The sequence below is a fragment of the Bacillus cereus group sp. BfR-BA-01383 genome (assembly GCF_022663495.1).
Taxonomy (GTDB): Bacteria; Bacillota; Bacilli; order Bacillales; family Bacillaceae_G; genus Bacillus_A; species Bacillus_A cereus_AU.
In genome coordinates, this window is record NZ_JAKUFP010000005.1 from 115,343 (window position 1) to 173,013 (window position 57,671).

Genomic DNA, 57,671 nt, shown 5'->3' on the forward strand with positions numbered 1-57,671 from the left:
CTTGCTTCGGATGTGTTGAATTTTAAAAAATTCATTGGGTTGGGCCATTGAGAACCAAATTTTGGAGTAAAGTATGCGATGGTTGCTGACAATACAATAAATATTGTAAGAGGTCTAAGTAATTTTGAGATTTCTCTAGCATAATTTTGTAAGTGTTCAATCTCTTTTATTCGTTCTATTTGAAGAAGACTAAGCATAAAAAAACCGATGACAACAGTACGAATAATAGCGTAGTTTGCATTGTATAAATGTAAGTTATGAAAAGTTGTGATATAAATAATAGTCAATACAAGAAATAACAAACCGCGTTTTTTATGAATCATCCAAAAAGAGGTGAAAGAACTCAAAAACCAAAATGATAGAAAAAATAAAACTGTTGGAAAAACAGGAGAAATATCTAGCAACTTCCCCTGGAAAAACAGGGAGGAATTTCGAGACATATCAGAAAAAAAAGTTGTTAGCCAAGATGGATTTATAAAAGCTTTTTTATAATACAGGAAATGAATCATGAATAAGATCGTGACGATTTTTATTGGAATTTGCCACCTTGTTTGAAAAAAAGAGAGAGTGAAGCAAATTCCTATAAATAGTACAAAAATATCTAATCTACCTACGTTTGTAATACCTATAAGGGGTCTTAGCCATTCTAGTAAAAGAAGAAGTACACATACATGCATGAAGAATCTGCTCATATTCCATTGTTTTTTTGTTTGTAATGTTATCATTTGCTCACCTCAAAAAACACGTTTGTATACCGGTTTTCATAAACCGCTTTTACAAATATTTTTCGTTTTTGTAGAGTTTCTAGTATACTTAGTTCTCGATGCGAGAGTTGGTTCGCTTTTTCTTTCACGACAAACACCATTAATTTTCTATTTTTTATAGCAGCACAATCAGCCGCCTTTTGAATATCGGGAGAAAGATCGCTTGTCACGAGTATAATCGTGACGGGCTCATAAATTTTTCTTAATTCTATTTCTACACTTTGAGAGAGCGGGAATACACTGTCTGCTTGTACTTTCGCTAAATGACAAAAGATTTGTTGCAACTGAGCATCTCCATTGTCTAAAGGGAAAATAGTTCGTTCTTTTCCGACAGACACGAATGACGCTGGTGAATTTTGCTTCAAAGCAGCTCTCACAATAGAGGCAGTAAACGTTACGACTGATTCGAATAGGGGGGACTCAGTTCTGTCCATGAATATCATGATATTATGGCTGCGCTGTTGTTCAAACTCTTTCGTCATAATATTGTTTGTTCGTGCAGTTGCTTTCCAATCAATCCATGAAAAGCGGTCACCAGGTTTATATTCTCTGACACCGACAGAGATTGTAGAGTCTTTTGCTAAATTTATATTTGCTGAAAGCGCTCCTTGTTCGAAATGATTTTCCAATTGTCGATACGTTATATCTATATACTGGGGATAGACTAAAAATGTATCTGGAACTGAAAAAGTTACTTCTTTCTCTATCATACCGAATAGATCGCCAGTTTTGACACGTACGCTTGAAAAAGTGTGTTCTCCTCTAGGGATTGTGTCAATAACATATTGAAACGAAATGTTTCGTTTCAATCCTGGAAAGAGTATTACCTTATTCGTCTTTGTTTGTCTACAACTTGTAAATTGTGGAGGCATTTCATCTTCTATAACTAAATAAAGTAAGGGAAAAGGAAATTTTCTTTTTATTGTAATCGTGCTTAAAAATGGTTCTCCTGCTACATACTCATTTTGATTTGTTATTCGTTTTACTTCAGTGTCCCGTAAAGCGTAGAAGGGGAGTAGTAGTGAGTAAAGGCCAATAGGAATCGTACTGTAAAACAAAAACCAACTTACAAATCCTCCTTGAAGCATAGCATACACAAATGTTAAGACTAGGCATAAAGGGATTAGTAATAACTTGGTAACGTGATATAGTACTCGTAGTATTCGTTTCATCAAAGGTTCATCGTCCTTTGAGTCGGAACGGCAGTTCGTGCAACGATTTTTGCGATAACTTGTTCTCCTGTTATTCCTTCAAATTTTGCTTCCATTTTTAGAATGAGTCTGTGAGCTAAAACGTAAGGAGCTAAAAATTTAACATCGTCTGGAATAACATAATTTCTGCCATGGATGAATGCATAAGCCTGTGAAGCTTTCATTAAAGCAATTGAACCGCGTGGACTTGCACCTAGCTGTATAGAACTATAAGAACGAGTCTGATTAACAAGCTTTACAATGTAATGTTTGATCCCTTTGTCCATGCTTACTTCTCGTACGCTTTGTTGTAAATAAAGTAATTCTTCTATTGTAGTAATAGCTTGTAAATGGGAGAGTGGATTTGTTTTTTCCATCCGGTTTAAAATTTCAAATTCTTCTTCTGGTGTAGGATATCCCATTCTTAACTTCAACAAGAAACGATCGAGCTGAGCTTCTGGTAAAGGGTATGTTCCCTCATATTCGACCGGATTTTGTGTAGCCATTACAAAGAATGGTTTTGGTAACGGTCTTGTAATGCCATCTATTGTGATATTGCCTTCTTCCATACTTTCAAGTAAGGCGGATTGTGTCTTTGGAGATGTACGATTAATTTCATCAGCAAGTACAAAATTCCCCATAATTGGTCCAGGCTTGAACTCAAATTGGAGCTCTTTTGGATTGTAAATAGAAACACCTGTTACATCTGACGGCAGTAAATCAGGTGTGAATTGAATTCGCTTGTAATCAGCATCAATTGATTTAGAAAGTGCACGTACTAGCATTGTTTTCCCGACGCCGGGAACATCTTCTAATAGTACATGACCTTCAGCTAAGAGAGCTGTCATGGTTAAAATCGTTTCTTTTCGTTTTCCGACCATTAATTTTTCAATATTGTTGATTATTTTTTCTATAATGGGATGTAATGAATCAAGCTGGGGCATAGAGATCCTCCTAATTTTATTATCGTTTTCTAATCTATTTAGTGGACAATAGAATTTATAATTCTATGTGTGGGTAGTAAAACTTCCATTTTAAATTCTGAGAATATTCAGATTATTTATTTCGATTACATCTAGTATAATTGTTTCCGTAACTAAGGGCAATACAGTAAATAATGATTTCTAGTTTTATGTGAATATGTCTGGATATAAAATACTATCGCGAAGAAAAAACATCCTCACATACAATTTTCGGTATTTTCCTTTTGGAACTTTATAAAAAAATTCAAAACTCTGTTTCATATATTTATAAAGAAAAAACGTAGGAACTTTTCCTGCGTTTTTTTTGCAAAATAGTCGATACCTCAAAATACTATTCCCCTAATAATCACGATTAACCATAACCCTCCACAACGGAACAAAAAATTTTCTCACAAACTTATTTTCTACTGAATTTTTGACAATCTCTTGAACTGTGCGAAATGTCACATCTGTATTTTACAGCCTCTCTTATAGTAAGGGTATGAAAGAGAGACGTATTAAAGGAGTGAATATGATGAAGAAGAAACCTTCAGCACTAATGAGACGTTTAAAATATTTTTCACCAATAGATCGTTATAACGATAATCATACACAAGAAACATATGAAGATCGCGAATGGGAAAATGTGTACAGAAAGCGTTGGCAACATGATAAAGTAATCCGTTCTACACACGGTGTGAACTGCACTGGTTCATGCAGTTGGAACATTTATGTGAAAGATGGGATTGTAACATGGGAAGGACAGGAGCTTAACTACCCAACAACAGGTCCTGATATGCCTGATTTTGAACCACGAGGTTGTCCGCGTGGGGCGAGTTTTTCTTGGTACATTTATAGTCCACTTCGTGTGAAATATCCGTATGTACGTGGTGTTCTTTGGAGTATGTGGCAAGAGGAACTACAAAATCACAAGTCACCACTAGATGCTTGGAAAAGCATTGTGGAAAACCCTGAAAAAGCACGTAAGTATAAGCAGGCGCGTGGTAAAGGGGGATTCATTCGTGCGAATTGGGATGAAGTATTACAACTCGTTTCTGCTTCATTACTTTACACAGTAATTAAATACGGTCCAGACCGAAATGTTGGTTTTTCACCAATTCCAGCTATGTCGATGTTAAGTCATGCAGCAGGTAGCCGTTTTATGCAACTTATGGGTGGGCCGATGCTTAGCTTCTACGATTGGTACGCAGATTTACCACCAGCTTCTCCGCAAATTTGGGGTGATCAAACAGATGTACCAGAAAGTAGCGACTGGTATAACTCTGGATACATTATGACATGGGGTTCAAATGTACCGATGACGAGAACACCAGATGCTCACTTTTTAGCTGAGGTTCGATATAAAGGAACGAAAGTCGTTTCTGTAAGTCCTGACTTCGCTGAGTCTACAAAGTTTGCGGATGATTGGATTAGTGTGAAACAAGGTACAGACGGTGCACTTGCAATGGCAATGGGGCACGTAATCTTACAAGAGTTTTACGTAGATAATCAAGTGGAATATTTCACAAAGTATGCGAAGCAATATACTGATTTTCCTTTCTTTGTCACATTGAAACAAAAAGGAGATCAATTCGTTGCGGATCGATTCTTAAATGCTTCTGATATCGGACGCGAAACAAAGTTAGGAGAATGGAAGCCTGTTCTTTGGAACGAGAACACGAATGATTTTGCAACACCTCACGGCACAATGGGATCACGTTGGGATAACGAAAAGAAATGGAACTTACGTTTAGAAGATGAACAAACAGGTAAAAAGATTGATCCACGTCTTTCTTTACTTGGAATGGAAGATGCTGTTGGAACGGTACAAATTCCGTATTTCTCTGATGATGGAAATACAATATTAGAACGTACGATTCCGGTGAAAAAAGTTATGACAGAAGAAGGCGAAGTGTTCGTTACAACTGTATACGACTTAACGTTAGCAAATTACGGCGTGAACCGAGGGCTCGGGGGACAAGAACCGAAAGATTTCAATGATGACGTACCGTTTACACCTGCATGGCAAGAGAAAATGACGGGAGTGAAGCGAGAGCTTATTATTCAAATTGCTCGTGAGTTCGCACAAAATGCTGTTGATACAAATGGTCGTTCGATGATTATTGTTGGAGCCGGTATTAACCATTGGTTTAACTCTGATACGATTTATCGCGCAGTTTTGAATCTTGTTCTTCTCGTTGGAGCGCAAGGTGTAAACGGCGGCGGTTGGGCACATTATGTTGGTCAAGAAAAATTACGACCAGCAGAAGGCTGGCAAACGATCGCGATGGCAAAAGATTGGCAAGGGCCACCAAAATTACAAAACGGTACATCTTTCTTCTATTTCGTAACAGATCAATGGCGCTATGAAGATACACCTGTCGGGCATTTAGCATCACCAATTGAGGGCAACTCTCGTTATCAACATCACGGTGATTACAATGTATTAGCGGCACGACTTGGTTGGTTGCCTTCATATCCAACATTCGAGAAAAATGGAATTGAATTATATAAAGAGGCTGTTGCTTCTGGTGCAACAACGCAAGAAGAAATCGGAAAATACGTTGCACAAAAATTAAAAGAAAAAGAACTGAAATTTGCGATTGAAGATCCTGATAATAAAAACAACTTCCCACGCAACTTATTCGTATGGCGTGCAAATTTAATTTCAAGTTCCGGTAAAGGTCACGAATATTTCTTAAAACATTTATTAGGTACAACAAACGGATTAATGAATGATGATAGTGATTCATTACGACCAGAAGAAATTAAGTGGCATGAAGAAGCACCAGAAGGGAAGTTAGATTTACTCATTAATTTAGATTTCCGTATGGCTGGAACAGCGCTTTATTCTGATATCGTCTTACCTGCTTCAACTTGGTATGAAAAGCACGATTTAAGTAGTACAGATATGCATCCATTTGTGCATCCGTTTAATCCAGCAATCGGTTCACCGTGGGAAGCACGCTCTGACTGGGATATTTTCACCTCTCTTTCTAAAGCTGTGTCAGATTTAGCGAAGAAAATCGATCTTGAGCCAATGAAAGAAGTCGTTGCAACACCACTTCTTCACGATACACCGCAAGAATTAGCGCAACCACTTGGCAAGATTAAAGATTGGAGCAAAGGCGAGTGTGAACCAATCCCAGGTAAAACGATGCCACAAATTCATGTTGTTGAAAGGGATTATAAAACGATTTATGACAAAATGACAGCGCTTGGACCAAATGCTGGAAAGCAACCGATTGGTACGAAAGGGATTTCTTGGTCTGCAGAAAAAGAATATGAGCAATTAAAGAGTCGATTAGGAGTTGGGCGAACTGATTCTATTGCGAAAGGGTGCCCAGATATAAAAGAAGCAATTAATGCTGTTGAGGCGGTATTAACACTTTCTTCTACAACAAACGGTCACATGGCTGTAAAAGCATGGGAAGCACTTGAAAAACAAACCGATCTAAAACTTCGTGATTTAGCAGAAGAGCGTGAAGAAGAATGCTTCACATTCGAACAAATTACAGCGCAGCCGAAAACGGTAATTACTTCTCCAGCCTTTACAGGTTCTGAAAAAGGTGGACGTCGTTACTCACCATTTACAACAAATGTTGAACGTCTTATCCCTTGGAGAACGATAACTGGTCGACAATCTTTCTACTTAGATCATGACATGATGAAAGAATTTGGTGAAACGATGGCAACGTTTAAACCAATTTTGCAACATAAACCGTTCCGTAAATCACGACCTGAAGTAGAAGGGAAAGAGATTACACTAAACTATTTAACACCGCATAATAAGTGGTCGATTCATAGTATGTATTTCGATTCATTACCGATGTTAACGCTGTTTAGAGGTGGTCCAACTGTTTGGATGAATAAAGAGGATGCTGCAGAAGCTGGCGTTGCAGATAATGATTGGATTGAGTGCTTTAACCGTAACGGTGTTGTTGTAGCTCGTGCTGTTGTAACGCACCGTATACCGAGAGGAATGGCATTTATGCACCATGCGCAAGATCGCCACATTAACGTACCTGGTACGAAATTAACAAGTAACCGCGGGGGGACGCATAATAGTCCAACTCGAATTCACGTTAAACCAACACATATGATTGGTGGATATGGTCAATTAAGTTATGGATTTAACTATTATGGTCCGACTGGAAACCAGCGCGACTTAAACGTTGTAATTCGCAAACTGAAGGAGGTAGATTGGCTTGAAGATTAAAGCGCAAGTCGGAATGGTAATGAACCTAGATAAATGCATCGGCTGCCATACTTGTAGCGTAACATGCAAAAACACCTGGACAAATCGTCCAGGTGCTGAATATATGTACTTCAATAACGTAGAAACGAAACCTGGAATTGGTTATCCGAAACAATGGGAAGATCAGGAGAAATACAAAGGTGGCTGGGAATTGAAAAATGGTGAAATTCAGCTGAAATCTGGTTCGAAAATGAAGCGTCTTATGAATATTTTCCACAATCCAGATCAACCAACAATTGATGATTACTTTGAACCTTGGAACTATGACTATGAAACATTAACAAATAGCCCGCAGCGAAAGCATCAACCAGTTGCTCGTCCGAAATCAGCAATTACGGGTGAATTTATCGACAAAATTGAATGGGGTCCAAACTGGGAAGATGATTTAGCTGGTGGACATATAACAGGATTACAAGATCCGAACGTAAAGAAAATGGAAGAAGAAATTAAAACGGATTTTGAAAATGTCTTTATGATGTATTTACCACGTATATGCGAACATTGTATGAATCCATCTTGCGTATCGTCTTGTCCATCTGGTGCGATGTATAAACGTGAAGAAGATGGGATTGTACTTGTGGATCAAAATGCATGTCGTGCCTGGAGATTTTGTGTATCGTCTTGTCCGTATAAAAAAGTGTATTTTAATTGGCAAACAAATAAAGCTGAAAAATGCACAATGTGTTTCCCACGTATTGAAGCTGGTATGCCAACAATTTGTTCTGAGACATGTGTAGGACGTATTCGATATATTGGGGTAATGCTATATGACGCTGACAAAGTAAAAGAAGCGGCTTCTGTTGAAAATGAAAAAGATTTATATGAATCTCAGCTTACTGTTTTCCTAGATCCAAATGATCCAGAAGTAGCAGCGGAAGCGAAAAAACAAGGCATTCCTGAAGAATGGATTAAAGCGGCACAAGAGTCGCCAATCTATAAAATGATTATCGATTGGAAAATCGCTCTACCTCTTCATCCAGAGTACCGTACAATGCCAATGGTTTGGTATATTCCACCGCTTAGCCCAATTATGAATATGGTGGAAGGGAAAGGAAGTAACTGGCAAGCAGAAGAGATTTTTCCTGCTATTGATAATATGCGTATTCCCATTCAATATTTAGCGAATTTACTCACTGCAGGAGATGAATCACATATTCGTCTTACATTGAAAAAAATGGCTGTCATGCGAACACATATGAGAGCACTGCAAATTAATAAAGAACCAAATGAAGCAGTATTAAAAGAACTTGGTTTAACGAAACAAGATGTAGAAGATATGTATCGTCTTCTTGCTATCGCAAAATATAAAGATCGCTTCGTCATCCCGACTTCTCACCGCGAACAAGTTGCAGATTTATATAGCGAACAAGGAAGCTGTGGCCTTTCCTTCACAGGTGGCCCAGGCTCTTGTATGACAATTTCTTAAATAAAGGGGGCAGAAAATCATGAAACAAAGTTTACAAACTGCTTTTTCTTGTTCTTCTTTTCTTCTCTCCTATCTGGAACTTGGGTGGGGAGAAGCTTTAACTGAATTACAAGAAGAGATTGAAGCGATTGAACAGGAAGACGTTAAAGCAGCACTTACAGCATTTATTAAACAAGCACTAGATAAAACGAATGATCAATTAATTGATTGTTACGTATATACATTCGATTTTGGTAAAAAGACAAATATGTATTTAACTTATATGAACACCGGTGAACAAAGAGAAAGAGGTATTGAATTATTAGAGTTAAAACAGCATTATAAAAAATCTGGTTTTGAAGTAACAGATAAAGAACTACCGGATTATTTACCGCTATTACTTGAGTTTTTTGCAAATGCAAATGAGCAAGATAGTGAACCAATTATGAGTAAATACAAGGAAAATATACAAGCATTGCACGTTCAATTAAAAGACGCAAATAGTATGTATGAACCAATTCTTGCAGCTGTTCTCTTCGCTATCGATGCATGGGGTGTACAGACAAATTAGAAAGGAGAGTTGTCAAAATGATGGATCAATTTCTATGGGTGTTGTTTCCTTATATCATTTTTGCAATCTTTATCGGTGGACATATTTTCAGATACAACTATGATCAATTTGGATGGACATCAAAATCTAGTGAACTATTAGAGAAGAAAATGCTCCGAATCGGAAGTCTGTTATTCCACTTTGGGATAATGTTCGTCATTGGTGGTCATGTTATGGGGATTTTAATTCCAGAGTCCGTATACCGTTCAATAGGTATTACAGAGCATATGTATCATATAGTAGCAATTAGTTTCGGACTTCCGGCAGGTGTTGCTTCTATCATCGGTTTAATTATATTAACGTATCGCCGTGTAACAGTAAAACGCATCATTGCAACGAGTACAACGGGAGATTATATTGCGCTTATTTTATTACTTATCGTTATGCTAGCAGGACTTTCCTCAACGTTTTTAAATATCGACTCAAAAGGGTTTGATTATCGTACAACGATTGGTCCTTGGTTCCGAAGTCTCTTTATTTTCCAACCGAAAGTTGAATATATGATGGAAGTACCTGTTTGGTTTAAATTTCATATTATTGCAGCGATGGGGCTTTTCGCAGTATGGCCATTTACAAGACTTGTACATGTATTTAGTGCCCCAATTAAATATGTAAGTCGCAGTTATGTAATTTACAGAAGACGTATTCCTAATGAATTGAAAAAATAAATCCGCTGTAAACGAATAAGAGCTAGCAACTAACATGAAACGAGGTCTAATGGAAGGCCTCGTCTTTTTATATAGGAGATAATTGTGTCTATGAAAAAAGAGTAGCATCTATATTAGATGCTACTCAATGCTACAAATAGAGGCAGAGCAATCTTCACAAGCAATTTCACATTTTAAAAATTGTAAATCGTGAATTGTAATTTTTCCTTTATGAATAGAAATTGTACCTTGCTTTTTTAATTCATTTAACATCCGATTTACACTTTCACGTGAAGTTGCACAGAAATTCGCAAGTTCTTGATTCGTTAATGGTAAATCGATGAGAATCCCATTTTCTTTTAACACACCGTAACTATTTGTCATTCGAATGAGAGTAGAATACAGGGCACCTTTTTTGCCGTGTAATACTAAATCTCGGAACTTTGTTTGCATTCTTCTTAAATGTTCACTAATCCATTTCATAAATTCAAATACAAGAGCTGGTTTTTGGAGTAATGCTTTTTCTAAGGCTTCACGCTTTATAACTCCTACTTCAACATCTTCAAGGCATTTTGAATTTAATAAATACTTCGCATTGTCAGTGAACAATGTTAATTCTCCAATAATGTCATATTCTGAACAAATACGAAGTGTTAATTCTTGCCCGTCAGCACTTAGTTTACTAATTTGTACTTTTCCTGAGTGAATGATATAGAGGTCTGTTGCTTCCATACCTTCTTGAAAAATAAAACTTCCTTTTTTTATTTGCATTTTATATTCAACAGATGCAAGTAATTCTTTTAAATCTTGAGATAATGTCATACTGTTTGCCACAGCGATCACCTTTCTTCTTATAAGCAATACATCTCCTATTTTGAATGTAAGTATGATGAAAATGCAAGAGATATTTTTGGAAAAAAGTGAAATTTCAATGACCGTATGGAATAGGGCTGGAGATGTGAACAAAATTCGAACGGATTCGTGAAGAATTTTTGAATGGGGAAAGTAATGTGAGAAAAGTCACATTGAATATGTAGCTTCTTTTTTATAATGAAAGCAAATACAAAATATGAAACTTACTAAGGATTTGAGTAGAAAAGAAGGGATATAGATGTACGAGAAGATGAGAGATTCGTTAGAGCGGCCACTTCAAGATTTACGTATTTCAGTTATTGATCGTTGTAATTTTAGGTGCACATACTGTATGCCGGCTGAAGTGTTCGGACCTGATTACGCTTTTTTACAGGAAGAGTTTTTATTAACGTTTGATGAGATAGAAAGATTAGCGAGATTATTTATAAGTATGGGAGTCAATAAAATTAGGCTTACTGGTGGTGAACCTTTATTGCGTAAAGATTTACCGAAGTTAATTGCAAGGCTTGCAAAGTTAGAAGGTTTAACGGATATTGGACTCACAACAAACGGTATTCATTTAGCAAAACAAGCAAAGCTATTAAAAGAAGCGGGATTAAAACGTGTAAATATTAGTTTAGATGCGATAGAGGATCATGTCTTTCAAAAAATTAATGGACGAAATGTAAGCACAAAACCTGTATTGAAAGGAATTGAAGCAGCGAAGGCAGCTGGATTAGAAGTAAAGGTAAATATGGTTGTAAAAAAAGGGATGAATGATAGTCAAATTCTTCTTATGGCTCGTTATTTTAAAGAACAAGAAATTCAGCTCCGTTTTATCGAGTTTATGGATGTGGGCAGTACGAACGGATGGAACTTTGAACAAGTCATTACGAAGGAACAATTAATAGAGAAAATTAATCGTGTATATCCGATTGAGCCTGTTAAGCCTCGTTACTTTGGAGAAGTTGCGAAAGTGTATCGATATGTAGGGAGCAATGCAGAAGTTGGATTTATTACTTCTGTTTCTGAGTCATTTTGTTCTTCTTGTACGAGAGCTCGCATTTCGGCAGACGGTAAGTTTTTTACGTGCCTATTTGGAACGAAAGGAACGGATTTGCGAACGCTTCTTCGAGAAGATATTTCTGATGCATCACTATTAAAAATTCTACAACATACATGGGCGTATAGAAAAGACCGATATTCAGATGAAAGAACGGCTGAAAGTACAAATAAACGTCCAAAAGTAGAAATGTCTTACATTGGTGGCTAACGAAAGGAGGATTCAATATGCATGAGCGTTATTCAAGACAAGTATTATTTTCTGGAATTGGTGAAATGGGTCAAAGAAAAATAAGAGAAAAGCATGTGCTCTTAATCGGTGCAGGTGCACTTGGCGCTGCAAATGCAGAAGCGCTCGTTAGGATGGGAATTGGGAAATTGACAATTGCTGACCGTGACTACGTCGAATGGAGCAATTTACAGCGGCAACAGTTATATACAGAAGAAGATGCACAGCGGTGCAAACCAAAAGCAATTGCAGCGGCAGAACATTTAAGAAAGATTAATTCTGAAGTAGAAATTGTACCTGTTGTAACGGATGTTACAATGCAAGAAATGGAAGAGTTAACAAAAGAAGTGAATCTCATATTAGATGCGACTGACAACTTTGATACGCGCCTACTTATAAATGACATTTCACAAAAAGAAAATATACCTTGGATATACGGTGGTTGCATTGGAAGTTACGGTGTAACGTATACAATTCTTCCGGGGAAAACACCGTGTTTTCGCTGCCTAATGGATCATCCTACGAACGGTGCAACATGCGATACAGCAGGAATCATTCAGCCAGCTGTACAAATGGTCGTTGCTCACCAAGTAACAGAAGCGATGAAAATATTGGTGGATGACTATCAGTCGCTAAGAGGAACAATGTTATCATTTGATATTTGGAACAATCAATATCTCTCATTAAAGGTAAATAGACAGAAGAAAAGCACATGTCCATCTTGTGGCAATGTACGCAAGTATCCAAGTTTAACATTTGAATCACAGATGAAAACTGAAGTGTTATGCGGACGGAATACAGTTCAAATCCGTTCAGGGATAAAGCGAGTTCTTCATTTAGAAGAAATTCAAAAGCGCTTACAAAAAAGTTTGGACGTCAAAAAAACACCATATTTATTATCGTTTCTTGTTGATGAATATCGTTTTGTTTTATTTACAGACGGTAGGGCATTCATTCATGGGACAAATGATATGAAAATAGCAAAACGATTATATGCAAAATATATAGGGTAAATAGAATGAGAGTTTTTCTTTCTCAAAACGAGGTGAAAAAAGAATGTTATTAAAACGTAATCCAATTCCAGTGGCAGAAGCAGTCGCACGTGGAATGGAGTATGCTCAAGAAGGTGAAACTGAAAAGGTTTCTCTTATAGACAGTTACGGAAGAATCCTTGGAGAAGATGTTGTTGCAAATCATGATGTCCCGCATTTTGATCGCTCTCCGTACGATGGATTTGCGATTCGAGCGGAAGATACAAAAGAAGCAAGTAGCAGTAATCCAATTCAGTTCGAAGTGATTGGTGAAGTCGGAGCAGGTTTTGTTTTTACAAAAGAAGTGAAAGCATTTCAGGCTGTACGTATTATGACAGGAGCCGAGATTCCAGCGGGTTGTAATGCCGTTGTTATGTTAGAACTAACGGAAGGATTTGAAGAAAACGAAAAGACCTATATGAAATTAAAACGACCTTTCGCTGCTGGTGATAACATTTCTTTTAAAGGAGAAGATGTAAAACAAAATGCCATACTTGTGAAAAAAGGGACTTCTATTAACCCTGGAGTAGCGGCGCTTCTTGCTACATTTGGTTATAGTTCCGTACATGTTGTAAGGCAGCCGGTTATTGGAATTGTAACGACAGGAAGTGAACTGCTGGAAGTACATGAACAACTGAAAGAAGGGAAGATTCGAAATAGTAACTCCTATATGATAGCTGCTCAAATTGAACGAGTGGGCGGAGTTGTACAGTATTATGGACAATTCGCCGACGATTTGGAGACGTGTTATAACACTGTAAAAAAAGCGATGAAAGAAGTCGATATTTTAATTACAACTGGTGGCGTTTCAGTAGGAGACTACGATTATTTACCGGCTATTTATGGGGAATTACAAGCTAATGTACTTTTTAATAAAATAGCAATGCGACCAGGAAGTGTGACAACTGTAGCTGAGTTAGAAGGAAAATTATTATTTGGACTATCGGGTAATCCTTCTGCTTGTTATGTCGGTTGTGAATTATTTGTTCGACCAGTCATTCAAACATATTTGCATAGGAAAGATCCACACGTATATCGTGCAGAGGCGATTTTACAGAAAGACTTTCCGAAAGCAAACCCATTTGCTCGTTTTGTAAGAGGGAGAGTTGAAATTGTAGATGGCCAATTGCAAGTTACACCAGTTGGCTTAGATAAATCTAGTTCAATTTCTTCACTTGCAGAAGCGAATTCATTTATCGTCCTGCCGGGAGGAACGAGAGGATTTAAAGCAGGAATAACTGTTTCGGTACTGTTATTAGAATCAAATGTAGGAAGCGAGTGGCCATGGGAAGAACCGCTTCGATCGTACAAGTAATAGAAAAATAGATTGGTGGCTTCTAAGTGGATTATGATTTATACAAAGATAAGAGGTGCAAGATGACACATACGTATTATGAAGTAATTGATACACCAATTTCAATTGAAATTGTTACAAGTAAAGTAATTCGGCGTGAGTGTGGTGCGGTTACTACTTTCATTGGTACTGTCAGAGAATTTACGAAAGGACGTCGCACGCTTTATTTAGAGTATGTAGCTTATAAAACAATGGCGGAAAAACAGCTTGAGAAAATTGGTGCCGAAGTAGAAGAGAAGTGGCCTGGGACATATGTGGCAATTACACATCGCATTGGTACATTACAAATTTCTGATTTGGCTGTTGTTGTCGCTGTTGCTACACCACATCGGAAAGCAGCTTATGAAGCGAATGAGTATATTATGGAACGCATAAAACAAGTTGTTCCGATTTGGAAGAAAGAGTTTTGGGAAGATGGTGAGTCATGGATAGGTGATCAGTTAGAGAAAGTAGCATATGTAAATGGCGAGCCTGAAAAGGAGATGAGAACATGATTGAAGTACTATTATTTGCACATTTACAAGAAGAAGCAAGTAAGCCAGCATTACATATAGATTGTGAAAATATTATAGTTGCTGAACTAAAGGAAGTTCTTATTAAGAAATACAACGTAGCGATTTCAAGTGAGATAATGGTCGCTATAAATGAAGAGTATGCAAATGAGGATGACATCATTCAAACTGGTGATGTCGCAGCAATGATTCCGCCAGTAAGTGGTGGTTGATTCTTTTCAGCCTAATCATGTAAGGACGTGATTAGGCTGGAGGGAATGAATATAACTATGCATACATAGGAGGGAACAGGATGAAAAGTCCTAATTTTCAATTAAGTTTACAAACTTCCAATCTAGTTATCGGTTTTATGGTGTGGGTTATTTTATCATCATTAATGCCCTATATTAAAGTTGATATCCCATTAACTGCGGGACAAATTTCTATGGTAACAGCAGTACCGGTTATATTAGGTTCTGTTCTTCGCATTCCGATTGGTTATTGGACAAATCGTTTCGGAGCAAGAAAATTATTCTTTATTAGTTTTATTCTATTATTATTTCCTGTCTTTTATATTAGTGTTGCCAATTCTATGATGGATTTAATTATTGGTGGATTATTTGTCGGAATCGGCGGGGCCGTATTCTCCGTAGGTGTAACTTCTTTACCAAAATACTTTCCGAAAGAGAGTCACGGTTTTGTAAATGGTATTTACGGTGTCGGTAACGCCGGAACAGCAATTACTTCGTTCTTAGCACCTGTTATTGCAACTTCAGTTGGCTGGAGAACGACAGTACAGTGTTATTTAGTTTTACTTGTAGCGTTTGCACTTATGAACTTTTTATTAGGCGATCGTAAGGAGAAAAAGGTGAATACACCATTAATGGAACAAATAAAAGGTGTATATAAAAATGAAAAACTTTGGTTTTTATGTATCTTTTACTTTTTAACATTCGGATCATTTGTCGCATTTACAGTATACTTACCAAACTTTTTAGTATCTCACTTCGGATTAGAGAAAGTAGATGCAGGTATGCGGACAGCAGGATTCATCGTACTCGCAACAATTATGCGCCCGATTGGTGGTTGGCTCGGTGATAAGTTTAATCCATTTAAAATATTAATCTTCGTATTTATCGGTTTAACACTTTCAGGTATTATTTTATCATTTATGCCTAGTATGAATGTGTATACATTTGGTTGCCTACTAGTCGCATTTTGTGCAGGGATTGGAAATGGTACAATCTTCAAACTCGTTCCAATGTACTTCTCTGAACAAGCTGGTATTGTAAATGGACTCGTTTCAGCTTTAGGCGGACTAGGAGGGTTCTTCCCGCCATTAATTTTAACATTACTATTCCAACTGACAGGTCATTATGCAATTGGATTTATGGCATTATCAGAAGTCGCACTTGCTTGTTTAATCATTACAGTGTGGATGTATAGCCAAGAGAAGCTGTTAGTGATGTTAAAGAATAATTAATAGAGAAAAAAGGGTGCCTAATAGAGGCATCCTTTTTTATACTTGAACACGAGAGAAAATGAATTGTTATATCAATATCGTTCTATGGATAACGATATTTTACTTGTATAGTAATAATAAGAACAAACGCCTTTAAAAAACGTTTGTCCAAAGTTAATTACTATTTTAGTTAAGAGATAGATTATAATTTCTGAGTACGAGAAAGTTTTTTTATAAGTTTAGGGAGGACAGATGATAATTCTTGTTTCATACGCTTTGTAAACGATGGATCTTTACCTGAAGTTGAAATCGTTACAACATATTCACCATTGCGTATGACACCTGGTGTGTGAAACGATGATTCTGTACCATCACTTACAACGTTAACCCATTGAAAATCATGGGAGGCCTGTTTGACCATCATATTTACATCATGTTGATTTGTAGCTGCATAAATAAGGTGAGCATCTTTAATATCATCATTAGAAAAAGTTTTTTGCTTCCAATTAATATAAGGAAGTTCCTTCATTTCCTCGCAAATTTCTGGGCTAATAACGGTGACAAAAGCGCCTGTATCTTTTAATCCAGACGCTTTTCGATATGCGATTTTACCTCCACCAATGATAACGACCACTTTATTATGTAGATTAAACATAAGAGGGTACATGTTATACATACACACATTCCTCCATTCGTTCTAATAATGTTAATTTCATATATGTATCAAACTGAAGGCAGTTACAAGTCGTAACGTGATCATATTTTTTTGTATGTAACTTAATTTTTTGAAGCAACAATCCGGTAAAGAGAAGGTACGGCATGACGTATACATGGGACGCAGTCGATGTTATAGTCTTGAGTTCAGCAGTAAAAGAGGGCGTTCCTTTCGTTAAAAAGGAACAATGTACCGACATACCGAGTTTCTGCTCGACAGCTTCTCCGATTTGTTGTAACTCATAAATAGGCTGAGGATCACTGCTACCTCGTCCTACGAGTAAAACGCTACTTCTTTGCATCGGCATAGTTTCACGTATTCTTTTCACTACAAGTTCAACCATATGTGGATGCGTACTAAAAGGTGGGGCAACTGAAAATGTTATATGTGGATATTTCTTTTGCATTTGCTCTATTTCAAAAGGAATATCACGTTTATAGTGAGCTGCCGCAAATAATAAAACAGGTACAATTATTATTTCAGTTGCTCCTTCTATTATTGTTTCTATAACTGCATCCTGAATAGTAGGTGTTGTTAGTTCTAGAAAAGCTATTTTTTGAATTCTTTCGTTACGTTCTTTCATAACAGATTGAATAAAGTGAATGAATTGTTCGTTACCTTCTTGTAGTCGGCTCCCGTGTCCAACATATACAATTCCTTTCATTGTCTCACCATGTCTTTCTTCATAATAATTTCTTGTAAATGATGATCTACGTTATGAAACCCGACTTTATTCGCATATTGTAAAGTTGGAACGTCTGTATACGAGAAGGGAAGAGTAAGAATATCGGTAAAGCCAAGGCGTTTTACTTCTGATAGAAACGTATCAATTGAAGCACGGCCTTCAAATACAATGCTATCCCATGAGAATTCAGAAAGCATACGAGAATGAATTTCATCGAATCGATGATCAATTATATACTCATGAGTCATCATATAGGAGCCTGCACCAATTTTTCCTTGAATGAAAGCAATTCGATTCATGTTCCGGCCTAAATAAACAGTTGTATCGGAAGAGAACTTTGCCTGCTTACTTAAAAGTCCGTATTGCATCAGCTTTTCTTGAGTGACACCGTTCATATACTGCAGTTCTGCCTGTAAGGAACGAATATCTTTATCGTGCTTACTACATGACTGCATCAAGATTTCTACACTTTCAGCTGAACAAAATACAAGGCGATCAACGCTAAAAATCTCATTGATTTGTTCAGAGGTTAGTGTGTATTCTTTCTTTTTGAAAGTTGGAATTTGATATATTTCTGCACCGCATTCTTGTAACATTTGTTTTATTGAACTTTCTTTATTTGTGGCAGCTGAAAATAATACTTTTTTACTGTGCAATGGTTTACATTCTTTCCAAGCGATTTGGTTACGCAAGGAAACGACATCACCAACAATCGTCATAGAAGGATTAGAAATATTTTCGTTTTTGACGATATGAACAATGGTTGCTAGTGTACCTGTGACAACACGCTGCTTTCCCGTTGTGCCCCATTCAATGACTGCTACAGGCGTATCTTCTTTTTTTCCTGATTGTAGTAAGCTTTCACAAATTGTAGGTAAGTTTTTTATACCCATGTAGTAGGCGATCGTGTCGCTATTGTGGGATGAATTATATTTTCCATGATTGGTTAAAGGACCTTTTGCATGTCCAGTTAGTAAAGTCACGCTATTACTGTAGTTACGGTGGGTGAGGGGGATACCTGCATAGCTACTAGCGGCGATGCTAGATGTAATACCTGGTACGATTTCATATGGAACATTCGCTGCTGCTAAAGTTTCTGCTTCTTCACCAACACGGCCAAAAATAGATGGATCCCCGCCCTTTAAGCGGACAACGGTTTTTCCTTCTTTCGCAAATTGAAGGAGATGGGCATTAATCATTTCTTGTCGCATAGTATGATTTTTCGGCATTTTACCGCAATAAATAAGTTCACAAGTTTGCTTTGTATAGTTAAGAAAAGTAGGGTTCAATAAGCGGTCATATAAGACAATATCTGCACGCTTTAAGCAATCTATCGCTTTTTTAGTAATAAGCCCTTCATCACCTGGTCCTGCACCAACTAAATATACATATCCGTTCATATTCGCACCTCGTCTATTTTTATTTAAAAGGAAGCCAGGGGAGGCTTCCTTTTGTAAGTTACATGTATATATAAATATCACCGTCAATTACTTCTACTTCGTAAGTTTGAATACAACCATCATCAGGTTTTTGAACTTCACCTGTTAGTAATGAAATTTTCCAATCATGTAGTGGGCAAAAGACGAATTCTCCAGATACAATACCTTCCGCTAACGGTCCATTTTTATGGGGGCAACGATTTTCTACAGCTCGAATATCGCCATTTGAGAGACGGAATAGGGCGATAGACATACCTTTCATTTGCACCTCTTTCCCAATTTGAATAGGAAGGTCTTCTGCACGCATAATTTTTATTTTTTCTTTCGTTTGTAACATATAGTGCACGCTCCTTATTTTACAGTTTCTACTTCATACATCGCTTTTAATGATTTCGTTTCTAGTGCTTGTCCCCATGCTTCCGTATATGTACTACGAGCTGTTTGGAAACGTTCATTTAGCATAGTGACCATACTTGTATCTTGTAGTATTTCTTTTATGTGATCGAAGCCTAATCGTTCTGTCCAGTAGGCAGTGCGTTCTCCGTAAATACCAGTTTCACGATAATATTGCATGTAAGCTGTAGCGATGTGAAGGACATCGTCTTCAGTAGGGACAATCATTACAAAATCAGCTTCACGTACTTCCGTACCACCATTTCCGCCGATATACAGTTGATATCCATTTTCGACACAAACAACACCAAAATCTTTTGTAAGTACTTCAGCACAGTTACGTGGACAACCCGTTACACCCATCTTCATTTTATGAGGTGTATCTACCATTTCTAATGATTGTTCAAGTAGCATACCAAGTCCTAATGAATCTTTCGTTCCGAAACGACAGAAGCGAGAACCAACACATGATTTTACATTACGAAGGGATTTTGAATACGCATATCCAGAAGTCATATTTAAGTCAGACCATACGTTAGGTAAATCTTGTTTCTTAACACCATATAAGCCGATTCGGCTTGCACCTGTAATTTTCACAAGAGGAACATCATATTTTTTCGCAACTTCAGCGATTTTCATTAAATCATCTGCTGTTGTAACGCCTCCGTACATACGTGGAATAACAGAAAATGTACCATCATGCTGGATGTTACCATTCATTCTTTCATTAACGTAACGGGATGATTTATCATCTGCATATTCTTCTGGAATCGCCATACGTAAATAGTAATTTAAAGCAGGACGACACTTCGAACAGCCATCTTCATGTGCAAAACCAAGAACATTTCGTACTTCTTTTGGTGATTTTAAACCTTTCTCATGAATCGCCGCTACGACTTCATCACGTGATAAAGTTGTACATCCACACATACCGGCAGACTGTGCTGAGGCATCAAATGCATCTCCAAGTGTATGAGATAAAACCTGTTCCACAAGCGGACGACATTTACCACAAGACCCTGCGGCTTTCGTACAGCCTTTAACTTCTTCAAAAGTAGTTAACTCTTGTTCTAAAATGGCATGAACGATTGTACCTTTCGTAACGCCATTACATCCGCAAATAGTGTCATCGGCACTCATTGTAGCAACGTTAAGTTCACTTTCTTCACCAGCCTTGTGAAGAAGGGAAGCGGCTGTATATTCTTGTATATCTTCTTCTTTCTTTAACATGCTAAAGAGGCGTGTACCATCAGCGGTATCACCGTATAAAACGATACCAACGACTTTATTGTCACGAATTAATACTTTTTTATAGGAACGTTTACATTCATCAAAGATTGATATTGCTTTCGTTTGATCATCTTCATAAATTTGGCCAGCAGAGAATAAGTCACAACCTGCGACTTTTAATTGTGTACCGACGATACTGCCCGCATATCCATCAGTTTGTAAATTCGTTATATGTTTTGCTAATATTGCACCTTGTTCATAAAGGGGGGCAACAAGTCCATATGCGATACCGTCATGTTCCGCACATTCTCCAACTGCATAAATGGATTCATCATTTGTTAGCATATAGTCATTGACTACAATGCCGCGATTTACAAGTAAACCAGCATCTTTTGCTATTTGAGTATTCGGACGTATTCCAACAGCCATTACGATTAAATCACAGTCTACAACTTCACCATCTTCAAATTGAATACCCTCAACATGGTCTGTACCAAGAATTTTTACAGTTTTCTTTTCCATGAGGAATTTCATGCCTTGCGCTTCTAAATCTTCACGTAGTAAGGAAGCTGCTTTAGCATCTAACTGTTGCTCCATTAAGCTCGGCATTAAATGAACAACATATACGTCCATTCCTAAGTCAATAAGACCTCTTGCGGCTTCTAAACCAAGTAATCCACCACCAATGACAACGGCCTTTTTCTTATCTTTAGCAGTATTAATCATAAATTGTGTATCTTCAATTGTTCGAAATCCTGTTACACCAGGAAGGATAGAGCCTTCAACAGGCAAAATAAAAGCGCTAGAACCTGTTGCGATAATGAGTTTGTCATATGTAAGAGTACGATTTGTTTCTGTGACAAGGACTTTTTCTTCTCGGTTAATACTTTGAACTCTTTCGTTTGTATATAAAGTTATTCCATTTTCTGCGTACCAACTATATTCATTCATAATGATATCTTGCATATTTGTTTTACCTTGTAGAACATGAGAGAGCATAATGCGATTGTAGTTTGGATGCGGTTCATCTCCAAAAATAGTAATTTCATATAAATCACTATCATGTTTTAATATTTCTTCCATACAGCGTATTCCAGCCATACCATTTCCGATCATAACTAAGCGTTTTTTCATATTCATTTCCCCTTTTATGTGAAATGTTGAGCAAATAATTATATTTCCATTATAGAAAATCAAAAAAGGGGGAGATGTGATATTTATCACATTTTTATAATGATTCACAAATTGTTTAAATTCGGATGTATGTGAAGGGAGAAGTGGAAAGGATATTTGGTTATGTGGAGTTTGAATATTTTTTACACAATGAAAAAGCAGGGCATAAGCATGTATACTCATGTCCTGCTTTTTATTTATGCTTTCGTAATTGCACGCGGAAATAAAATGTTATTTTCTAAATGAATATGCTCAAATAAATCAGATTCTAGAGCTTCAAGGCGTTGGTAAACAAGGCGATAAGTACCGCAAGCTCCTTCTGGAGGAGTAAAGTCATTTGTCACTTTACGAAGTTCTTTAATAATATTACCGGCGTGGTTATGCTCATTTTCCAACTCATCTACTACTTTACGTAATTTTGCATAGTTTTCATCAGTTGGATTTTGTTCGAATTCTAAAATTAATGGGAAATCTTCCGTTTCTTCTTTAATTAAATGCTGTTCGAGTTCCATCTTTAGTTCATGAAATAGCTTATGAATTTGAGCTAAATGAGGCTGACTTGCTCCATGGACACGTAACACTTTCGTCACATAAGGACTTAATTGCGGCAACTCTTCATTTAAATAACGATGATGCTTATTTATAACATAAACAATCAATTCACGATAAGAAGCATTTTTCCAATCAATTTCAGATTCGTTTAATAGTTTCGTTTTATGATAAAGCGTATTTAACTCTGTGATTACCTCTGATGCTGATAATTTTCTTTCATTAATTGCATCAATAAGTGGTTTATTACCACCACAACAAAAGTCTATTCTATATGATTTAAAAAGATCACTAGCTTTCGGAAATTGTGTAACAATCTCACCGACAATAGAAGTTTCAGTAAATGTATGTTCCATATGAATGCCTCCATAAAGTTTAATGTGATAACTAAACCAAGAATAGCAATAAATTAAAATGAGTGTGGTGATATAAATCACTTATTATGTGTCATTTTTGAGAATAATAATATGAAATTTATTTAAGAACGCATCTGAAAAAAGGGGAAGAGGTATTAAATGTAAGACATTACAGTAATAAAAAAGAAGCTTCTACTAAGCTTCTTTTTTATTACTATTTTTCGCATGCAACTCCATCGCCGTCTTTATCTAGTTTACGGTTATATCCTGGTTGATCTTTATATAAAGGAGCTTTGCCGGCAGCTCTAACTGCATCACAATTTTGGTAGTATGCATTACTAGTATTTCCCGCAGCTGGTTGTGTTTGAGCTTGCTGTGCTTTTTGCTGCTCTTCTTGTTGTTTACGAGCTTGTTCATCAGCCTGACGTTTCTGCTCTTCTTGTTGTTTACGAGCTTGTTCATCAGCCTGACGTTTCTGTTCTTCTTGCTTTTTACGAGCTTGTTCATCAGCCTGACGTTTCTGTTCCTCTTGTTGTTTACGAACTTGTTCATCAGCCTGACGTTTCTGTTCCTCTTGTTGTTTACGAGCTTGTTCATCAGCCAGGCGTTTCTGTTCTTCTTGTTGTTTACGAGCTTGTTCATCGGCTTGGCGTTTCTCATCTTCTTGCTTACGAGCTTGTTCATCGGCTTGGCGTTTTTCGTCTTCTTGCTTACGAGTTTTTTCGTCCGCTTCTTTCTTTTCTAGTTCTTTTTTCTTTTCGTTATCTTTTTGTTCTTCATTGTTTGAGGCAACTTTTTGGCTAGTTGCTGTTGTTTTTTCAGGAGAAGGGGCTGAAATACTTGAGAACGTAACAAAAAGGACAAATAATACAGCTGTAATTATAAATTGTTTTTTTGCTACACCTGTTTTCTTAATAACAGATAATATTGCAAGAACAAGGAAGAAAATAAATAGAATGAAACTTAAAGTAGAAAAAAACTCGGCGACTGGGTGTTCCGATTTTGTTGTGCCGGTCATTATTAACATAATTGAAATCATAAAAAGAATAACTGTAGGACGCCCATATTGTTTTGCTTTTCCATTTTTCTTAAAGAATGAAATGATACATAAGATTAAAAGAATGATAGCAATTAAAAATAAAGCTACGCCAATATTACTCAAAATAGCCATTTTCATACCTCCATTTGTAAGATTTTCTCTATTGATTATATAGGAATGTATTGGATAATACACGTTTAATATAAATTTAGAAAATTAATGTTATTAATAGATATAAAAACATTTGTATTTCATATAAGGAAAAATAGATATAATTCCTATTACTTTTTAGCAACTAAAGTGGATGATGTTATTACGTTGAAAGTACTAATTACAGCAGGAATAGCCAGTTTATTTTTAGCTTTAGGTGTACCGAGATGTTCTTAATTTAAATCTCTATAGAAGAAGGGGAAGGGATAAGATCCTACATCTCCTTCTTTTACATAATATAATTATGTAAACTTAAATATTGTTTTTGTAATAGCACATTTAAAATGGACATGCATATACTATAATGTTTCATTGGTTGTTAGTGATGAACGATAGTTTTAATCAATGTATCCAGTGATATTCTTTTAAGTTACGAAAATAAAAGAGGTGCTATTATATATGAAAAGACGAACATTTGATATTCCAGTAGCATTGCGAAGAGAATGGTTTTTAATAGAATTAGCTCACTTAACGAAAAAATATGGAATTGAAATTGCAACTAGCAAAATGGAATATGCACCGTTTTTAATAGATCAAGTTACGGAATCCAAAATAGGGGCAGGGTTACAATACGATAAATATGATGATGAGTATATCATTGATTTATAATAAAGAAGCTGCGTATAAAAGGTTATGAATAAGACCTTTTATACGCAGCTTTTTATAGTAGAGAAATGTATTGAGAAAATTTTTATGTACTTACTGAGAAAAGGAATGAGTAAATGATGAGAGAATAACATTTCATAAGAAAGGACAGTTACTATTTATTGTATTTACAAAAATAAACTAGAGTAAAATTAGTGCTTCCTTTCAAAAAAGGGGGAATGTTAATGAGGATTTTGAAAAGGTGTATGATACTACTTCTCGCGTTTTTTATTATGACTCCAATGGTTGTTAGTACAAAGGTAGAAGCTGAGGGAGTAAAAGAGCTTAAAACGGGATTTCCGGATACAGAAGTGTTTACACCTGGTGAATGGTTTTTAGGTCAAAAACCAGCTAATTATGATGAGAATAAACCTCCAATTCTCTTTGTACAAGGAAGGAATGGTAATGCCGATAGTTGGTATGGAAAGACAGTGTATCACGATATAAATGATATGTATGACTATGCGTTGAAAGCAGGTTATCAAACAGCATTTATACAATTATATGATGCTGCAGGGAAAGGATCGGCTAGTCAGTGGGACAACGGAAAATTACTAGCACAAAAACTAGAAGAAATGTATAATCATTTCGGTAAAAAAGTAAATATTGTAGCGCATAGTAAAGGTGGTATCGATACACAAGCAGCGCTCGTTGGATATGGAGCGAATCGATTTGTTGGAAATGTTATTACATTGGCTACCCCGCATTACGGATCAAATTTAGCAGATTTATCATATAGCTGGTGGGCAGGATGGCTTGCTTCTATATTAGGTCAAAAAGATGATGGTACGTATTCGTTACAAATAGGAGAAATGGCAAAATTTCGTTCAACAATAGATAACAATCCAGCAGTTAAATTAAACCGTTACTATACAGCTACTGGGACAAGCTGGGGGCCAGTATTTTCTGCGTTATCTATGGGCGGGCTATATTTGTCATCGTACGGTTCCAATGATGGACTGGTAAATGAATGGAGTGCTAGGTTACCGTATGGAACTCATTTGTTTACAGATTCTAGATTTGATCATGACAATATACGCAAAGGGTCAGCCGTTTTCGCACGAATCGAACCATATTTACGTACTGCAAATGTAGGCGTGCCAGCTTTAGTAGCACCGAATTATAGTTCTGATGAAAAGGTAGAACAATTAAATACAACTTCTAATCAAAATCTTATAGGAGGGGAATTACCGCAAAATCAGTGGATAGAACAAAATGTTGCGGTTGATAAAAAAGCAGAGGGGATTGTCTCAATATTAACTGCTTCTTCGGATGTAGAAGTACAGATGATTTCTCCAAAAGGAAAAGTGTATACAAACAAAGATAGCGTTATAACTACTGGTGAAGGTGAATCTTTCTTCAATGGGGCGACAATTAGAACTTTTAAATTTGATAAAATGGAAGCAGGAGAATGGAAAGTTAAAATGATGGCGAAGCAGTCAAAAGATGCATACTTAGTTGTAAGCGATTACAAAAATAATGCGCCATTTGTTCTTCAAATGCCATCAAAAGTAAAAGCAAATAAATCAGAGTATAAACTTAAAAAATCACCTACAGCACCTGAAATGAAAGGTGATATTACAGTAACAGTAAGAGTCGTTAATAAAGAAGGGAAGTTAGTATCTGAATTTAATGAATCACAAAATGTTAATACAAATACATTTACAGGTGCTCTAAAAGGTATAAAGCAACCAGGAGTATATAACGTTACGATGGATATAAAAGGGATGAATAAAGAAGGACAACCTTATAATCGTACGATTGTTAAGTCAGTTTATGTAGAGAAGTAAGAAGGAATGAATAGGTTTTGATATGTAAAGTGCCGAGATTTTGTGATAAAAGGGCTCGGCACTTTTTTATGTTTATTAGATTAATAGAAAAGTACACTGAAAGATTACATTCTATAAGAGAGACGATAGGAATCGAAAAAAGGTATTCAATAAAAAAAGATGCTGAAATAGCATCTGCATGTGAGGGAGTAGTATTAACTTAGTTTTGTAACTGTTAATTCAACTGAATTTATACCATTATCACAAGTTACAATACTCTGGTGATTAAAACCACTATTATTTCTAAGTTGAAGAGTTGAATTAGCTGGTACTGTAACAATCGTTTCGCCGACTAGTTGAAGGCATTCGTTATTTGATGAAGTATTCATTTGCAAGGCGAAATCACCTTCAGCTGCAATGATGTTATCGTCTAAGTGAATTTTTTCTATATAAATATTTGTATATCAGATTATTAAGTGTTTGTTTTTTATTTACGTAGTTGGGCAGGAAGAAGACGAAAAGTATCGAATGAATGTACTTATATAACATTGTTTGCTTTTGGTTTGAATAGTAGTTAAAGATACGTTAAAAGATTTTAAGCTGTAACAAAAGAGGGATTAAATAATAGAGGGAGCAACTTACATGGAAAATATATTAAAGGTATCTTCAAAATCAAGTCCAAATTCAGTCGCAGGTGCAATAGCAGGTGTACTAAGAGCAAGTGGCAATGTGGAGATCCAAGTGATTGGGGCTGGTTCTTTAAATCAAGCAATTAAAGCAATTGCGATTGCAAGAGGGTTTGTCGCTCCAAGCGGTATTGACTTGGCTTTTGTTCCAGCATTTCAAGAGATTTCTATTGATAATCAAGAAAGAACGGCGATTAAATTAATTGTAGGTCCTAGAAAGAGAAGGTCTTAAAAGAGAGTGTTGATATGAGGGATTTGAAAAGGCTGATAGATAAAGTAATAAAAGGACCACTCTCATTTTGAAGTGGTCTTTTGTGTTTTCGTATTTCATATTGTTGATACTCCCCACATACTGAATTCGTAGTGGTATTCAGTACGTTCAATAACGACCCCAAATTCTAAATCGTCACCAACTAATACAAAATCCGCATATCCAGTTAGAAATCTTGATATGGTTGATAACTCTTCTAAATTATCAAATACTTCAGCAATGTTTAGCTTAACTGCCTCAATTTTACCACCCTTAGAGAAAAAGAGCCTCCCTTGATTAACTGGAAATTTAATAGTTTGAACTGTTTCTTTTAACAGTGCTATTGATAATCTTCTATTTTCTTTATAATCAGTACTACCAAAATTTTTGATGTTTGAATTTTGTTTTAGCGTATTAAATAATTCTTTACAAAATAAATCATTTGATTCTGCATCCATAAAAGAGTCTATAGAAATTGTAACAATATGAGAAAGTTCATCTATAAGCTCTTTTCTACTAGCGTTTCTTTTTACTTTTGTTTTTAGAATTTCAATTCGATTCTTATTCATATTACTCAAAATTTTTCACACCTTTATTCTCTTATTAGCATGGGGGACAAGGGTTAAAAAGCAAAACCTCATAAGGTTCTGCTTTTATTTGTTGTAATAAATTCTCTTCATCTATAATAGTTTATTATAAAATTTTTCTAAAAAGGGGATATTCGCAATTTTCCTTATCCCCATTTTTATGTGCGTCTTCTTGAATAAAAATGATAATAGGACACCTTCAAGTGGAAAAGTCCTTTTATTTTATGGTTAGATTACGCCCTTTTCTTTTAACATTTCAATTAAATTAGTATAGAAATATTCACATGCTTCTGTCTCGTAATTAAATGTCTTTAAATTACTCTTTATTCCACGCTCGCTATAATATATTTCCCACACTTCATCCTGTTCATTTAAACAGTACACTTAGTTAAGGAATCCATCTTTTAAACTATATAAATCTTCTGGTATCTTTTCTTGTACTAATTTCTGTTCCAACTCATTTTTTGTATATTTTGGTCCTAGCCTTCTCAAAGTTTATTCTTAAATTTATTTTTTTATATTATTTATAATACTAGCAGTTCGTATGTAAATGAGCATTAAATAGCAATAAAAAGACTACTTAAAAAGGGCGATCAAACTTGGTTAAACTAAGGTGGAGAGCGATGGTTTAAGAAAAATCCATCTTATGTGAAGTTTAATAAGAAAATTACAGTAGATTCTTCTATTATAGGGAAGCGTGTTGTTTCAAAAGTTAATAGTCTACGTTTCTATGATGCTCCATCATGGCAGGATAAAGTTGTTGCTGGAACTGTAGATGCAAGTTTAGAATTTACTATTGATAAAAAGTTTATTGATAATGGATCATCGCAATACAAAGTACATAACAGCAAGGGCAAAACATACTATGTAACAGCAATTGAAGCCTATGTGTATGTAAAGTAAGAGTTACAAAAGAGACCTCAAATGTGAGGTCTCTTTTGCTGATTATTCTCCATATGTAACTTTCTCTTCACTTACTCCAAGCTAGATAACATGGTTCATTGAAATATCTAATCCTAAAGAAACCTTTTTCTTCGAAAAGTTCTTTACTTTACTTGTGCTCAGAATCTAGCAAAATAGCTAGTCAAATTCAATTACTTTCACCCATGCTACTTCTTCTTCATATTCCGAAAAAATTAATTTTTAATATCTTTCAAAAAATCTTCTAGAACTCTTTTGACGGGTAAGCTAGCCTTTTCCAATTATTTTTGTACTGTATCAATTACTCGACTATTGGATACTATCATCTTTTTATGTTCTTCAGAATTGAAAGACCTTAAAGAATCTATCGTAGTCTCAACAACTGCATCACTTTCATCAAGCATATTCAATAGTAATTCTAATCCATTTATTCCTAAATCATCATCAATGCAATAAGCCAGCCTAATTTTCCACTTATCATTTTTATCATTAATACTTTGAAATAATTTTCCCCAATCTTTGTCAGTAAAATCATTCAGCAGTTCTTGAGCATACATAAATCCATCATCATACCAAGAATCTTCTGAACTATTTTCGGATAATATTTCATTTAATTCTTCATACATTTCTTATTCCTCCTTTATTTCTAAAATCCAGATGGTGGTAATGCATTAGCTTTACCTGTCGGATAGGCACTAATAACACTATCTCCTTTTTTTATCACATCTATTTCTACACCATCAATAGTACCTCGATGCCAAGTTGCTCCGTCCCTAGCTCTAGTACTTATTAATTTAGAATTCTCGATATTCTCAACGCTATTTATTATTTTTGTGTCACTCTACCCATCTAGAAATACTGTACTACTTTTTATTTTAGATAATTTACCATCTGGAAACTGAGTAGTATACTTAATGTTCTTTGTTCCATCTGGATTAATTTTAATTTCCTCTACAACATAGTTATGATGATTATTATTTATTCCAGAAGAATGTCCCCAAATAATCTCATTCTTATTAGGATTTCTTCTTTGTCCCCACAGAATTTTTTCTTCCATTTCGGGTGTGATCGTGGAATTAGCTCCGCTGGTTTCCTTACCAGCATTATCCATGTTTTTAGTTGCATTTCCCTCTTTATCAAGTTTACCATTCTCTTTAACTTTATTAACAAGCTCATCAGAAGATGGAGAAGACTCGAATTTTTGAAGAGTATCCTTGGCATTTTGAATCGATTTATCCCAAACCAATCCACCATGTACAACAGCACCAACACCAGCCGCTGTAGCAACTGCATCTAATGGAAGAACAATTGGTGATGCTAACCCATCACTTCCTACTTCTGCGACGAATGTTAAGAAATTAGCCCCACCTATGACTGAAATACCTTCAAAAATTTCTACAATAGATCCTGCCGTTGATATAACATGTCCAGTAAATCTTCCAGCTTGATAAGTTGCTTTGCTTTCTAATTTATCATTATCAGGTGGTGTTAATCCAATATAGTCTTCAGCTACTGCACTGCCAGCGCCTTGTATAAAGTCCCAAGCACCTTCATAAATATCTTCGACACCATGTTTAAACTTATCTAGTAAAGATTCATTTTTTTTTTTTACTATTTAATGGACCACACATTGCTCCTTCTTCAATTGAACTACCATTTAAAAGATTGTCGGCCTGACGCTTCCTATCTTCTTCAATCGCCTGAATGGAAGTCGTCCACTCCATATTCAACCCTTGTGTACTAAACGTGCCACTTGCAGGACTAAATCCTTTTCCACTTTGAACTTCGGCAAGACCAGTAGCAATACTAGCTGCTAGTTGAAGGGCCGTGCTGTAGTTATTACTGGATGTATAATTGAATTCATATAAATGCTCTAGTTTTTCTTCAAGTTTTTTTCTCATCGCAACTAAAACAGCCACAATTGCGTCTATTCCAGGCATTGGCATAGCTACATCTATCGCTTCTATACTTGCAATCGATTGATTGATTTCCTGTATTTGTTCTCTTATTTTTTGTTCGATAACTTCTGTTGAAGCTACTTGTGATTGAAAATCGTTTGGAAAGGCATTATTTTGAAGGATTAATTCTTCACATAAGTAAATGATTCCTTGTGCTAAAGGACGAAAGGTTTGTACAAAAAATGATTTTGCACTGCTATACGTTTGTCCTTGTAGAACAGTATGTGAGTGTGAAGTAATAGTAAAAGCCGACTCAAATTGATATGAGTCGGCTTTGTTAATTGCAACTTTATTCTTTACTGTTTATAGATTCTTTTAGTGTTTCAAGTGTCTACTTTAACCATTCTATAGGTGTTAAATTTAAACAGTGTATTTAATAATATGTTCTCATTTAAATGTTCAATTTATTTAATAATTTTTCTATTCTCTTTAATTCATTATTACTCTGTTCTGCAAGATATTCATCAGGACATTCTTTCAATATATCAAAAAAGTTTTCTGCTCCTTTTAATAAAGTTAATAATAATTCATCTTTATTAAAACATGTTTTTTCTCCTGCAATAGATAATAAAATTTGCTCTTGCGAAATAACCTGCATTTTTACCTCTAAAGGTTGGTCTTGAAAATCAAAACTTACATCGTTTTGATTTTCAAGCAATTCTTCAATTGCATTTATGAAATATGACCATAACTGATCAATCATATCCCATTCTTTAAATCCTAAAATAGTATTTCCGTAGTAGTTTATTATTATTGCACCTTCCATATAATCCAAATCAATAACTAGTTCTAAACATTTCGCGTTATCAAAATGTATGAAATATTCAAGAAAGTTACTTTCAATATTATCTAATGAAGTTATTATTTTATCATTTTTTATATATGATTTTACACTAATCATATTAACGTCTCCTCGGATTTCTATTTAGGATATAATTGTCCTATTTTGCCATTTTTAAATCCAACAATATATGTTATTCCATCTACTTTTCCCTCAATTTGATACATACCTTTTGTTCTTATTTCTATGAACGTATTAAAGAAGGGGAGTGCCTAGTATGTATGTCCATTATCCTATTGTTCTTTATAGGAACTCTCCTGGGGAAATATTGCAGATATAATCATAACAATAAATGGTTAAAGTTCCCTCAAAAAAATGTATTTTACAACATATGTGTTTGTTATAGTTCTCAATAGGTAATCCACGATAATACCTATTTATCAAGGTGATTGTAATACAAAATTTATTGTGGGAATTTATGTTGAATGAATGGTTTTTAAAATGAAAATCGCCCTAGTACAGTTTAATTAAAAGGCTATTATTTGCTCACATTTTGCTCACAAATAATATAAAAACACGTGAAAAAATATGAAATCCCTTTTTGGAATATAATATAACAAATAAAAAGTGCTGCAAATGCTTGTATAACAGGCATTTGTGGCACTTTTATAGTTTTATATAATATAAAATGAACAACCCTAAAACTGTTCATTCTTCTCCCAAGATTCTACAATATAATGCGCAATCGTAGGATTAAATCCTTTACCAACTAAAAACATAATCGCAGCAACTTCAGTTAACGCATGTTTATGTGATGTGTGTTTTGCTTCATTTAAACCGTAATCTACCCAAGGTTTTACGAAATCTAGTACAGGCTTTTTAAAAGGTAAGAATTGTGTACCGACAACTTGCTGGATTTGTTGTTGCGTAGGTTCTGTTATAGGGCCAGGTGGTAAAATTTGTGGCTGAGTAATATCTAATGTTGGTCCAGGTGGTAAAATTTGTGGTTGCGTCGGATCAATTGTTGGTGGTTTAGGTGGTGAGACACGTGCGTCGTAGTTTGGTTGATACATTTGTTGTTGTTGTTGTTGTTGTTGTTGCTGAGTTGAGTATGGATTTTGAGGATATTGTTGTTCTTGAGTTTGAGGTGCTGTGTATGGGTTTTGAGGATATTCATAATTTGGACGTGTGTCATATGGATTTTCTTGATATTGCTGTTCTTGAGTTTGAGGTGCTGCATATGGATTTTGAGGATATTCATAATTTGGACGTGTGTCGTATGGACTTTGTTGATAGTCAGTTCCCTGATTTTGCGGTGTTGCGTATGGATTTTGTTCATATTGTTGTTCTTGCTGTTGTAACTCTTGTTCTTCATATTGTTCAGCATATCTTTGTTCCTGATGTTGAGGGTAAAAAGGTTGTTGTGGGTAAGGTGGTTGATTATTATAGAACATGTTTATTCCTCCTTCATAATGATGCCTACCACCTAGTGTATGGGCGGACAAGAAAATATGTGATGAAAAAATGCGGGCGTGTTACAATAAGTAACTGGGTGAAGATAAAATGATAAAACAAGAAAAAATAAAAAAAACAATAACTTTCGTAAAGCACATTTTAGAAAAAAATGCGAGTGGGCATGATTGGTATCATATTGAACGCGTACATAAATTGGCGATTTCTTTATCCGAGCAAGAAGGAGGAAATCGTTTTATAATTGAAATGGCAGCATTACTTCACGATGTGGCAGATGAAAAGTTAAATGAAAGTGAAGAAGCAGGAATGAAAAAAGTTTCTGATTGGTTAGAAGAGTTACATGTAGATGAGGAAGAAAGTAAACATATTCTTCATATCATTGCCAACATGTCTTATAAGGGTGGACATGGCGGCGCGGTTACGTCAGTTGAAGGGAAAATTGTTCAAGATGCGGACCGTTTAGACGCACTTGGTGCAATTGGAATTGCACGTACATTTGCATACGGGGGAGCGAAAGGGAGATTAATGTATGATCCAACAATTCCGCCGCGTGAAGTAATGACGAAAGAAGAGTATAGAAAAAATAACGATCCATCGTTAAATCATTTTTATGAAAAACTTTTAAAATTAAAAGACTTAATGAATACGAACGCGGCAAAACAAGAGGCTGAAGTTCGTCATCGTTATATGGAACAGTTTATTGAACAATTTATGAAAGAGTGGAATGCACAAATATGAAAATGTTAACTGTGGAGAACTTATCGAAATCATACGGAGAAAAACCGTTATTTGATGGAATATCATGTAGTATTACAGAAGGACAACGTGTCGGAATTATTGGTGTAAACGGTACTGGTAAATCGACATTATTAAAAATTATTGCAGGATTAGAAACTCCTGATACAGGTGATATGACGCATTCACGTGGATATACAATTAGTTATTTATCACAGCAACCAGAGTTTGATGAAAAACTAACTGTATTAGAGCAAGTGTTCCATGGTGATACACCTTTAATTCGTCTTCTTCGTGATTATGAAAAGGCACTATTAAATATCGAAAAAGATCCAAGTAATGAAAAAGTACAGGAACAATTATTTGCAGTGCAGCAACGTATGGATGCAATGAGTGCATGGGAAGCGAATGCAAATGCGAAATCTCTTTTAACAAAATTAGGAATTACTGATTTCACAGCAACTGTTGGAAATTTATCTGGTGGACAGAAAAAACGTATCGCAATGGCGCAATGTTTTATTGAAACACCTGATTTATTAATTTTAGACGAGCCTACGAACCATCTTGACCATGAGACAGTTGAATGGTTAGAAGAATATTTAGCAAGATATACAGGTGCGGTATTACTTGTAACCCATGATCGTTATTTCTTAGATCGTGTGACAAACCGTATCTTTGAATTAGATAACGGTAAACTATATAGCTACGAAGGAAACTATAGTACATTTTTAGAAGCGAAAGCACTTCGTGAAGAGCAGGAATTGGCGCAAGAATCAAAACGCCAAAATTTATATCGTCGGGAACTTGCATGGATTCGTCGTGGTGCCAAAGCTCGTTCTACAAAACAAAAAGCACGTATTCAACGCTTTGATGAACTGAAAGAGCAAGAGGGACCAGCTGCAAAACAGTCAGTTGATATTGCTTTAAGTGGAAGTCGGTTAGGAAAAAAAGTACTTGAATTAAAAGATGTAACGAAAAAATTTGGCGATAAAACGGTATTGCATAATTTTAATCATATTGTGAAGCCTGGTGATCGTATCGGAATCATCGGAGCAAATGGAAGCGGGAAATCTTCTCTATTAAATATGCTCGCAGGCAAACTATCTCCTGATAGTGGTGAAATTGAAGTTGGACAAACTGTAAAAGTTGCTTATTATACGCAAGAAAATGAAGAGATGAATTTAAATCAGCGTATGATTGAATATATTAAAGAAATTGCGGAAGTCATTCATGCGACAGACGGAAAAGTAATTGGCGCATCTCAAATGTTAGAGCGTTTCTTATTCCCGACGCATTCACATGGTACACCGCTTGGTAAACTATCTGGTGGTGAAAGAAGACGTTTATATTTATTACGTATTTTAATGGGAGAACCGAACGTACTATTACTTGATGAACCTACGAATGATCTAGATACACAAACATTAACAGTGTTAGAAGATTATTTAGAAGATTTTCCAGGTGTCGTTTTAACTGTATCGCATGACCGTTACTTCTTAGATAAAGTAGTAGATGAGTTGTTCATCTTTACTGGCGGAGGCGAAGTGCGTGAATTCCTAGGTAGCTATACTGATTATTTAGAAGTGGAAAAGACGAAAGAACTTATTGAGAAAGCGGAAGTTCAGAAAGAGAAAAAAGTAGTAGAAGCTCCGAAACAACAACGTAAACGTAAACTCTCATATAACGAGCAGCGTGAATGGGAAACAATTGAAGATACAATCGCACAATTAGAAGAGAAACTTGAGTCAATTGGAGAAGAACTTACAAATGTCGGATCTGACTTCACAAAGGCACAAGAACTATCTGAAGCAGGGCAGAAAATAGAAGAAGAACTAGAAAAAACGATGGAACGATGGAGCGAACTATCAGACATCGTTGAAGGTTTAAAATAAAAACAAGCTGCATATATTGAAAAGTAAAGAGAAAAACTTTACACTATTGGTAGAACCTATTTTAGGAGGGGAAAAAATGAGAACATCTAATCCAATGTTGAAAAAAGAGGCATTCCGTAAAGAGGGAGCAAATGCTTCTGCGATGACTATTGGTGGAACAGTAGGCAAAACGTTCATTATGCTTATCTTACTACTTGCAACGTCTGTCTATTCATACATACAGATGGTAGAGGGTACGATGAAAATGCCAGTATTAATTGGTGCATTAGTAATCGCAGCAATTATTGCATTTGCATCTATCTTCTTCCCGCGAATGGCACCAATCGGGGCGCCAATCTATGCAGCGGTAGAAGGGGTTGTACTAGGAAGTATTTCAGCGATTTATACAATGAAATTTGGCGATGCTATCGTTTTAAACGCTGTATTACTAACAATTTCAATTTTATTTGCAATGTTAGTTTTATATGCGACGCGCGTTGTAAAGGTAACTGATAAATTCCGTACGGGTGTAATGGCTGCAACAATGGGGATTCTGGTTATGTATTTGATCGTATTCTTATTAAATATGTTCGGTGTAACTGTACCATATATTCACCAAGGTGGAACTATTGGTATTATCATTAGTGCGGTTGTTATTGTAGTTGCTTCATTAAACTTATTACTAGATTTCGATTTAATCGAAAGTGGTGCGCGTAGCCAAGCTCCAAAGTATATGGAGTGGTACAGTGCAATGGGTCTCATGATGACTCTAGTATGGTTATACTTAGAAATTCTTCGTTTTGTTTCTTACTTTACGAAAAATGACTAGTAAAAAAATCCTGCATGAAAAATGCAGGATTTTTCTATTTTCAAAGATAAATTGAAAATATGGTGTAACATTGACTCGAATTGAAGGGGGATGGAATATGATGAAGAGAAAAAGGATTATGAAAAAACTATTTTCTAAAAGTTTTTTCATAGAACTAGATGATGCTTTAACGTATCCATCATCAGAAGTTATTTGTTCAGCTATCGAAGGATATGCGGTTGAATGTGATGAATAACTAAAATTTGAGAGTAAAATTAAATCGCTTACTTTTCATTTGGGAAATGTAATGTATTGTGCTGAAATAAAGATGGCGCGCGCGGGATATTACATCTTTTGCAGTGAAGTATAATATTTTTGAAACCGTGCATGTTTAAAATATGTACGGTTTCTTTTTCATGTTTGTAAGATATAAAACAATACTTTGTACTTACAAACATATCATTCTGCACTTTTTACCCTTCATTCATTTTTCTTTACAATAAAGAAAAACATGTGAGGTGGTATAACTTATGATGAATCGAGTTGTATTAATCGGTTATGATAAGCTAATCGATAGTACAAGAATTTAGGAAAGTATTGTAAATTTTTCGATGTAATATATACTTATGATAAACGAGAGAACTGGCTAATAATCTGAAACTGCATAATGATAATAGTAGGGTTTTAAGCAAAGTAGGGCTCAAATGAAAAACTTCGATATTTAAGTGCATAATATTAATGCTATTAGAGGGAGATAGTCCTGTAGAGGGGGGATCTATATGGGTGTCATTAGGGAGAAACAAACATTATTAGGAACTGTGTATGAACGTTATGATAGCAATAATGAACTGATTCAGAGGTTTGGAGCAATTGGTTATATAAAGAAATCCACAGAAAGAAAAATGACATATTTTATTGTTACTGATATTAATGGGAATTTAATAGTTGCTGCCAATAAATATTTAAATAAAGAAATTGGTGATGCTAAGTATAAAAAAAGAGAAAGTGCTTTCTCAGCATTAAAAGTTTTTTTTTCCTTTTTGGAACTAGTACATATTAATAATCCTACAGATTTAACAAACGATGATATCAAAGATCTTCGTTTGTTTTTGGAAGGGGGAAAAAAAGACGGTCAAGTATGGGGGTTAGATTTACGAGTTAGACGTGATAATCAAACATTTAATCATTATTTAAATGTGTACAGGGATTTTTTATACAAAATGTATGATTTCTCAAACACGACGTTATTTGACACTATAAAAATAGGAGTATCAATTGGAAAAGGTTTTTTTGCACACGTAAAAAAAACAACACACGAACGATATACGGCAAATAAAAATGTAGGTGACCTAGGAAAATCTGTTCCAAAATATATAAGACCTAATGAGTACAAAAAAATTATGGGAATCGTTGAGGAAAATTATGGTTTGCGTGAAAAGGTTATTATCAACTTGATGTATGATTATGGACTACGTTTAGGTGAAGTATTAGGGACTACTTTTGAAGATATTGAGCAAACCAATAATGGATATTATAGGCTTATCATTCGAAATAGAGTATCTGACAAACCGACACAGAGAGCAAAGGGAGTAATGGTTCCTGAAACCATAGATACTTATAGTAGTCGTAGCTACAATACAGAAGGTAATGGTCTTGGATACCAAGTAGTTTTTATTTGTGAAGATATGGGAGAACTTATCCAAGAATACATTGATGAATCGAGAGATGATATCGTTTTAAGCCAAAGCCCTAAAAAAAGAGAAAATTTAAACAGGAAAACAATTGCGGATAGGGTTGGTACGATTTCTCTTTTGGGTGATGAGAATCAATATATTTTCTTAAATCATCAACACTATACTTCATTATCTCAGGCAGGATGGAATTATATTCTCCGGAAAATTTTCGCCGAAGCTGGGATTTCAATGGATAAAAATAAAAAAGAAACTAATTTAAGCCATAGATTTCGCCACGCTTTTGCTATGAAACTTGCAAAACAGGGTTCAAATGAATATGAACTTCAAAAAGCACTTCGTCATAAAAGTCCAGAAAGCTGTAAAACATATTATAATCCAGACGAGAATGATAAGGTGGAGCTATTAATGAAAAATAAAGAAAGATTTTATTCTAATGATTAACACAAATAATTTTTATAATGAAGAAGAAATTAAGAGTATTACAGAGAATATAGAGAAATATCAATTTGGAAATATACTGAAAATTCTTTTGGTGGAATGGTTACAAACAAGTGGAATGCAGAACATCCTGCTAGAAAGACCATTTATAATGCATCCAGTAAACAAAAAAGAAAATGTAAAAGTTGTAATAATAAAGTGTTATATAGAAATTTTAGGGAAGTTCATTCTTAAACAAGAGGATTTTACATGGGAAAATTACTGTAAGATTATGCATGAAATACCACTTGGGAAAAGAAACGGATTTCATTCACCTTTTAGGCAAATGACACGGGGGCTTTATCTACACGCACTTGCTTCTGATACAATAACTAATTCGCAAGTTAAATCTTTTATTGCCAGGAATAGCAACCTTCTTTTAACTAGAGAATTTAAAAGAATTGAGGGCAAACAAAATTACACTCCTTATATAAACAATTGTATTCGTACTAACTTCCCCATTAACTCTAGTGCAAACCAAATTATCCAGGTAGAAAATTTTCATAATGATGGTAGTGTAAACTTTGTAAATTTTTTCTTACCAACTTGTAGCCAATTCTTATTAAACACAATGAAAAACTTTCTTAACATTTTACCAAAAAGGAAATTGAATAAATTCGATAATAGACTGATGGTTACTTTATTTGAGGGAAGTTTAGGTAGTCAAGAAATTAATAGTTTCGAAGACTTTAATGAACAAACGTTTAAACAACAATTACTTTACTTTAATTCGTTCATGGAATCTAATCATACTCCAGTGTATGTATATTTCAAACAATTTTTAGTTAAATTTTACAGGTATATTGACGGAATCTATCTGGAGGAAAATGGAGTAAGATTATTTAACTCATTCTCATTCAATAGAGACCTTATTATTCATAAGCACTACTTAACTAGTATAGAGCAGTGTTATAAAATTGTTAATCTTAATTCATTGGGAGTCTATCCTAAATCGGATAAATGGTTTGTTGTTGCAGATCCGAATAAGCATGGTGCTCATATTGCAAACTCTAAAAATTCTCTAATGAATTTTGAGTTAGTTCATAATATTGAGTTTAGAAATGTCTTAAAAGATTATATTTGGAAATTGGATTTGTCTTATAATAATATGTCTAACCATTTTTGTATAATGGTAGATTTTCTGAACAAAGCTGAAATTTATTATCAACAGGAGCAGCAAATGTTACAATTTAATAATTTATTGTTAACTGATTTGAAGCCATTTTCAAGTAGATTTTTGATTTTTTACTATATAAGTCTTGCGTCGAATAAGGAATATACAGATTCAACTATTAATTATAATATAAAGGCCATTAGAAAATTTATAAAGCATATTCAACCTCGATATAGCATTTCCGATATTATGATGGAACAATTTTCTACAATTGATGTGAATGATAAGGGGGGAACTCCAATTCCTCTTGAAGATTTTAAAGAAATACAAGAAGAATTGGAGAGGAAGTTTAATAATGAAAATGAAATAATGTTAATTGTTTTACAGTTGGCCATAGAAACAAAACTTCGTCCTGGTGAAATTTTTGCACTAGAAAGAGATTGTATTATTTCAGTTGATGATGGTAGGAAATTTGGAACTATTGAATATTACGCAAAAACATCAGGTAGAAGAAAGATAAAAGAAGTTCTTGTGATGGAACATATTAGATTATTGCAAAAATCTATAAAAATTACTCAGCCATTAAAGGAAATAGCAGAAAAATCTTTAAAGAAATATATTTTTATTTGTAAGGACAACCGTTATAAAGACCAGGTGATAGCAGCAAAACATTCGTTTAATAAAGCATTTACAACAATATCAAAGAGACTTTTTGAGCAGGGGAAAATTAAATTGAAATATACACCTTATAATTTGAGACACACCTATATTGAAAAAGCTTGGCAAATGGTTGAGGATGGTCTTATATCAACGTTAGAGGTTGGGGTTATTACTGGAAACTCCGCAGTTGTTGCAGCAAAGCATTATCGAAATAAGGAAAACACTAAACGATATGTAGAAGCACTTTATGAAGTTTCTATTTTGAAAGATGAATTACCAGGATCTATCGTTGATAGCAAAACTGTTGAAAGTCTCCCTCCTGTTCAAAGTGGTGCTGGTAACTGTGCGAGTGAATCTTGTGTAAAGATTGATACAGATGAGGACAGTTTTTATAAATGTTTGACTTGTAAAAAGTTCGTCACAACAGTAGAGCATAATACTATTTTTGAGCAACGAATGAAGGTATACATGAACAAGAAGGGAAGTTCTTCATCTGTTGCTGAAAAAAAATTTTATACTGGATTAATTGAGCTATATGGTAGCTACCTTGCTGAAATGTATGCCATTATGGAGGGGGAAGTATGAATACAACCATACCCAAGATAAAAGAAGAAATTGATTGGAACATTAATAATGCAAGTTTGTTACTCGGAAAAGAAAACTATCTAAAAGGTGATTATATTGATGAGCCGTCTCTCTTTATTACAGCAAGCATAAGATTCTCAGATAACAAATGGAATTTTTTCGATGAGGGACATAGAAATGTGGTAATAAATTTCTCATCTATTAAGTCGAAAATTTTCCGGGTGTTATCAAAGAAAGTCGCCCTTAGACAAATGTTCTTTGTAGGTAATAGGAGTATAACAGTTAATAAGAAATGCTTAACAATAAATAGTTTTATTCGGTTTTTAGAGAATGAAAAATATATGTATGATTTAAGATATTTAACACCTGAAATCATTAAGGAGTATATTGAAGGCTATAAGCAAAAGGGGAGGAACAAGTTCACATTGGCAAAAAAATTGTCTCCGATAGGAGATCTTCTTAAAGAGTGTGAAATAGCAGGGCATAATATAAGGAAATCACAATATCAAAATATTATTCGTAGCATTTCCTGGGAAGAAATAAAAGCTGAAATAGTTGCAAATAAAACACCTAACATTCCTATGAGAATTTATAAGAAGGTTGTGCAGGCTGCTTTAAAGGATATGGATGATGATAGTCTTACAATTGAGGACAGGATGATGGCTTGTTTGATTGTGATTTTATCTTATACAGGAATGAGAAGAGGCGAACTCCAGTTATTAGAAGTAAACAAATTAAAAGGTATTGAGATATTGAATAAAAAGGAAAAAGCCTATATTCTTGAATTTTTCACTTACAAAACAACTGGTAGGAAAAAAGGTCGTTGGACTAAAACAATTGCTTTTCCTAATACATTAAAAGCTTATCATACTCTTGAAGAATTATCGGAAGAAAGAAGGATAAAAGGAAAAACCAATTACTTATTTCTGAATCAGAGGGGTAAAAAGTATAGTGATACAGCTTTTGCATATATGTTTGATTTCTTTTTTTATAGACATCAAGAACTATTCAAAGGTTTAACGGATTTTGAACAAACCCAAGTTCATTGTCAGAAAGTAGGATTATATTTAATGGGCTACATAGAGAGAAGAAAATTCCCAAACAGCACAGTTGAAAAATTTTTAAATTTGAATGCTCATCAATTTCGGGTCGCAATTGCTAATATTTTGAAGGATAAAGTAAGTTTACAATGGATACGGGAACATATGAACCACCTTGATGAAGATATGACGAAACACTATTTTCGAGATGATAAAATTGTAAAAGAAACATTATTTAAGCGGGCATCATCTGATGGAAATTCGTTAGGGCTGGACTCTGATAATCAAAATTATTTTATAAAAAATGAACAATCAGAACCAAGATTAATAAAAGCATATGAGGAAATAAATAAATTTCTTAAAAAGAAAAAATTCAACATCTTCAAGGATATTGATCAAATTATAAACACCTTAAAATATAATCCATTGCGTGAAAACATTGTCGGAGTTTGTGCAAAACATTTGGGGATAATATGTGAGCGTCAATATCGTCTAGGAACCTTTGAAAAGTGGTATTACCTTAGCCCGACTATTCCTAATATTGAATCTTTTGATTTTACCTATAGACGTTTTTTAGACAAAGCAATAATAGTTCAACATAATAAACATTTAGTTCAACAAGATTTAAAATATCAAAGAGATTATGAGAATGAATATATGGCTTTAAGTAAATTTTATCAGAATCGTCTTTTACCTGAATATGAGTTAATTCTTTTTAAGTTGAAAAATGAAGGGAAAGAGTCCTTCCTTTCTGCTTTTCCGCAATTAGAAAGTATTATTTCCAATATAGATGAAATTGATAAGGAGATTTCAAAATGGACATTGGCATTAACATTAAAGAATGTGTAAATGAAAACACTATTAAATTTGGGATCGGTAAATTAGAGGGAATTGGAAGTTTAATAATTCAAAAACAGTTAGTTCAGATAGAAGAATTTCTACAAGACTTCTGTATGAATCAAAAACGATTGAACGAACAGATAAAACAATTCAGCAAACTTTCTATACTTTCAGTTTCAGCAGGAACAAAAGTTCCGAGAAGCCAGATAAATTTAAATACTAATACTTTAAAGTTATACATAGAGAACCGGATTATTGAAATTGAAAAGGAAGATATCTTCAACATAAAAAAACATGCAAGGCTTAAAAATGAAAAGCGTGAAATTGGAATACATTTAGATGGTTTACGACAACAAATAGTGGATGCGTTTGAATTGGAGTTACGCATTGAAATGTTAGAGGCGGTAAATAAACGACTTATCCTTCAAGTGGAATCAAGGCAACAGGATGTTCAGAAACTTGAAGAGGAAAACTGCAAGCTACGCAAGGCTTTAAACGAACAGAACCAGAAAAAAATTGTGCCATTCAATTAAAAAAGATTTAGAGTGTGATTTTGGATTATTAGTAGGTCGTGGATTTTCCTTTATTTAAGCATCTAGTTATTTCTAAAGTCACTGAGATAGATATGAATAAAAAGTTTAATATGAATCAGTGTAAGAATAGGGTTTTCAGAGAAGGTGAGAACGGTACGATTTTTTACAATCCATACAGATCAAAAAGGTGAAAATCGTATCCATAGCATTGAAATATAATAGGAAAACTATTAGAAATAAAGCAGTGAATTTAATGTAAATAATTATTTTATAGAAGATAATTAAATTTTATAGCTTAAAAAGGTCATTGTTAGTGGTTTCTTTAATGTTATTAAAATATAATTTTTAATAAGTTGGTCTAAAAATTTGCAAAGAGTAAGTAGGTTTTTAAGGTTAATGTAAATAAGAATTGTATTTCAATAAAAAACAAAGAATACAATAATCTAACAAAGAATGGCACAGAAATAATATAATATCTATTATAGAGGTATTGAGTTTGAAGGGATGAATAATCTTTTAAAAAGGATGGTTAAATTTAGATGAATGCAACTAAAACTTATGCATCAAAGATAAGGAAGACAGGTCCTGTATTTGCTTTAGAGTATGTAAAGGAAAAGACTACATTTAAGAATATTAATAGCGCAGTAGACCAACTATTTAATAATCAGATATCTAGGAAAGCGTTGCTTCATCAAGCATTTCCACTAAATATCGATGATATGAATAACAAGTTAAGTTATTATTATAGTCTAGAAGATTATACACGTGATGACTTAAAAAGAGATTTATTATGGTATTCGAGATTGTTTTCGAAAATTCATCAAAAAATTAATAGGATATTAGAGTATAGAACTAGGATCTTTAATTCTTTATTTCATGGTGAAATTCAAACAGGTATAGATTTATTAGGAGAATTGGAAAATCAATACGGAATAAACTTGTGGGTTATAGAAACTAAACTAAAGGTTTATCAAGAATTTTATGGGCTTGATGAGCAAAAAGAATATAGTTCTAAAATTTTGGAGAATAATAATGTTCCTGATTTATATAAACTTATGGTAAGGCACCTGAGTGTTAAAGCTGAGGAGACTGTTACTCCAGGTAAATACGAATTAGATGTATATAAGAGAATTTATGGGGTATCTAATGGGAAGTTAGAATCTACTTTAGCAATATACTTATCAAACAAGTTAAGTTTTGATTACGATGAATCTAAAAATGCAGGAGTATTATTGGCGATAGATTCTAAGCTACCAATGATGGACAGATATGATTCGTTCATAAAAGTGTTATTAAATTATTTGAAGAATGAGGAGATTGACGAGGAATTTATTTGTGGTTTGTATAAAAACCTGAAAGAAATTAATGACCAAGATTTGAAAAATTTACTACTTCCATACTTGAAGGATAGTCATTTAAAAGATTACGAAGTAGATTTAAGAGCTATAAATATTATCGATAGTTATACAATTGGAGATTATAACAAGACGATTATTTTATGTGAAGAATTATTAATAGAACGTCCTTGGTGTGTTGATTTTTATGAAGTATATGCAAAGTCACTTGTATATATGAAAAAAGATTCGGAACGAAAATTTAAAGGTCTATTAGATAAAATAATCGTATTGTTTTGTGCATTATATAAACAAGAAAAAAATGAAATTGATTATTTGGATGATATCCTAAAAATATCATATGATTATTCTTTAAATGTTTGGTCTTGGAAGTTAATTGCCATGGCATTTAATACTAAAATAGATTTACAAAAAATCAAATACAATCGTATATTAGATGGGTTTAAGTTTTATTGGTTAGTGAAGCCTCAAATATTTAGTGGAATATTTCCTAAGGATAAGTTAGATGAAATTTTAAATTGTAGGTTTAGGGAATTGGATAGTTCAACATGTAATCTGCATCGTGCGTTTTTATTTAATGACATAGAAAAAATACAAAATTTGAGTATTTCTAATGATAGAAAAAATAAATATGCAGCAGCTATTTATCAACAAACTGGGAATTATGAAGAAGCATTAAGATGCTATGAAAACATACGTTTAGATAATACTAGATTATCTAAATTTGAAATATTGGTTGAAAAAATAAAGATTTACATATGTATAGGGGAATATGAAAATGCTATTAAAGTAATTATAGATAATTACATTAAAGGTTTTAATTTAATTGGCGATGTTGATTTAAAAGGGATTTTAGATAATTTGGAAGATGAAGAAAAAAACAACAAAAATATTGATTACCCAATAGTGTATGAATTATTTACAAGATATGTAGGTTCAGAAAAAGAGGAACTACGAAGTGATATATTAGAAGATTTTTTAAATAGTTATGATGTAGACTTAATATCTGAGTTACAGCAAGTAGATTTCGAAAAGTTTAATAAAGAAAAATTTATATATTTTTTAAAAGAAGTATGTGTTATTGATGTTCTCTCTAAGTTATGGATTATAGAGACGGAGCATGAAGCTGAAGAAGAAAGAATAAACATATGTAATTTATTGGCGGAAATAGATTCCGATAATATTGAAGATTATAATGAAGAAATTAAAGAGATTACTAGAGTTAAACGAATTAAAACTGTTAAAAGGGAAATTGAAACAAGTAAAATTTATGTTGATGAAAATGGATTGAAAAATTTATTAAAGAGAAGCTTGAAAGAAAGCTATGTTAGGTTTGAAAATTTCAAACATAAAGAAGGGGGGCTTTTAGATGAGGTCTACCGACTTAACATGAATTCCTACATAATATCTATACCTAAAAACGAAAAAATTGATATATTTGAAAGTATGGTTAAAGAAATAAGAGATCAATTTGTTTTCAGTAAAGAGTATGGATTAGATGGGTATTTAAGTGTAGGTATTAGACACGGAACGTTAGTTGGACAATTAAGGGGAGCAATTGAGGGAGAAAAATTAATTACAATTAGGGATTCTATAACTAACGAATATGTGTCAAATGATTATTGGATTGAAAAAGTTGATCCTATAGATAATACAAATAGAGAAAAACTAATATTAGCATTAAACTCTTTTTCGGAAAGTTTTGATGCTATTGTAGGAAGTCTAAAAGAGGAAAAAGTTCAAATTACTACTGAATTAAAATATATTCCAAATTCATATTTTGAATACACCATTGGCCCAGGAGTTATACGTAGTTTATATCATTCTTTAATATCGGATAATGGAATGAACTTAGAAGAATTTATTGATGAAATAATAAGTTATCTTTGGTATAGAACGGAAATGAACTTAGATCTGATTAAAAAGTATATATCTCATAATTTTTTAGATAGCATAAATGATTACTTTGATAAACTTTTATTTGATATTGAATGTATCCAGGGAAAAGGTACCCTCACAGATTTAAAACGTAGAATCATTGAAACAAAAACAAACATGGCGCATGAAATTAATCAGGTTTCTAATTGGTTTAATAGAAGTGAAGGCCTGAACGTTAAAGAATTTGAGATAGATTTGGCTTATGGAATAGGATTAGAAGTTGCAAATAAAATTAATATAAATAAGAGTATAAAATTTGAAGTAGAAAATTTGTTATTGAAGACTATAGAGGGAAAAAAACTAAGAGGGTTTGTGGATATCTTTGTTATTATTTTTGATAACGTTTTTAAGAGGAGTGGAATGTTAAAGGATATTCCTGTTAAATTAAGAGTTATAGAAGAGGATGGATACTTAATATTAGAATGTAAAAATAAAATATCGTTTGAAAATGAACCATTAGAGAATCGATTGGCTAATATTGAGAATAATAAAAAAATAATTGATGAATTAGATTTTAGGTTAGTTAGTACAGAGGGTGGATCAGGTTTATTGAAAATATCTAAAATTCTGAATGTAGATTTAGAATTTGCTGATAGCGGTATGGATTATAATATTATCGGAGATGAGTTTATCCTTGCAATAAAAATGAAATTTTAGGAGGGGTTTTATTGAATATCTTAATTATTGAGGATGACCCGAATAAGGCTAAACAATTGAATGAATTCTTTTCTAATATTTCAGAGGTTGAATCAATTACTACTAAAAGTTCATATAAAACTGGGTTGAAAGAAATCCTTAGAAATGAATATCATTTTCTTGTTTTAGATATGAGTATGCCTACCTTTGATATTTCAACAGAAGCAGGTGGAGGAAAAGTAATGCACTTTGGAGGAAAGGAAATACTAAGGCAATTAAGAAGGAGAAAGGTTAATATACCTACGGTAGTTGTTACTCAGTTTGAATCTTTTGGAGAAGAGAAGAAAATGACTCTAGATAAATTAAAAGATGAACTTAGACAAGAATTTTCGGATAACTATATAAAAACAATATATTATAATCCAGCAGGTATTGAGTGGAAACATGAGTTGCAGGATGTAGTTGATAATTTTGAGGTGAAATAATTGCTGAAGGTATTAGTAATTGATGATGATGTAAATAAAACAGGAATCATTAGGAGGGAGCTTACAAAGCTTCAATTTTTGAACGATAGTGATATTTCGACTGTTCAATGTTCACAGGATGGTATAAATACTTTAAGAGAATCTCAATTTGATGTAATTATTTTAGATATTAATTTACCCTTTAGATTTGGGGAGGACCCGGATCCAGAAGGTGGATTGAGATTATTGAAAAGAGCAATGGGGAACGGGAGAAAATATAAACTACCAAAAGAAGTAATTGGTTTAACAGAGCATGATACAAGTATGCAATTAGTGGAAGAGTATTTTGAAAATAACTTATTTTCATTAATAAAATTTGATAGAACAAGTCTAAAATGGGTTGAACAAATAAAAAATAAACTTTCTTATATTAAAAGTTTGAAAGAAAATCCTCAATCAGATAGTTATATATTTGATGTAGGATTTGTGTGTGCATTATCATCACCAGAATTAAGTGAAGTGCTTAAACTCGAAGCTAACTGGGTTAAACAAATCTTTGCAACTGACAATTTAATTTATTATATTGGGAGAATATTGGTGGAAGATCAATATCTAAGAGTGGTAGCAGTGGCAGCTAATCAAATGGGATTATCGGCTGCTGCAGTAACTACTATGAAAATGATATATTTATTCAGGCCAAGGCTAATGATTATGCCAGGTATTATGGGGGGGGTTAAATCTGAAGTGAATATAGGAGATGTAGTAATTTCTGATCCAAGTTGGGATTATGGAGATGGAAAATATGCCGTTGAGGGTGAAGAAATAATATTTAAACAAAGTCCTTTACAAATCAGATTAAATAAAGCTTTAGAGCAAGAAGTGAATATAATAAGAAGTGATGATGATTTAACGATGGAATTGTATACTAATTTTAGTGAACAAAAACCAAGTAACCCTTTTACTGTCCATATTGGGCCGGTTGCTAGCGGAGCGGCAGTTGTTGCAGCTTCTAATAAAATTCAAGCTATTAAACAGCAGCAACGTAAGCTTTTAGGTATAGATATGGAGATTTACGGATTTATGTATGCAATAGAGAATACAAATGGCATTAACCCTTTAGGGATAGGAATTAAAGGTGTTAGTGATTTATCAGATGAAAAGAAAAATAGCAATTATGCACAATATGATGCACAATATGCTGCTAGAAATAGCGTAATGATTTCATATGAGCTAATTAAAAATTATTTTGGATAATAATTGATATTGTAAAGTCACTGTATAGAAATATAAAATTTATATATTATTTAATTAATAATTTATTATCGCATTAAAAAAGGAGTTTGCAAAATATGATAGAAAGTTTTTTAGCACTTGAACCCAAAGATAAGTTTACCTCTATTGGAGTAATAGTTACAGCAATAATTGGAATAGCAAATTTGGGTTTTTCTATTTTAAATAATCAAAGAAATATATATTCTAGTACTGTACTAAAAGAAAGGTTAGACTCTTTAAATAATCTAAAGAAAAATACAGCAAGTTTTATATCCTTGATTTTAGTAAGTGTAAATGAAAATTCTTTAAAGAGTAATTATAAAGAATTAAAGTACTTAAGTAGTCTTATAGAGTATCAATTTAACGCTCATAAGAGGGAAGAATTAGATGCTGTAAATAAATTTAGATATTTACTAAGACTAGTTCAACTTAGGACAGAAGAAAAGGATATCGTAGAGATGGAGAGCTTTATTAAAAAGTATGATTTGGATTTTTTTAGGAAATTGCATTTTGAGCATTATAATGTGCAAACCTTAAATCGACTAATAGATCGAAATATTTATGAGAAAACCGAAGAGATTGAAATTCTATTAAAAAATCATATTAAATCGGAGTGGGAAAAAATTAAAGATAAACAAAAAATTTTAAGATATAAATAAATGTTTCTTTTTAGCTTTGAGTCCTTGTGATGAAATCTGAAAAGAGTCTTAATTTTGATTGACTTATTTATAAATAGGATATTGAGTCAGCCTTAATATAGGTCAGTAATATAAAAAACTTCATTTGTATACAAAGGGAAATCTAATATTAAAATAAAGGGTTTTATTTAGAATAACTATTTTTAAGAGTGAATAAGAGATATTCAGTTTAATATTCAAATATCTCTTATTGCTCTAATGAAAAAAGAATTGTGTTTAATTGGTGTTAATAATTATTTCTAATTTCATTAATATATTGATTCCCATAGAAAAAAAACAATTAATATATAAGCAAGATATTCTTACAATTGCTACATAAACAGATGAAAACAACAAGGCAAAAAAGAGAATCTAAGAGTAAAAGTACCGAAAATCAGAAAGGGGTAAATTAATTGCAAGGAGAAATGAAAATATTTGATGAAGTGTTCCATGGTGACATCATTAAAAAATTCAGAGAGTTCATTAAACCCTTAAATGATATCTCATTGGATAAATGGTTAATTTTTAGCGACTATTGTTTTGAAGATCAACAAAAATTATATAATTCAGTGACTTTTACTATAATTCCATATGTTAATCACCCAGATAATTTGAAACAAGCAATGAAATTAATAGCTCCCAAAGACCTCAAAAAGACGAAACATATAGATGGAAAATTTGGAGAGTTTATAAAATCCGGATATGTATTTAACTTTTCACTTATATTCGAAAAAAGAGAAAAACATTATTTTCTTAAGAGAACAAAAAGTGAATATCAATCAGAAATCAATTCATTAATAGAGGGAGTGCAAAAATGGATTGAAAATACTCCAGAAAAAGCCGACTACTATAAAGAAACTATCAAAAAAATGAAAACATTGAATCAAGAGATGGAAAGAAAAACTTTTAATTTAAGATTATACCAAAATACATACTTAATTAACGTAATGGTATCATATTTATTTTATATTATTAGTAAAGAATCTAAAACAAAACCCGCATTACTAGGGTGGTTTTCAGATAGAGACAGTATGTTAACTTCATATGATGGGTTAATAAAAGACTTTATTAATATAAGTTACCATAATCTTTGTGAGTATATGAAAATTAGCGAAAAAAAATGTCCAGAATTAGTTTTCCCAGATAATGTTTCTTTTAAAGAGAAAGTCTTATGGTACGATGAATTGAACAGAATTCCGGATTATCTAGCGGGTGCATTTGCAGGTAGAAACTATGTTAGCCCAGAAAAAGATAAATACGATGTACTATTTGAAGAAGCAATTGCTGAAAATCCATATTTAGGAGTTATGAACTTTGGTTTTGAAAATAACGAGAAAAAAATAAACTCTCTTACATTTCATCTTGCAAAGAAAGACGAGATAAAAAGTAGTTAGACTAATATAGAAATACATGAAAGTTATTTAATTCTAAATGATTAAACATGCATAACCCCGTTCTAAATATAAGACGGGGTTATGCATGTTTAATCTTGATGTAAGATATTTCACTACGCAAAATATATAACAATAAAGTCGTTTGAAAATCTAAGTTTTATTCAACAATAGCGCCCAATTGGCCCTGCATGTTATTTGAGACTATTACTTTTCCATCCATTCCTTTCTTAAGGACTATTGTTTTCCAATTCATAAAATATTATCACTATAAATGGGGTTACAACGTGCTTCAAATAGATGAAAGTAAAAATTACTCCCTAAAAGAGATTGTAGAAGATACAGGAGTTTCTATTCCGACTATTTATAATTGTTTGCGTGAAGAGAAGAAATAAAAAGAGCTTATAAGCTAAAGATGGTGGACAAAAGAAAATTACACGAAGCAAGGTTAGCTGTAAGGTATAATATGGGATTTTCGAAGTTGCATGGCAATTTAACTATATCGCACCTAGACTATGGTCTTAGCAAAGCTTACATTGTTAGCATCGGGTAATTTGAATGGATTCATGAATGAGCCGTAAGGACAGATATTCAATATTTCATTTCGGAAGTTATAGAGCCCAATTTACAGTATAAGATACAACAATCAGGACTTAAGATAATTGAACTAGATCAAATAAAAGATAAGATAATAAAGTAATTATCTTAAAGGAGGGAAATACATATGTCATAAGAAATTAAAGTTGAATGCTTATCCATGGCAGAATTAGATAAACTAACAAATGTAGTTGTCTTGCCGTTAACATTGCATTTGAATAAAAAAAGTATCAAATCTATTTCGGAATTTATTGAGAACGTTATATTTTTTCATGCTAACTAGAAAAGCTTCGATCTCAATTTTACTGTTTTCGGAACAAAACAGATAACAGATTTTGTTGCTGAATATTTCGGAGCTGACGAACCTGTTTTCACCGATGTTACAAAAGCGGTTATGGGCCGTATTATGAGACAAAAACTTACTGAACGACAATACCTTTTGTTATTTGATGATTTTGACAGTAATTATTACAACAGAATAAAATAAGAAAATAACCCCGGATTTGTTTGCAATATAGAATAATAAATGACCTAAAGGTATTAGAATTTGAAGAAGAAATAAGCTATACTGTTAACCTTAAATAGAGAGTCGTACTACAAGTTATAATAAAACCCTTTAATTTTTGGGATTATCAAGTACACATGGTAGTATTTTTACTCAATTGTGATTAATTTTTTTCATTTTTGTTATATTTAAAAAGGAAGAAAGATGACAAAAATTTGTTAAATAACGAACTATATATAGTCAAATGCGGATTGAGTGTGTTAGTCTATGTAGTGAGAATTGAGTAAGTATATTACTAAGAAATGGTGATGTGGAATGTCGAGTTTAGAAAAAATATTTATGAGTTATGTTAATCATATTAACGTTTATAGTGATTTGGAGAAAAGAAAATTGTTCGGTTATGCTGCAACAATTTTATATTTCCATGATCAGAAAAATAATGATGATTTCTTTTATAAAAAATATGTATATGATTTAGTCGAACGAGATTTTGAATTTTCATTTGACTTGAGAAGTGTTGATGAGGAGCTTTCAATCAAGTCATTTAAGGATTTAACAGATTATATAAAGACAGGAGAGCAGATTCGATTTGAAATCTGGGAACAATTTTTATCAGAACTACTAAGTCACGATACTCCTTTACATTCAATTGATTGGTCAAATTTAATATACATCATTTTACCGCAAGAGTTTTTATTCTATACACCAGATTTTATTTCGGATATAGCTAGTGAATTACTGTTAGAGGGCCAAAAGCCAAATAAAGTATTGAGATATTTTGATGGCACATTTGGTGTAGGTAAAAGTTCAGTCTTTGTTAAACAGAAGATTAGAAACCGATTTGAAATTATCAAGCTTAAAATGGCAGGTTATGAGCTGAAAAAATCTATTTATTTGTTTGCGAAGTTTCATATGCTATTTACCAAAGAATATGATATATTCCTCCGACTTGGTGATAGTCGAACGTTATCTAGTGTTGAAAGTCCGATCTATGATTGTATTTTCTCACACTACGAAAACGATATAAAGTCAATAAAAAGCTCTATGTTTGAACGAGAAATAATTTCTGAAGAAATGCAGATTATAAACGAATCAATCAAAATTCTAGACTTAGAAGGTACGGCGGTATTTGTAACTTCTAACGGCTTACTTTATAGAGAATTAGAAAAGGATTTTAGAAAGTCTTTATTAGATCAAGACTATATTGAAGCGATAATTTCATTCAAAGAACAAAGAAGACGCCAACCTTTACTAGAGCGTAATCTAGTCATTGTAAAGAAAAATAAATCAAGATTAATTACTAAGATATTATTTATGGATTTAGGTATAATCGATAAATCTACCGATAGAGATGAATTATTAAAAAAATGTTTAGATGTATATAGAAATCCACAAGATATTGAAGGTTTTAGTAAACAAGTTGCGATAAGTAGCATGGAAAATTATAGTCTAGCGACCAATAGATATGTTAAAGATTCAAAAATAGTACATGAAGTATTAGGAGAACTAAATGTTTATCCAGAATATATAAAAGAAAAGGTAAGTCTTGGTGATTACGTAGAAGTCATTAATGGTTTGAATCTACCAAGTACAAAAATTCATGAACATAAAGATGGCCAGGTTAAGCTTGTGAAGCTTAGTGATATTGAACAACAAGAGTTAAAAGTTGATACAATACAAAGGGTGAATCTTGAATATAGTCGAGATATCAGTCGTTATACACTAAGGGCCCGAGATTTATTGTTATCAAGTAGGGGGTATTTAATAAAAAAAGCGTTAGTATCAGATTGCGATGAGCCTTTGATTTTATCGCAAAATTTATATGCTTTAAGAGCGAAAAAAAATACAAATATTGAATTTATTAATGCCTATTTAGATAGTCCGATGGGGCAATATTTATTACAGCAAATCCAGTCGGGTACTACAATTAAAATTATTCCAGCACGTCTTCTAGTTGAATTACCTGTTCCATATCTTACGGTAGAGGAACAAGATATGATTGCTGAAAAAATAAGAAAGGCCAATGATGAATATTCTTATGAATTAAATCGAGTAAGAAATCTATATAAAAATTCTTTAATGGAAGCTTATGAAACAATGCATATAGCCGATGGAATCAAGTGAAATCAATGATATAAAAAACCTACAGAACTTATTTCTGTAGGTTTTTTATATGACTGAAAATTTAGTATTAAAAATACTTGATTAATGTAGAAGCGTGGTTTAAACTAAAAACAACTTAGTAAAACGATAACTAAAAAGGAGGTTGTTTACTTATGACAAAAGTAAGTAATGAACAATATCTATCAATACAGGAACGGGAACAACTAGTTAAAGCATTTATTGAAAATTATCAAGTGGATAAGATTCGGATGGTAACACATCGTATTGGTAATAAAAAATATGAATTATCAGCTTACGAATTGCCATTAGAGTTAACATACTGTAGCCATAAAAACTCTCGAATTGGTGCGGAGCGTATGCAGTATGAGAAGGGACACAACGTTGTGATTGAAGAAGGAAATCCGCGTCATATGAAAGCGATAATGAACATGCTTTTACCAAACAATGAAGAATCGGAAAACCTAATCAATCAAATGAAGGCCCCAGGTCAAACAGAGCCAGGTTTAATTACGAAATCAGGACGTCTAATTAATGCAAACCGACGTCGAGCAGCTTTGGAACGTATTGGAGCCAAAACAATCTTAGTATCAATATTACCTGATGAAACAACAGAAGAAGAGCTGTTTGACATCGAGCTAGGCTTGCAAATCACTACAGATTATAAGGAAGACTATAAAGGGATTAACCGTTTATTTATGATTCGTCGTGGCATAGAACTAAAGCATTCAATCGAAAATTTATCAAAAAAGTTTTCTATGAAGAAAAAAGACATTGAGCGTGGATTAAAGGTGCTTGAAAAAGTAGAAGAATTTTTAGAAGAAATAGGAAAGCCATATGAGTATACCGAAGTTGAAAACATGCTTGAGCACTTTTATGAGTTAGTGAAGGAATCTGAACGTATTTTACAGGAAGATGGTGATGTCGTTTTAATCGAAGAAGTATTCTACGGTCTGATGAAGCACAATATGGGTGAAAAGCAAAATATCATTGGACATAAAGAAATACGTGATACCCTTCTATATGCATCGCAAGACCCGAAGATTTTCAATCTATTAGCTTCTTCAGCTGAATCAACAGATGTAGAAAAGGTACAAACAAATCTGAAGATTGCTAAAGACTTAGCGGCAATGTACAAAAACAAAGAAACGATTGCGAAAACAATTGCTAAACTCGTAAAGCAAATTGATAGTATTAACATTGAGCAAGGTTTCTCGACATACAAAAAAGGCGACAAGGTCCAAATCCTTGCAGAACTTAGAAATTTGGAAGCTCAAACGAAATCGTTTATCCAGGAGGTTCTAGATGAAGCAGGCAAACCAAAGTACTTGTAATAAAGTCATATGCGTTCTAAACAACGATGTGTTACAAATCGATGTCTCATCGTATCCAGATTTAATGCTAGGTACGAAAAAATCATCGTTTACAAATGCAGGATTTGTCCTGCATCGAAATTGCAACTTATATGAAATGCCGATACTAGAAGCGCGCACAAAATTGCTTTTACATCTACAAAAAAATCTACAACGTAAGCGGTATGAGCTTGTAGATGAATCCGGAGTAATTGAACGCGCTGTTAACGAAAAACAAGCAATTGATGAAACGACCCAACGTCTACATCATGCAGCGATGATTAAACGGAATCCAACGACTACAACATTAAAATTACCCTATTTTAATCGAAAGCTATTACCTTTCCAAGAAAATATTGTGAAGCATAGTATTACGGCGATTAATTCTGCGAATTTTTCAGTACCAGGTGCAGGAAAAACAACGATGATTTATGCATCTTACTGTTATCACAAACATGTTGTGAAGAAGGTCAATAAAATATTAGTAGTGTGTCCGATGAGTGCATTTGAAGCTTGGATTCGTGAGTTTGAAGAATGCTTTGGATATAAGCCAAGTGCTGCATATTTAAATGGACCGAAACGAAAAGTTTACTATGAGCCAAACAAACATTTTGACCTTTACTTAATTAACCATGCAACATTATCGAACGATTTAGAATTAGTAAAGGGGTTGTTAACTCGGGATAATTACATGATTGTCGCTGATGAGAGTCATTATTTCAAAAATTTTTCACCTAATGCAACGTGGGCAAATGATATGTTACAGATTGCTCCGTACGGAAAAGTGCGCATTATCGCGAGTGGAACGCCTGCTCCAAATAAGGAAACAGATTTTTGGAGCCAGATTACATTTTTAGTGGGGAGTGAGCTTGTTTTAGGAAACCGCCAATCTTTCTCAACGCAGCTGGAGATGGCTACGAAGAAAGAGAAGTTGATGGATATGATTAATGCAATCAGTCATCGTGTGACGAAAGCTGATTTAAATCTTCCTCCAACTGAAACAATGGTTGTTCCTGTTGAAATGATGCCGATTCAACGTAAGTTATACGACTTACTTGCAAAAGAAATTTCAGATGAAGTAGCAGGTTTTGATGAGGTGGACCGTCATGTTTATGTGAACTGGTGTCGCGCGAAAATCATCCGTCTTCGTCAAATTAGCTCGAACCCAGCGTTACTGAAAAACTCAATCGACGATAGATTTGTTACAGGTCAGTTGGTGGATTATGTGAAAAACTACGAAGATTATGAACGGTCAAGTAAGTTTACAAAGACAGTTGAAATTGCGATGAGCCATGTTCGAGAAGGAGAGCGCGTGCTAATCTGGAGTGACTTTGTTCAAAATATTAAAGATTTACACACGTACTTCAAGAACCAAGGTGTAAAAGTATTCCATGTCTATGGAGAAATTCCAAAAGAAGCAACTGATGAGGTAACGGATTCATTAACGCGTGATAACGAGATTAACGGTTTCAGAGAAAATAAAGGTAGCGTATTAATTGCCAATCCTCAAACATTAGCTGAGTCGGTATCACTGCATCACCATTGTCACGTGGCGATATACATGGATTGGAGCTTTAATGCAGCACATTCAATGCAATCACGCGACCGTATTCATCGTGTTGGACTAGATTCGAAAATTTTAACAAAGTATTACTATATCAAAAACAAAAACTCGGTTGATAAAGTGATTTTACAGCGTCTTGAGGAGAAGGAACTTCGTATGAACGCGATTTTAGCAAATGAAGTACCTGTTGCAACAGGAGAGTTTAACGGATGTGACCTTGGGGAGGAAGCCGATTTTAAAGCCGTATTACAACATATCAACACATT

Annotated in this window: 44 protein-coding genes and 5 pseudogenes (2 of these 49 running past the window's edge); 31 read left to right on the forward strand and 18 right to left on the reverse strand. The window is 33.8% G+C overall.

Annotated elements, in window-relative coordinates:
- The 3 genes in view from MR065_RS07460 to MR065_RS07470 are tightly spaced (each overlapping or abutting the next) and all read right to left on the reverse strand, a layout consistent with a single transcriptional unit that may run on beyond the window.
- Window positions 1-725: the start of a transglutaminase TgpA family protein gene (locus MR065_RS07460; RefSeq protein WP_242213127.1), read on the reverse strand. The gene continues 1,504 nt to the left of window position 1, outside the view; only the first 725 of its 2,229 coding nucleotides appear in the window; its start codon is at window positions 723-725; the stop codon falls past the left edge of the window.
- Window positions 722-1,936, reverse strand: coding sequence for a DUF58 domain-containing protein (locus MR065_RS07465; protein WP_242213128.1), 1,215 nt, complete (start codon window positions 1,934-1,936; stop codon window positions 722-724). The genes MR065_RS07460 and MR065_RS07465 overlap by 4 nt, the downstream gene beginning before the upstream one ends.
- Window positions 1,936-2,898 carry an AAA family ATPase gene (locus MR065_RS07470; protein ID WP_242213129.1) on the reverse strand — a complete coding sequence of 321 codons (963 nt, stop codon included), beginning with the start codon at window positions 2,896-2,898 and terminating at the stop codon, window positions 1,936-1,938. Before MR065_RS07470 ends, MR065_RS07465 begins: the two co-directional genes overlap by 1 nt.
- A gap of 550 nt (window positions 2,899-3,448) precedes the next feature.
- Here MR065_RS07470 and MR065_RS07475 point away from each other — a divergent pair.
- From MR065_RS07475 to narI, 4 genes are read left to right on the forward strand one after another with little or no spacing between them, the layout of a single operon-like run.
- Entirely contained in the window at window positions 3,449-7,135 is a 3,687-nt protein-coding gene (locus tag MR065_RS07475; protein WP_242213130.1) for a nitrate reductase subunit alpha, read from the forward strand.
- Window positions 7,125-8,600, forward strand: a complete 1,476-nt coding sequence (gene narH, locus MR065_RS07480) for a nitrate reductase subunit beta (RefSeq protein WP_242213131.1) — start codon at window positions 7,125-7,127, stop codon at window positions 8,598-8,600. Before MR065_RS07475 ends, narH begins: the two co-directional genes overlap by 11 nt.
- A 19-nt stretch (window positions 8,601-8,619) precedes the next feature.
- Entirely contained in the window at window positions 8,620-9,150 is a 531-nt protein-coding gene (gene narJ / locus MR065_RS07485; RefSeq protein WP_242213132.1) for a nitrate reductase molybdenum cofactor assembly chaperone, read from the forward strand.
- 17 nt (window positions 9,151-9,167) lie between these two features.
- Window positions 9,168-9,857, forward strand: a complete 690-nt coding sequence (narI, locus tag MR065_RS07490; protein ID WP_242213133.1) for a respiratory nitrate reductase subunit gamma — start codon at window positions 9,168-9,170, stop codon at window positions 9,855-9,857.
- 120 nt (window positions 9,858-9,977) lie between these two features.
- On the opposite strand, the gene MR065_RS07495 is transcribed toward narI, so the two are convergent.
- On the reverse strand, window positions 9,978-10,670 hold the full coding sequence (locus MR065_RS07495) for a Crp/Fnr family transcriptional regulator (protein ID WP_242213134.1): 693 nt from the start codon (window positions 10,668-10,670) through the stop codon (window positions 9,978-9,980).
- A 277-nt stretch (window positions 10,671-10,947) separates the two neighbouring features.
- Here MR065_RS07495 and moaA point away from each other — a divergent pair, with 277 nt between their 5' ends.
- From moaA to narK, 6 genes are all read left to right on the forward strand, one after another.
- Window positions 10,948-11,961, forward strand: coding sequence for a GTP 3',8-cyclase MoaA (moaA, locus tag MR065_RS07500; RefSeq protein WP_242213135.1), 1,014 nt, complete (start codon window positions 10,948-10,950; stop codon window positions 11,959-11,961).
- Window positions 11,962-11,978: 17 nt separating this feature from the next.
- Window positions 11,979-12,992, forward strand: coding sequence for a molybdopterin-synthase adenylyltransferase MoeB (locus MR065_RS07505; protein ID WP_242213136.1), 1,014 nt, complete (start codon window positions 11,979-11,981; stop codon window positions 12,990-12,992).
- A 43-nt stretch (window positions 12,993-13,035) separates the two neighbouring features.
- Window positions 13,036-14,325, forward strand: a complete 1,290-nt coding sequence (locus MR065_RS07510; protein WP_242213137.1) for a molybdopterin molybdotransferase MoeA — start codon at window positions 13,036-13,038, stop codon at window positions 14,323-14,325.
- Between the two features lie 62 nt (window positions 14,326-14,387).
- Window positions 14,388-14,858 (forward strand): molybdenum cofactor biosynthesis protein MoaE, encoded by a 471-nt coding sequence (locus MR065_RS07515; RefSeq protein WP_242213138.1) that lies wholly within the window; start codon window positions 14,388-14,390, stop codon window positions 14,856-14,858.
- Window positions 14,855-15,088, forward strand: coding sequence for a molybdopterin converting factor subunit 1 (moaD, locus tag MR065_RS07520; protein WP_242213139.1), 234 nt, complete (start codon window positions 14,855-14,857; stop codon window positions 15,086-15,088). Before MR065_RS07515 ends, moaD begins: the two co-directional genes overlap by 4 nt.
- An 80-nt stretch (window positions 15,089-15,168) precedes the next feature.
- Window positions 15,169-16,338, forward strand: a complete 1,170-nt coding sequence (narK, locus tag MR065_RS07525; protein ID WP_242213140.1) for a nitrate transporter NarK — start codon at window positions 15,169-15,171, stop codon at window positions 16,336-16,338.
- Window positions 16,339-16,519: 181 nt separating this feature from the next.
- On the opposite strand, the gene MR065_RS07530 is transcribed toward narK, so the two are convergent.
- The 7 genes from MR065_RS07530 to MR065_RS07560 all read right to left on the reverse strand — a co-directional run bounded on the left by MR065_RS07530 (window position 16,520) and on the right by MR065_RS07560 (window position 24,028).
- Window positions 16,520-16,993, reverse strand: a complete 474-nt coding sequence (locus tag MR065_RS07530; RefSeq protein WP_242213141.1) for a precorrin-2 dehydrogenase — start codon at window positions 16,991-16,993, stop codon at window positions 16,520-16,522.
- Window positions 16,986-17,696 (reverse strand): sirohydrochlorin chelatase, encoded by a 711-nt coding sequence (locus MR065_RS07535; RefSeq protein WP_242213142.1) that lies wholly within the window; start codon window positions 17,694-17,696, stop codon window positions 16,986-16,988. The genes MR065_RS07530 and MR065_RS07535 overlap by 8 nt, the downstream gene beginning before the upstream one ends.
- Entirely contained in the window at window positions 17,693-19,117 is a 1,425-nt protein-coding gene (locus tag MR065_RS07540) for a uroporphyrin-III C-methyltransferase (RefSeq protein WP_242213143.1), read from the reverse strand. Before MR065_RS07540 ends, MR065_RS07535 begins: the two co-directional genes overlap by 4 nt.
- 58 nt (window positions 19,118-19,175) lie before the next feature.
- Window positions 19,176-19,493: a nitrite reductase small subunit NirD gene (nirD, locus tag MR065_RS07545; RefSeq protein WP_242213144.1), complete on the reverse strand. Its 318-nt coding sequence runs from the start codon at window positions 19,491-19,493 to the stop codon at window positions 19,176-19,178.
- Window positions 19,494-19,507: 14 nt separating this feature from the next.
- Window positions 19,508-21,913, reverse strand: coding sequence for an NADPH-nitrite reductase large subunit (nirB, locus tag MR065_RS07550; RefSeq protein ID WP_242213145.1), 2,406 nt, complete (start codon window positions 21,911-21,913; stop codon window positions 19,508-19,510).
- Between the two features lie 236 nt (window positions 21,914-22,149).
- Window positions 22,150-22,857: an iron-sulfur cluster repair di-iron protein gene (gene ric / locus MR065_RS07555; RefSeq protein ID WP_242213146.1), complete on the reverse strand. Its 708-nt coding sequence runs from the start codon at window positions 22,855-22,857 to the stop codon at window positions 22,150-22,152.
- Window positions 22,858-23,071: 214 nt separating this feature from the next.
- Window positions 23,072-24,028, reverse strand: coding sequence for an excalibur calcium-binding domain-containing protein (locus MR065_RS07560; RefSeq protein WP_242213147.1), 957 nt, complete (start codon window positions 24,026-24,028; stop codon window positions 23,072-23,074).
- Window positions 24,029-24,178: 150 nt separating this feature from the next.
- Here MR065_RS07560 and exsG point away from each other — a divergent pair.
- The 3 genes and pseudogenes from exsG to MR065_RS07575 all read left to right on the forward strand — a co-directional run.
- Window positions 24,179-24,283, forward strand: a pseudogene (gene exsG, locus MR065_RS27710) (exosporium protein ExsG); the annotation flags it as partial.
- A 222-nt stretch (window positions 24,284-24,505) separates the two neighbouring features.
- Window positions 24,506-24,715 carry a hypothetical protein gene (locus MR065_RS07570; protein ID WP_242213148.1) on the forward strand — a complete coding sequence of 70 codons (210 nt, stop codon included), beginning with the start codon at window positions 24,506-24,508 and terminating at the stop codon, window positions 24,713-24,715.
- Between the two features lie 221 nt (window positions 24,716-24,936).
- Window positions 24,937-26,541: a lipase family alpha/beta hydrolase gene (locus tag MR065_RS07575; protein ID WP_242213149.1), complete on the forward strand. Its 1,605-nt coding sequence runs from the start codon at window positions 24,937-24,939 to the stop codon at window positions 26,539-26,541.
- A gap of 194 nt (window positions 26,542-26,735) precedes the next feature.
- On the opposite strand, the pseudogene MR065_RS07580 reads toward MR065_RS07575, so the two are convergent.
- Window positions 26,736-26,933 (reverse strand): annotated as a pseudogene (locus MR065_RS07580) (preprotein translocase); the annotation flags it as partial.
- Window positions 26,934-27,162: 229 nt separating this feature from the next.
- Between MR065_RS07580 and MR065_RS07585 the strand changes: the two are divergent.
- A complete protein-coding gene (locus tag MR065_RS07585; protein WP_242213150.1) occupies window positions 27,163-27,438 on the forward strand; it encodes a stage V sporulation protein S in 276 nt (91 codons plus the stop codon).
- A gap of 95 nt (window positions 27,439-27,533) precedes the next feature.
- On the opposite strand, the gene MR065_RS07590 is transcribed toward MR065_RS07585, so the two are convergent.
- Window positions 27,534-28,034: a YxiF family protein gene (locus MR065_RS07590; protein WP_242213151.1), complete on the reverse strand. Its 501-nt coding sequence runs from the start codon at window positions 28,032-28,034 to the stop codon at window positions 27,534-27,536.
- 621 nt (window positions 28,035-28,655) lie between these two features.
- Between MR065_RS07590 and MR065_RS07595 the strand changes: the two are divergent.
- A pseudogene (locus MR065_RS07595) lies at window positions 28,656-28,946 on the forward strand (N-acetylmuramoyl-L-alanine amidase); the annotation flags it as partial.
- A 299-nt stretch (window positions 28,947-29,245) separates the two neighbouring features.
- On the opposite strand, the gene MR065_RS07600 reads toward MR065_RS07595, so the two are convergent.
- The 5 genes and pseudogenes from MR065_RS07600 to MR065_RS07620 form a co-directional block, all read right to left on the reverse strand.
- Window positions 29,246-29,590 carry a hypothetical protein gene (locus MR065_RS07600; protein ID WP_242213152.1) on the reverse strand — a complete coding sequence of 115 codons (345 nt, stop codon included), beginning with the start codon at window positions 29,588-29,590 and terminating at the stop codon, window positions 29,246-29,248.
- A 20-nt stretch (window positions 29,591-29,610) separates the two neighbouring features.
- A complete protein-coding gene (locus tag MR065_RS07605; protein ID WP_313895156.1) occupies window positions 29,611-29,793 on the reverse strand; it encodes a hypothetical protein in 183 nt (60 codons plus the stop codon).
- Between the two features lie 348 nt (window positions 29,794-30,141).
- Window positions 30,142-31,144: pseudogene (locus MR065_RS07610) on the reverse strand (LXG domain-containing protein); the annotation flags it as partial.
- Between the two features lie 169 nt (window positions 31,145-31,313).
- Window positions 31,314-31,823, reverse strand: a complete 510-nt coding sequence (locus tag MR065_RS07615; RefSeq protein WP_242213153.1) for a hypothetical protein — start codon at window positions 31,821-31,823, stop codon at window positions 31,314-31,316.
- 578 nt (window positions 31,824-32,401) lie between these two features.
- Window positions 32,402-33,157, reverse strand: coding sequence for a hypothetical protein (locus tag MR065_RS07620; RefSeq protein ID WP_242213154.1), 756 nt, complete (start codon window positions 33,155-33,157; stop codon window positions 32,402-32,404).
- Between the two features lie 109 nt (window positions 33,158-33,266).
- Here MR065_RS07620 and MR065_RS07625 point away from each other — a divergent pair, with 109 nt between their 5' ends.
- From MR065_RS07625 to MR065_RS07700, 16 genes and pseudogenes are all read left to right on the forward strand, one after another.
- Window positions 33,267-33,914: an HD domain-containing protein gene (locus MR065_RS07625; RefSeq protein ID WP_242213155.1), complete on the forward strand. Its 648-nt coding sequence runs from the start codon at window positions 33,267-33,269 to the stop codon at window positions 33,912-33,914.
- Complete coding sequence (locus MR065_RS07630; RefSeq protein ID WP_242213156.1) at window positions 33,911-35,803, forward strand: ABC-F family ATP-binding cassette domain-containing protein; 1,893 nt, start codon at window positions 33,911-33,913, stop codon at window positions 35,801-35,803. The genes MR065_RS07625 and MR065_RS07630 overlap by 4 nt, the downstream gene beginning before the upstream one ends.
- Before the next feature lie 76 nt (window positions 35,804-35,879).
- On the forward strand, window positions 35,880-36,611 hold the full coding sequence (locus tag MR065_RS07635; protein ID WP_098252937.1) for a Bax inhibitor-1/YccA family protein: 732 nt from the start codon (window positions 35,880-35,882) through the stop codon (window positions 36,609-36,611).
- A gap of 97 nt (window positions 36,612-36,708) precedes the next feature.
- Window positions 36,709-36,960 (forward strand): annotated as a pseudogene (locus MR065_RS07640) (DUF4318 domain-containing protein).
- A 409-nt stretch (window positions 36,961-37,369) separates the two neighbouring features.
- The gene (locus MR065_RS07645) at window positions 37,370-38,725 is read left to right on the forward strand and encodes a tyrosine-type recombinase/integrase (RefSeq protein ID WP_242213157.1); all 1,356 of its coding nucleotides are present in this window, start codon (window positions 37,370-37,372) and stop codon (window positions 38,723-38,725) included.
- A complete protein-coding gene (locus tag MR065_RS07650; RefSeq protein ID WP_242213158.1) occupies window positions 38,718-41,120 on the forward strand; it encodes a site-specific integrase in 2,403 nt (800 codons plus the stop codon). Before MR065_RS07645 ends, MR065_RS07650 begins: the two co-directional genes overlap by 8 nt.
- Window positions 41,117-43,009 carry a tyrosine-type recombinase/integrase gene (locus MR065_RS07655; RefSeq protein ID WP_242213159.1) on the forward strand — a complete coding sequence of 631 codons (1,893 nt, stop codon included), beginning with the start codon at window positions 41,117-41,119 and terminating at the stop codon, window positions 43,007-43,009. The genes MR065_RS07650 and MR065_RS07655 overlap by 4 nt, the downstream gene beginning before the upstream one ends.
- Window positions 42,976-43,533 (forward strand): hypothetical protein, encoded by a 558-nt coding sequence (locus tag MR065_RS07660; protein WP_242213160.1) that lies wholly within the window; start codon window positions 42,976-42,978, stop codon window positions 43,531-43,533. Before MR065_RS07655 ends, MR065_RS07660 begins: the two co-directional genes overlap by 34 nt.
- Before the next feature lie 539 nt (window positions 43,534-44,072).
- A complete protein-coding gene (locus MR065_RS07665) occupies window positions 44,073-47,483 on the forward strand; it encodes a hypothetical protein (protein ID WP_242213161.1) in 3,411 nt (1,136 codons plus the stop codon).
- Between the two features lie 11 nt (window positions 47,484-47,494).
- Window positions 47,495-47,947, forward strand: a complete 453-nt coding sequence (locus MR065_RS07670; RefSeq protein WP_242213162.1) for a response regulator — start codon at window positions 47,495-47,497, stop codon at window positions 47,945-47,947.
- The gene (locus MR065_RS07675; RefSeq protein WP_242213163.1) at window positions 47,948-49,180 is read left to right on the forward strand and encodes a phosphorylase family protein; all 1,233 of its coding nucleotides are present in this window, start codon (window positions 47,948-47,950) and stop codon (window positions 49,178-49,180) included.
- 95 nt (window positions 49,181-49,275) lie between these two features.
- Window positions 49,276-49,857: a hypothetical protein gene (locus MR065_RS07680; protein ID WP_242213164.1), complete on the forward strand. Its 582-nt coding sequence runs from the start codon at window positions 49,276-49,278 to the stop codon at window positions 49,855-49,857.
- A gap of 431 nt (window positions 49,858-50,288) precedes the next feature.
- On the forward strand, window positions 50,289-51,269 hold the full coding sequence (locus MR065_RS07685) for a hypothetical protein (RefSeq protein ID WP_242213165.1): 981 nt from the start codon (window positions 50,289-50,291) through the stop codon (window positions 51,267-51,269).
- 1,414 nt (window positions 51,270-52,683) lie between these two features.
- The gene (locus MR065_RS07690) at window positions 52,684-54,492 is read left to right on the forward strand and encodes an N-6 DNA methylase (RefSeq protein ID WP_242213166.1); all 1,809 of its coding nucleotides are present in this window, start codon (window positions 52,684-52,686) and stop codon (window positions 54,490-54,492) included.
- Window positions 54,493-54,644: 152 nt separating this feature from the next.
- Window positions 54,645-55,823, forward strand: a complete 1,179-nt coding sequence (locus MR065_RS07695; protein WP_242213167.1) for a hypothetical protein — start codon at window positions 54,645-54,647, stop codon at window positions 55,821-55,823.
- A protein-coding gene (locus tag MR065_RS07700) for a DEAD/DEAH box helicase (RefSeq protein ID WP_242213168.1) crosses the window boundary here: on the forward strand, window positions 55,795-57,671 show its 5' portion. Its footprint extends 28 nt past the window's final position; only the first 1,877 of its 1,905 coding nucleotides appear in the window; its start codon is at window positions 55,795-55,797; its stop codon lies beyond the right edge, outside the window. Before MR065_RS07695 ends, MR065_RS07700 begins: the two co-directional genes overlap by 29 nt.

Bases quoted from the DNA above. Each gene is read 5' to 3' on its own strand.
- MR065_RS07535 (WP_242213142.1), bottom strand. From the start codon at position 17,696: ATGAAAGGAATTGTATATGTTGGACACGGGAGCCGACTACAAGAAGGT.
- MR065_RS07645 (WP_242213157.1), top strand. From the start codon at position 37,370: ATGGGTGTCATTAGGGAGAAACAAACATTATTAGGAACTGTGTATGAA.
- moaA (WP_242213135.1), top strand. From the start codon at position 10,948: ATGTACGAGAAGATGAGAGATTCGTTAGAGCGGCCACTTCAAGATTTA.
- MR065_RS07650 (WP_242213158.1), top strand. From the start codon at position 38,718: ATGATTAACACAAATAATTTTTATAATGAAGAAGAAATTAAGAGTATT.
- MR065_RS07470 (WP_242213129.1), bottom strand. From the start codon at position 2,898: ATGCCCCAGCTTGATTCATTACATCCCATTATAGAAAAAATAATCAAC.
- MR065_RS07635 (WP_098252937.1), top strand. From the start codon at position 35,880: ATGAGAACATCTAATCCAATGTTGAAAAAAGAGGCATTCCGTAAAGAG.
- MR065_RS07600 (WP_242213152.1), bottom strand. From the start codon at position 29,590: ATGTATGAAGAATTAAATGAAATATTATCCGAAAATAGTTCAGAAGAT.
- MR065_RS07655 (WP_242213159.1), top strand. From the start codon at position 41,117: ATGAATACAACCATACCCAAGATAAAAGAAGAAATTGATTGGAACATT.
- MR065_RS07570 (WP_242213148.1), top strand. From the start codon at position 24,506: ATGAAAAGACGAACATTTGATATTCCAGTAGCATTGCGAAGAGAATGG.
- MR065_RS07660 (WP_242213160.1), top strand. From the start codon at position 42,976: ATGGACATTGGCATTAACATTAAAGAATGTGTAAATGAAAACACTATT.
- MR065_RS07465 (WP_242213128.1), bottom strand. From the start codon at position 1,936: ATGAAACGAATACTACGAGTACTATATCACGTTACCAAGTTATTACTA.
- nirD (WP_242213144.1), bottom strand. From the start codon at position 19,493: ATGTTACAAACGAAAGAAAAAATAAAAATTATGCGTGCAGAAGACCTT.
- MR065_RS07620 (WP_242213154.1), bottom strand. From the start codon at position 33,157: ATGTTCTATAATAATCAACCACCTTACCCACAACAACCTTTTTACCCT.
- MR065_RS07530 (WP_242213141.1), bottom strand. From the start codon at position 16,993: ATGTATAACATGTACCCTCTTATGTTTAATCTACATAATAAAGTGGTC.
- narJ (WP_242213132.1), top strand. From the start codon at position 8,620: ATGAAACAAAGTTTACAAACTGCTTTTTCTTGTTCTTCTTTTCTTCTC.
- MR065_RS07510 (WP_242213137.1), top strand. From the start codon at position 13,036: ATGTTATTAAAACGTAATCCAATTCCAGTGGCAGAAGCAGTCGCACGT.
- MR065_RS07680 (WP_242213164.1), top strand. From the start codon at position 49,276: ATGATAGAAAGTTTTTTAGCACTTGAACCCAAAGATAAGTTTACCTCT.
- MR065_RS07585 (WP_242213150.1), top strand. From the start codon at position 27,163: ATGGAAAATATATTAAAGGTATCTTCAAAATCAAGTCCAAATTCAGTC.
- ric (WP_242213146.1), bottom strand. From the start codon at position 22,857: ATGGAACATACATTTACTGAAACTTCTATTGTCGGTGAGATTGTTACA.
- nirB (WP_242213145.1), bottom strand. From the start codon at position 21,913: ATGAAAAAACGCTTAGTTATGATCGGAAATGGTATGGCTGGAATACGC.
- MR065_RS07695 (WP_242213167.1), top strand. From the start codon at position 54,645: ATGACAAAAGTAAGTAATGAACAATATCTATCAATACAGGAACGGGAA.
- moaD (WP_242213139.1), top strand. From the start codon at position 14,855: ATGATTGAAGTACTATTATTTGCACATTTACAAGAAGAAGCAAGTAAG.
- MR065_RS07505 (WP_242213136.1), top strand. From the start codon at position 11,979: ATGCATGAGCGTTATTCAAGACAAGTATTATTTTCTGGAATTGGTGAA.
- MR065_RS07560 (WP_242213147.1), bottom strand. From the start codon at position 24,028: ATGGCTATTTTGAGTAATATTGGCGTAGCTTTATTTTTAATTGCTATC.
- MR065_RS07475 (WP_242213130.1), top strand. From the start codon at position 3,449: ATGATGAAGAAGAAACCTTCAGCACTAATGAGACGTTTAAAATATTTT.
- MR065_RS07575 (WP_242213149.1), top strand. From the start codon at position 24,937: ATGAGGATTTTGAAAAGGTGTATGATACTACTTCTCGCGTTTTTTATT.
- MR065_RS07625 (WP_242213155.1), top strand. From the start codon at position 33,267: ATGATAAAACAAGAAAAAATAAAAAAAACAATAACTTTCGTAAAGCAC.
- MR065_RS07615 (WP_242213153.1), bottom strand. From the start codon at position 31,823: ATGATTAGTGTAAAATCATATATAAAAAATGATAAAATAATAACTTCA.
- MR065_RS07515 (WP_242213138.1), top strand. From the start codon at position 14,388: ATGACACATACGTATTATGAAGTAATTGATACACCAATTTCAATTGAA.
- MR065_RS07630 (WP_242213156.1), top strand. From the start codon at position 33,911: ATGAAAATGTTAACTGTGGAGAACTTATCGAAATCATACGGAGAAAAA.
- narK (WP_242213140.1), top strand. From the start codon at position 15,169: ATGAAAAGTCCTAATTTTCAATTAAGTTTACAAACTTCCAATCTAGTT.
- MR065_RS07665 (WP_242213161.1), top strand. From the start codon at position 44,073: ATGAATGCAACTAAAACTTATGCATCAAAGATAAGGAAGACAGGTCCT.
- MR065_RS07540 (WP_242213143.1), bottom strand. From the start codon at position 19,117: ATGAACGGATATGTATATTTAGTTGGTGCAGGACCAGGTGATGAAGGG.
- MR065_RS07690 (WP_242213166.1), top strand. From the start codon at position 52,684: ATGTCGAGTTTAGAAAAAATATTTATGAGTTATGTTAATCATATTAAC.
- narI (WP_242213133.1), top strand. From the start codon at position 9,168: ATGATGGATCAATTTCTATGGGTGTTGTTTCCTTATATCATTTTTGCA.